The sequence below is a fragment of the Neorhizobium sp. BETTINA12A genome, assembly GCF_023006485.1.
Lineage (GTDB): Bacteria > Pseudomonadota > Alphaproteobacteria > Rhizobiales > Rhizobiaceae > Neorhizobium.
This window is the reverse complement of the sequence record NZ_JALBGW010000026.1, coordinates 1-52,981: the sequence shown is the minus strand read 5'-3', so window position 1 is coordinate 52,981 and position 52,981 is coordinate 1. Positions and strand designations below refer to the sequence as shown.

48 protein-coding genes and 1 pseudogene are annotated in these 52,981 nt (G+C 60.6%); 24 read left to right on the top strand and 25 right to left on the bottom strand.

Annotation, left to right across the window (positions count from 1 at the left end; genetic code table 11):
• From MOV61_RS10090 to MOV61_RS10075, 4 genes are all read right to left on the bottom strand, one after another.
• Nucleotides 1–589: epoxide hydrolase family protein (locus tag MOV61_RS10090; protein WP_247136478.1), on the bottom strand; the 589-nt coding region annotated here is incomplete at its 3' end.
• 60 nt (nt 590–649) lie between these two features.
• Nucleotides 650–1,066, bottom strand: a complete 417-nt coding sequence (locus tag MOV61_RS10085; RefSeq protein WP_247136477.1) for a nuclear transport factor 2 family protein — start codon at nt 1,064–1,066, stop codon at nt 650–652.
• Nucleotides 1,063–2,040 carry a nuclear transport factor 2 family protein gene (locus MOV61_RS10080; RefSeq protein ID WP_247136476.1) on the bottom strand — a complete coding sequence of 326 codons (978 nt, stop codon included), beginning with the start codon at nt 2,038–2,040 and terminating at the stop codon, nt 1,063–1,065. Before MOV61_RS10080 ends, MOV61_RS10085 begins: the two co-directional genes overlap by 4 nt.
• Before the next feature lie 106 nt (nt 2,041–2,146).
• On the bottom strand, nt 2,147–2,560 hold the full coding sequence (locus MOV61_RS10075; RefSeq protein WP_247136475.1) for a nuclear transport factor 2 family protein: 414 nt from the start codon (nt 2,558–2,560) through the stop codon (nt 2,147–2,149).
• A gap of 106 nt (nt 2,561–2,666) precedes the next feature.
• On the opposite strand from MOV61_RS10075, the gene MOV61_RS10070 reads away from it, so the two are divergent.
• Nucleotides 2,667–3,590 (top strand): LysR substrate-binding domain-containing protein, encoded by a 924-nt coding sequence (locus MOV61_RS10070; protein ID WP_247136474.1) that lies wholly within the window; start codon nt 2,667–2,669, stop codon nt 3,588–3,590.
• A 40-nt stretch (nt 3,591–3,630) separates the two neighbouring features.
• Here MOV61_RS10070 and MOV61_RS10065 read toward each other — a convergent pair whose 3' ends face one another.
• Together MOV61_RS10065 and MOV61_RS10060 are read right to left on the bottom strand one after the other, a co-directional pair.
• On the bottom strand, nt 3,631–4,635 hold the full coding sequence (locus tag MOV61_RS10065) for an amidohydrolase family protein (protein WP_247136473.1): 1,005 nt from the start codon (nt 4,633–4,635) through the stop codon (nt 3,631–3,633).
• 25 nt (nt 4,636–4,660) lie between these two features.
• The gene (locus MOV61_RS10060) at nt 4,661–5,374 is read right to left on the bottom strand and encodes an SDR family NAD(P)-dependent oxidoreductase (RefSeq protein WP_258718849.1); all 714 of its coding nucleotides are present in this window, start codon (nt 5,372–5,374) and stop codon (nt 4,661–4,663) included.
• 124 nt (nt 5,375–5,498) lie between these two features.
• Between MOV61_RS10060 and MOV61_RS10055 the strand changes: the two genes are divergently transcribed.
• Nucleotides 5,499–6,404, top strand: coding sequence for a LysR family transcriptional regulator (locus MOV61_RS10055; protein WP_247136471.1), 906 nt, complete (start codon nt 5,499–5,501; stop codon nt 6,402–6,404).
• Nucleotides 6,405–6,618: 214 nt separating this feature from the next.
• Here MOV61_RS10055 and MOV61_RS10050 read toward each other — a convergent pair whose 3' ends face one another.
• The gene (locus MOV61_RS10050; RefSeq protein ID WP_247136470.1) at nt 6,619–7,404 is read right to left on the bottom strand and encodes a helix-turn-helix domain-containing protein; all 786 of its coding nucleotides are present in this window, start codon (nt 7,402–7,404) and stop codon (nt 6,619–6,621) included.
• Between the two features lie 95 nt (nt 7,405–7,499).
• Between MOV61_RS10050 and MOV61_RS10045 the strand changes: the two genes are divergently transcribed.
• From MOV61_RS10045 to MOV61_RS10035, 3 genes are read left to right on the top strand one after another with little or no spacing between them, the layout of a single operon-like run.
• Complete coding sequence (locus MOV61_RS10045; RefSeq protein ID WP_247136469.1) at nt 7,500–8,372, top strand: NAD(P)-dependent oxidoreductase; 873 nt, start codon at nt 7,500–7,502, stop codon at nt 8,370–8,372.
• A 29-nt stretch (nt 8,373–8,401) separates the two neighbouring features.
• The gene (locus tag MOV61_RS10040) at nt 8,402–9,394 is read left to right on the top strand and encodes an NADPH:quinone reductase (protein ID WP_247136468.1); all 993 of its coding nucleotides are present in this window, start codon (nt 8,402–8,404) and stop codon (nt 9,392–9,394) included.
• A complete protein-coding gene (locus MOV61_RS10035; RefSeq protein ID WP_247136467.1) occupies nt 9,375–10,529 on the top strand; it encodes a zinc-binding alcohol dehydrogenase family protein in 1,155 nt (384 codons plus the stop codon). The genes MOV61_RS10040 and MOV61_RS10035 overlap by 20 nt, the downstream gene beginning before the upstream one ends.
• A 315-nt stretch (nt 10,530–10,844) precedes the next feature.
• Here the strand turns inward: MOV61_RS10035 and MOV61_RS10030 are convergent, their stop codons facing one another.
• Nucleotides 10,845–11,975 carry an NAD(P)/FAD-dependent oxidoreductase gene (locus tag MOV61_RS10030; RefSeq protein WP_247136466.1) on the bottom strand — a complete coding sequence of 377 codons (1,131 nt, stop codon included), beginning with the start codon at nt 11,973–11,975 and terminating at the stop codon, nt 10,845–10,847.
• Between the two features lie 139 nt (nt 11,976–12,114).
• On the opposite strand from MOV61_RS10030, the gene MOV61_RS10025 reads away from it, so the two are divergent.
• Together MOV61_RS10025 and MOV61_RS10020 are read left to right on the top strand one after the other, a co-directional pair.
• Complete coding sequence (locus tag MOV61_RS10025) at nt 12,115–12,837, top strand: TetR/AcrR family transcriptional regulator C-terminal domain-containing protein (protein WP_247136465.1); 723 nt, start codon at nt 12,115–12,117, stop codon at nt 12,835–12,837.
• 77 nt (nt 12,838–12,914) lie between these two features.
• A protein-coding gene (locus MOV61_RS10020; RefSeq protein WP_247136464.1) for an IS5 family transposase occupies nt 12,915–13,663 on the top strand; the annotation gives its coding sequence in 2 pieces (ribosomal slippage) (nt 12,915–13,257 and nt 13,257–13,663; 750 coding nt in all).
• Between the two features lie 183 nt (nt 13,664–13,846).
• On the opposite strand, the gene MOV61_RS10015 is transcribed toward MOV61_RS10020, so the two are convergent.
• Nucleotides 13,847–14,965, bottom strand: coding sequence for a LacI family DNA-binding transcriptional regulator (locus MOV61_RS10015; protein ID WP_247136463.1), 1,119 nt, complete (start codon nt 14,963–14,965; stop codon nt 13,847–13,849).
• 166 nt (nt 14,966–15,131) lie between these two features.
• On the opposite strand from MOV61_RS10015, the gene MOV61_RS10010 reads away from it, so the two are divergent.
• The 5 genes from MOV61_RS10010 to MOV61_RS09990 all read left to right on the top strand — a co-directional run bounded on the left by MOV61_RS10010 (nt 15,132) and on the right by MOV61_RS09990 (nt 19,473).
• Entirely contained in the window at nt 15,132–16,280 is a 1,149-nt protein-coding gene (locus MOV61_RS10010; RefSeq protein WP_247136462.1) for an FAD-binding oxidoreductase, read from the top strand.
• A 26-nt stretch (nt 16,281–16,306) separates the two neighbouring features.
• Nucleotides 16,307–17,077 (top strand): amino acid ABC transporter ATP-binding protein, encoded by a 771-nt coding sequence (locus MOV61_RS10005; protein ID WP_040125152.1) that lies wholly within the window; start codon nt 16,307–16,309, stop codon nt 17,075–17,077.
• 96 nt (nt 17,078–17,173) lie between these two features.
• Nucleotides 17,174–18,016 (top strand): transporter substrate-binding domain-containing protein, encoded by an 843-nt coding sequence (locus tag MOV61_RS10000; protein WP_247035075.1) that lies wholly within the window; start codon nt 17,174–17,176, stop codon nt 18,014–18,016.
• Between the two features lie 71 nt (nt 18,017–18,087).
• A complete protein-coding gene (locus tag MOV61_RS09995) occupies nt 18,088–18,747 on the top strand; it encodes an amino acid ABC transporter permease (RefSeq protein WP_247136461.1) in 660 nt (219 codons plus the stop codon).
• Nucleotides 18,748–18,750: 3 nt separating this feature from the next.
• Entirely contained in the window at nt 18,751–19,473 is a 723-nt protein-coding gene (locus MOV61_RS09990) for an amino acid ABC transporter permease (protein WP_247136460.1), read from the top strand.
• Nucleotides 19,474–19,574: 101 nt separating this feature from the next.
• On the opposite strand, the gene MOV61_RS09985 is transcribed toward MOV61_RS09990, so the two are convergent.
• The 4 genes from MOV61_RS09985 to MOV61_RS09970 form a co-directional block, all read right to left on the bottom strand.
• The gene (locus MOV61_RS09985; RefSeq protein ID WP_258718848.1) at nt 19,575–20,378 is read right to left on the bottom strand and encodes a MipA/OmpV family protein; all 804 of its coding nucleotides are present in this window, start codon (nt 20,376–20,378) and stop codon (nt 19,575–19,577) included.
• Nucleotides 20,379–20,824: 446 nt separating this feature from the next.
• Nucleotides 20,825–21,712, bottom strand: a complete 888-nt coding sequence (locus MOV61_RS09980) for a DUF3313 domain-containing protein (protein WP_408962364.1) — start codon at nt 21,710–21,712, stop codon at nt 20,825–20,827.
• Nucleotides 21,713–21,813: 101 nt separating this feature from the next.
• Nucleotides 21,814–23,145: a sensor histidine kinase gene (locus MOV61_RS09975; RefSeq protein ID WP_408962365.1), complete on the bottom strand. Its 1,332-nt coding sequence runs from the start codon at nt 23,143–23,145 to the stop codon at nt 21,814–21,816.
• Nucleotides 23,145–23,816 carry a response regulator transcription factor gene (locus MOV61_RS09970; protein WP_247035129.1) on the bottom strand — a complete coding sequence of 224 codons (672 nt, stop codon included), beginning with the start codon at nt 23,814–23,816 and terminating at the stop codon, nt 23,145–23,147. Before MOV61_RS09970 ends, MOV61_RS09975 begins: the two co-directional genes overlap by 1 nt.
• A 201-nt stretch (nt 23,817–24,017) precedes the next feature.
• On the opposite strand from MOV61_RS09970, the gene MOV61_RS09965 reads away from it, so the two are divergent.
• Together MOV61_RS09965 and MOV61_RS09960 are read left to right on the top strand one after the other, a co-directional pair.
• Nucleotides 24,018–25,157, top strand: coding sequence for an efflux RND transporter periplasmic adaptor subunit (locus MOV61_RS09965; protein ID WP_247136458.1), 1,140 nt, complete (start codon nt 24,018–24,020; stop codon nt 25,155–25,157).
• Between the two features lies 1 nt (nt 25,158).
• Complete coding sequence (locus MOV61_RS09960; RefSeq protein WP_247136457.1) at nt 25,159–28,299, top strand: efflux RND transporter permease subunit; 3,141 nt, start codon at nt 25,159–25,161, stop codon at nt 28,297–28,299.
• A gap of 178 nt (nt 28,300–28,477) precedes the next feature.
• Here the strand turns inward: MOV61_RS09960 and MOV61_RS09955 are convergent, their stop codons facing one another.
• From MOV61_RS09955 to MOV61_RS09935, 5 genes are all read right to left on the bottom strand, one after another.
• Nucleotides 28,478–29,233 (bottom strand): SDR family oxidoreductase, encoded by a 756-nt coding sequence (locus MOV61_RS09955; RefSeq protein ID WP_247136456.1) that lies wholly within the window; start codon nt 29,231–29,233, stop codon nt 28,478–28,480.
• 905 nt (nt 29,234–30,138) lie between these two features.
• Nucleotides 30,139–31,020 carry an SMP-30/gluconolactonase/LRE family protein gene (locus MOV61_RS09950; protein WP_247136455.1) on the bottom strand — a complete coding sequence of 294 codons (882 nt, stop codon included), beginning with the start codon at nt 31,018–31,020 and terminating at the stop codon, nt 30,139–30,141.
• Nucleotides 31,017–31,847, bottom strand: a complete 831-nt coding sequence (locus MOV61_RS09945) for an NAD(P)-dependent oxidoreductase (protein ID WP_247136454.1) — start codon at nt 31,845–31,847, stop codon at nt 31,017–31,019. Before MOV61_RS09945 ends, MOV61_RS09950 begins: the two co-directional genes overlap by 4 nt.
• Before the next feature lie 23 nt (nt 31,848–31,870).
• Nucleotides 31,871–32,605: a FadR/GntR family transcriptional regulator gene (locus MOV61_RS09940; RefSeq protein ID WP_040125121.1), complete on the bottom strand. Its 735-nt coding sequence runs from the start codon at nt 32,603–32,605 to the stop codon at nt 31,871–31,873.
• Nucleotides 32,605–32,766 carry a hypothetical protein gene (locus tag MOV61_RS09935; protein ID WP_157885318.1) on the bottom strand — a complete coding sequence of 54 codons (162 nt, stop codon included), beginning with the start codon at nt 32,764–32,766 and terminating at the stop codon, nt 32,605–32,607. The genes MOV61_RS09940 and MOV61_RS09935 overlap by 1 nt, the downstream gene beginning before the upstream one ends.
• 194 nt (nt 32,767–32,960) lie before the next feature.
• Here MOV61_RS09935 and MOV61_RS09930 point away from each other — a divergent pair, with 194 nt between their 5' ends.
• The 6 genes from MOV61_RS09930 to MOV61_RS09905 all read left to right on the top strand — a co-directional run bounded on the left by MOV61_RS09930 (nt 32,961) and on the right by MOV61_RS09905 (nt 40,466).
• Nucleotides 32,961–34,910 carry an ABC transporter substrate-binding protein gene (locus MOV61_RS09930; RefSeq protein WP_247136453.1) on the top strand — a complete coding sequence of 650 codons (1,950 nt, stop codon included), beginning with the start codon at nt 32,961–32,963 and terminating at the stop codon, nt 34,908–34,910.
• 130 nt (nt 34,911–35,040) lie between these two features.
• Nucleotides 35,041–36,027 (top strand): ABC transporter permease, encoded by a 987-nt coding sequence (locus MOV61_RS09925; RefSeq protein ID WP_040125117.1) that lies wholly within the window; start codon nt 35,041–35,043, stop codon nt 36,025–36,027.
• Nucleotides 36,028–36,037: 10 nt separating this feature from the next.
• Nucleotides 36,038–37,159 carry an ABC transporter permease gene (locus MOV61_RS09920; protein ID WP_247136452.1) on the top strand — a complete coding sequence of 374 codons (1,122 nt, stop codon included), beginning with the start codon at nt 36,038–36,040 and terminating at the stop codon, nt 37,157–37,159.
• 7 nt (nt 37,160–37,166) lie between these two features.
• Nucleotides 37,167–38,909 carry an ABC transporter ATP-binding protein gene (locus tag MOV61_RS09915; protein ID WP_247035100.1) on the top strand — a complete coding sequence of 581 codons (1,743 nt, stop codon included), beginning with the start codon at nt 37,167–37,169 and terminating at the stop codon, nt 38,907–38,909.
• Nucleotides 38,906–40,117 (top strand): mandelate racemase/muconate lactonizing enzyme family protein, encoded by a 1,212-nt coding sequence (locus MOV61_RS09910; protein WP_247136451.1) that lies wholly within the window; start codon nt 38,906–38,908, stop codon nt 40,115–40,117. Before MOV61_RS09915 ends, MOV61_RS09910 begins: the two co-directional genes overlap by 4 nt.
• Before the next feature lie 127 nt (nt 40,118–40,244).
• Entirely contained in the window at nt 40,245–40,466 is a 222-nt protein-coding gene (locus MOV61_RS09905; RefSeq protein WP_247136450.1) for a hypothetical protein, read from the top strand.
• A 100-nt stretch (nt 40,467–40,566) separates the two neighbouring features.
• Here the strand turns inward: MOV61_RS09905 and MOV61_RS09900 are convergent, their stop codons facing one another.
• Entirely contained in the window at nt 40,567–41,913 is a 1,347-nt protein-coding gene (locus MOV61_RS09900; protein ID WP_408962363.1) for a dicarboxylate/amino acid:cation symporter, read from the bottom strand.
• 209 nt (nt 41,914–42,122) lie between these two features.
• Here MOV61_RS09900 and MOV61_RS09895 point away from each other — a divergent pair, with 209 nt between their 5' ends.
• From MOV61_RS09895 to MOV61_RS09880, 4 genes are all read left to right on the top strand, one after another.
• A complete protein-coding gene (locus MOV61_RS09895) occupies nt 42,123–43,976 on the top strand; it encodes an ATP-binding protein (protein ID WP_247136449.1) in 1,854 nt (617 codons plus the stop codon).
• A complete protein-coding gene (locus MOV61_RS09890; RefSeq protein ID WP_247136448.1) occupies nt 43,973–45,334 on the top strand; it encodes a sigma-54 dependent transcriptional regulator in 1,362 nt (453 codons plus the stop codon). The genes MOV61_RS09895 and MOV61_RS09890 overlap by 4 nt, the downstream gene beginning before the upstream one ends.
• 207 nt (nt 45,335–45,541) lie before the next feature.
• Nucleotides 45,542–46,309 carry an SDR family NAD(P)-dependent oxidoreductase gene (locus tag MOV61_RS09885; protein WP_247136447.1) on the top strand — a complete coding sequence of 256 codons (768 nt, stop codon included), beginning with the start codon at nt 45,542–45,544 and terminating at the stop codon, nt 46,307–46,309.
• Between the two features lie 14 nt (nt 46,310–46,323).
• Entirely contained in the window at nt 46,324–47,562 is a 1,239-nt protein-coding gene (locus MOV61_RS09880) for a D-arabinono-1,4-lactone oxidase (protein ID WP_247136446.1), read from the top strand.
• A 24-nt stretch (nt 47,563–47,586) separates the two neighbouring features.
• On the opposite strand, the gene MOV61_RS09875 is transcribed toward MOV61_RS09880, so the two are convergent.
• The 6 genes and pseudogenes from MOV61_RS09875 to MOV61_RS09850 form a co-directional block, all read right to left on the bottom strand.
• Complete coding sequence (locus tag MOV61_RS09875; protein WP_247136445.1) at nt 47,587–48,597, bottom strand: amidohydrolase family protein; 1,011 nt, start codon at nt 48,595–48,597, stop codon at nt 47,587–47,589.
• Nucleotides 48,598–48,619: 22 nt separating this feature from the next.
• Nucleotides 48,620–49,399 carry an ABC transporter permease gene (locus MOV61_RS09870; protein ID WP_040125094.1) on the bottom strand — a complete coding sequence of 260 codons (780 nt, stop codon included), beginning with the start codon at nt 49,397–49,399 and terminating at the stop codon, nt 48,620–48,622.
• A complete protein-coding gene (locus MOV61_RS09865; protein ID WP_247136444.1) occupies nt 49,396–50,211 on the bottom strand; it encodes an ABC transporter permease in 816 nt (271 codons plus the stop codon). The genes MOV61_RS09870 and MOV61_RS09865 overlap by 4 nt, the downstream gene beginning before the upstream one ends.
• Nucleotides 50,208–51,002: an ABC transporter ATP-binding protein gene (locus tag MOV61_RS09860; RefSeq protein WP_247136443.1), complete on the bottom strand. Its 795-nt coding sequence runs from the start codon at nt 51,000–51,002 to the stop codon at nt 50,208–50,210. The genes MOV61_RS09865 and MOV61_RS09860 overlap by 4 nt, the downstream gene beginning before the upstream one ends.
• A 63-nt stretch (nt 51,003–51,065) precedes the next feature.
• Nucleotides 51,066–52,049 (bottom strand): ABC transporter substrate-binding protein, encoded by a 984-nt coding sequence (locus tag MOV61_RS09855; protein ID WP_247035120.1) that lies wholly within the window; start codon nt 52,047–52,049, stop codon nt 51,066–51,068.
• A 64-nt stretch (nt 52,050–52,113) separates the two neighbouring features.
• Nucleotides 52,114–52,981 (bottom strand): annotated as a pseudogene (locus MOV61_RS09850) (hypothetical protein); the annotation flags it as partial.

Here is a 52,981-nt window from a genome sequence, read left to right as displayed (position 1 = left end):
GCGGCTTGTCGGACCAGGCGAAGCCGGGCAGCGAGGGGATCACGACGTCGAACGCGTCCTCAGCGCGAGCGCCGTGTGCGGTTGGGTCGGTGAGCGGCCCGATCACGTCCAAGAACTCGGCGACCGACCCCGGCCAGCCATGCGTCAGGATCATCGGCAGCGCGCCCGGATGCTTCGACCGCACATGTATGAAATGAAACCCGAGCCCATCGATCTCGGTGCGGAACTGCGGGATCGTGTTGATCCGACGCTCAAAGCGCCTCCAGTCGTAATGGTCACGCCAATGGGCGATCAGCGCCTTGGCCTTGGCCAGTGGGACGCCCTGCGACCAGTCGGCCACTGTCTCCCGCTCGGGAAGGCGTGCCGTGACCAAGCGCCGCTTCAGGTCATCTAGCGCGGCCTGCGGGACGGCCACCCGGAAGGGTATGATCGCGGAGCTGGCAGGAGCGAGAACGGGCGTCGCATCTTCAGCAAACGCTTCGGTCGACAAGCCCCCAAGCGTTGCGACTGTCATGCCTTTGACCAGGCCGCGCAGAACCAGCCTGCGCGACGGCGATTTCAGATTATTGAAAGACGATTGCCGGATCATCGGATGGCTCCTTCGAAATAAAGCAGCGTTCGCGGAACGGTCGGGATTCGGACCATTGGACTAGCTCGCGATCTGGCCGCCACTCCAACGGAGCTCTTCCGAGTTCTCGTCGAGGAAGACGTAGAGGGCCGTGATCCTGCCATCGCGGACGGTAATCACGTCGCATCCCGTGTATGCCGGCGCTTCGCCGCGCGGCCCCGAACCCCAGGCGAGCCGACCTGCGTCGTGGAGCACCTGCGGCGCGCCACGCGGCGTGTAGGCGAAGTGTGGTTGTTTCTTGCGGAGATCGCCAGCGAACTTGTCGATCGCCTCTCGTCCGACGATCACGCCCGGCGGGACATAGAGGACGCCGTCCTCCGCCCAGAGTTCGCCGATCGCCGCGCGGCGGCGCTCGTCGTTGTTCTCGCCGAAAACCTCCTGCAGGTTCCGGTCGAGCAGCTCACGAATCCGGTCTGCGGACTCAGATGACTTTTTCATAATGAGATCTCCTCGGAAGATGGCCCAGGGGCTGCCTTACGATACGTCCCCGTGTTGGATTTCTCAGCCGGCTTGAGACTCCTCGGCAGATCGCCTAGAGCAACCGCTGGAGCTCCGTCCGCTCCAAACGCTTGGGAGATCAGCAGAGTGTCTTCGTACAGCTGAAGGTAGCTGATCTTGCCGTCATGCACCTTCAGATGCAGAGCAATCGGAGTCTCGAACGACCTGCCGTTCCCGGCGATGACATGTGAGAACGTTCCGGTGATAACGACATTATTGCCGTCCGAGACGATGTCGTCGACGTTCGCCGCGCTTTTCCCTTCGACATAGTATGGCCACATCACCGCGAAGAATTCCGGTGCTTGGCTGCCTTTGGTGCGTTTTCCGGTCCAAGGCAGTTCGCTCGATCCGGGCACGAACCAGTCGATCTCTTCGGCGAACAGATCCTTCATGCCCTCCAGATCCTTGCTGCCAATGCATTGCAGCAGTCTTGTTGCGACGGTCTTGGCGTTGTCAGGAACTGTGCTTTTTTCCGGCTCCACTAGCAGACGCTCAAGCCGCACGCTCGCGAAGCGCCAGCTACCCGAAACCTTCTTGTAGGTCTCGTGATAGATTCCCCATCCCTGAAGGATCTTGAGCGGGTTGCCATCGGGAAACACAAGTCGATCGGAGATCGTCCAGGTTCCTTGCGCGGTGTCCGCGTTCAGGATTTCGATCTCCGGTGCATGAACCTGATGTACTGACACCAGAGGGCCCATCAACTGCCGCAGGCCCTCGATAAAAGCGTGCGCCGAGCTAAACCTCTGCGTGTCGTCGGCGCCCCCTGGGGCGCCAGCGATCTCAATCGTTGCATCGGCCACGAAGTCCGCTTCGAGCTCGTTCCATTGCTTCTGGTCGATCAGCCGACAGTAGCGCGCCTTGAGTTGCTTGATATCCTCAATGCCATTGAGCTGCTCAATGGTCCTGCTAGGCATTGCTATTCCTTTCCCAGCCAGATTTGAAAATCTCAGGAGGACGCTGCCATCAAGGTGGCCGCACCTAGGTTTACCCTGCGGCGGACTCGTCCTCCTGTTGTTGCTTTCAGCGAAGTCCGAGTTGCTCCATCACAACGGTCCCCGAGGGGTAGCAGTTGAACGACTGGATCTTGCCGTCCCGGATCCGGAAGACATCGCAGCAGGGTGCATCCATTCGCTTGCCCGTCGGTTGAACCGTACCGGACGGGAGGTCGAGTGGTCCCTTGTGAGTGCCCTGTAGCGCCAGCTCCACAACGATCGTGTCGCCGACCTCGAACATGCGAAACAGTTCACGATGCATGTCGGGAAAGGCCTTCGCATAGACTGCTACCGTCTTGGCCACATCACGGCCTTGGTAGGTGACAGCGACGGATTGGTCAGTCAGCGTACCATCGGGTGTGAAGCAGTCGATGAACGCCTCAAGATCCTGGCGCTCGGCGGTCTCATAGGCCGCGCGCACAATCTTCTCGTTCTCAGTCATGTGCTGATCTCCTCTATTGCTCTTCAGGCGAGATAGGACTGCACCGAACTGATGTTCAGGCCTCCAATTGCAATGGATTTTTGCTCCCAGTAGAATAATGACCATCATGCGATCCGTCACCGACCTCAATGATCTCTACTATTTTGCCCGGGTCGTGGACTCGGGTTCCTATACGGCTGCGGCAAAAGCATTGGATCTTCAGACTTCGAAACTCAGCCGGCGGGTTACCCGGCTTGAGGAAGAACTGGGCGTGCGCCTGATCAATCGCACGACCCGTCATTTGTCGCTGACCGAAGCCGGTCAGATCTTCCACCGACACTGTGTGGCACTGCTCCAAGAAGCGCAGGCGGCAAGGGATGCGATCGACCACATCCTTGCCAGGCCTCAGGGGCTGGTGCGGATGTCTTGCCCGATCGGGTTGCTGCAGGGGGGGCTCGGCGCCTTGCTCGGTCGTTTCCTGGGCGATTATCCTGAGGTACGCATTGCGCTTAATGCGACCAACCGGCGCGTGGATGTAATCGAAGAAGGTCTCGACCTTGCCATCCGCGTGAGATTGCCGCCGATCGAGGATACCGAACTGGCCATGCGCCAGTTTGGAATTTCAGAGATGATCCTGGTCGCCACGCCCGACCTGGTTCGCACCTATGGGGAACCTGCGGCTATTGGAGACATGGCGGACATGCCATTGCTGTCAATGGCGGCGCCGGATGGCAGGACCATGTGGCGGCTGACCCACCTGTCCGGGCAGAAGTCGGAACTCGCCATCATGCCCCGGCTTGCGACAGATGATCTTCTGACCCTAAAGGGCGCGGCTTTGGACGGCCTCGGCGCCGCGCTCATACCGGCCCACCTGGTCGCCATGGAAGTCGAGGCCGGAGTCCTCACTTGGCTGCTGCCAGAATGGAAGACGCCCGGCGGCGTCGTGCATGCGGTATTCCCATCCAGACGTGGGATGATACCGGCCGTCCGCGCCCTGCTCGATTACCTGGTAGCTGGCTTCGCGTTACCAAAAGTCGGGACAAGTCCATGAACCGATCTGGCGCGCGTCCGAGCTTCGCTATCAGATGCAGTCAGTTTTGGCCACGGTTCGACGTCGCTGGGTCGCCTTCGGTCAGGCGAACCCAGTTGCCATAAACGAATGCGGCCTGATCAGTTTCGTCCAGCCCGCAGTCCGCCAGAAATCGCCGCGCATCGCCGCCCGGACGATATTGGTAGGGAAAGTCCGTGGAAAACAGCAGCCGGTCCGCTCCGACGATCGCGGCGGCCCTCGCCAGATAGTCGGGCAGGAACATGCCGCTCGCCGTGACGTATAAGTTGCGGCGCAGGTAAGTCGCAATAGGGTGGTTCAGCCCCGAGAAGCGGTCCAATGCCGCCAGCCGTTCGGCATAGAACAGCACGACCTCGCCCCAATGGCCGAGGATCACTTGCAAGCCGGGCAACCGATCGAACGTGCCGCTCAGCACCAGACGCAGGAACTGGATGCCCGCATCATAATGCCAGCCGAGACCGAACATGGCGAATACGGCATCGACCTCTACTGAGAAGCCGGAATAATAGGCGGATCGAACCTCTGGGGCGGGCGTGCGGGGATGAAGCAGCAAAGGAACTTTCAGCGCGGCTGCGCTCTCGAATACAGGACGAAGTTCCGGATGGTCGAGATTTCGATGTCCGACCCGACCGCACAGGATGGCTCCCTTGAAGCCAAGGGTTCGGACGCAGCGCTCCAGTTCCAGCGCGGCCTCGTCCGGCATCGCCACCGGCAGCGTCGCCAATGCCTGCAGACGATCGGGTCGCCGCGCGACCGCCTCAGCTACTGCATCGTTGGCGCTTCGTGCGAGACCGACGCTTTCCAGCCCCAGATCGTGCAGCGCCGGTGTGGTCAGCGACAGAACCTGAACGTCGAGCCCGGTCTCGTCCATCAGGGCGATGCGTCTGTCGGCAAGATCAAGCAAACGCCGTTCGAGCTCTCCTGAGTGAATGGAAACGCAAGGATCCGCCGAAGCCAGATCAATCGCATTCCAGGCCTCGCGCACTTCCGCCGTCAGATAATGCTCCTCGATGCCGATTAGCTTCATAGGTCTCTTCCCGTCCCTTGAACGATCACCACGGCACGGTCTCGCCAAACCGGTCGATGAAGCGCAGCCCCGATTTCCCCCGCTGCGCGAGCAGCGTTTCGACCAGGGTCGGAATGGTCTCCTCAATGCTGAACGGTGCGTTTGGTCCGCCCAGCGCGGTGCGGATCCAACCTGGTGCCATCAACACCATTGCACGTGGATCGTCGGCATGGCGGGCGGCATAGCTCCGCATGAGTTGATTGAGGGCGGCTTTGCTTGCGCGATAGACCTCGAAGCCGCCATTGGTGTTGTTGGCGATGCTGCCCTGTCCGGACGACATGACCCCGATGAGACCGTCGGCAGTTACCAAATCCTGGAGGCCGTCGACGGCGCGCATCACCCCCAGCGCGTTGGTCAGCATCACTTGCATGAATTCGTCGGTCGAAACCTGGGCGATCGGCGCGGATGCGTCTCTATTGGCTATACCAGAGTTGACAAACAGGATGTCCAAGACGCGGTTTGACAGTTGCTCGTGCAACGCTGAAATCTGCTCAGGCTCGGTGATGTCGAGCGGCGCGATCGTTACCTGATCGGGATGGGCATCGGCGAGCGTGTGTAAATCGGTCCGGCCGCTTTCGCGGACCGTGCCCACGACCTGCCATCCCTGCTTGACGAACTCGATCGCCATCGCGTGTCCAAGGCCGCGCGATGCGCCGACAAGCAGTATTGTCCTGGGATGCTCACCCGAAAATCTATTCATGTGGCCGGCCTTTCATCGTTGCCGCCCAATTATGGGTTTGACCACGGGATGCACCAGACGCATAAGACGCAAAGCATGATTGCGCCGAACGCTATGCATTGCGAAGCCGCGGTATAATGCTGCTATGAACGCTGTCGACCTGAACCTCCTTACGGCACTGGACGTATTGCTGACGGAGCGCAGCGTGACATCCGCTGCCAGACGTCTCGGCCTCAGCCCTTCCGCTATGAGTCGGACGCTGGCGCGGCTGCGTTCGGCCACGGGCGACCCGCTGTTGGTACAAGCCGGGCGCTCACTCGTCCCCACCCCCTATGCCGAGCAACTGGTAGAACGCGTTCACGTCCTCGCCCGCGATGCGCGTACGGTGCTGACGCCAACCGTAGAGTCACTGGACCTGGCTTCGCTCGACCGAACCTTCACGATCCGCGCCAACGAAGGTTTCGTCACGCTATTCGCTGCGGCGATCGTCACGGCGATTACGCGCGAGGCCCCGCTTGTCCGCCTTCGCTTCGCGCCTAAACCCGACAAGGATGCGACCCCGTTACGGGAGGGAACGATCGACGTCGAAGTTGGCACTCAGGGTGTTTCTGCGCCCGAGGTGCGCACCCTGCTGCTCTTTCGCGACCGCTTCATCGGCGTGGCCCGCCTTGGACACCCCTTGCTCGACGGAGCGATGACGCCGCAGCGTTACGCCGCTTGTGGGCATGTCGTCGCATCGCGCCGGGGGGCGTTAACGGGTCCAGTGGACAACGCGCTTCAGGAACTGGGCCTGGAACGCAAAGTCATCGCGGTTGTCCCAGGTTTCCTCGATGCGTTAACAATCGCGCGCCAGTCCGACCTCATCGCGTTGGTGCCGCGCTCCTGTCTTCGCAATGGGGAAGTGGCGGCGCAAGGCCTGGAAGGCTTCGGCCTTCCCGTGTCCACGCCCGAACTGACAATCAGCGTGATGTGGCACCCCCGCCTCAATGCAGACCCGGCCCACCGATGGTTTCGGCAGAAACTCGCCGCGATCTGTCAGGCGATGCCCTGACGCGAGCCAGACGCAGGCTGCGATTTCAACACGGGCATGGGCATCATCGTCCAGAAAGGCGGAAACCATTTGAGCTTACGGGGGAAGGCGTCTCCGATGCGATGTTCGTACTAAAACCGACATTGCTTTCGGACCGTACCGCAAGGTAGCAGGCTTCGATAGGCTCTGTTTTTCCGCTGGCCTGGCAGCCTCGGGGTTGGTCCATCAGCTATCCTCACCCAGTACTGTAGACGATGATCCGAATGTCGGGCCTGTCCTCGTAAACGAGCACGCTGAGGTGAAAGGTCCGCCAGCCAAAGTTTGCGGAATGCAATTCCTTTCGGCTGTCGCCAATTCGGACGATTTCCGGGTCGCTCCACCACTTCTTCGCAGGCGGAAACGCATCCACTATCTCATCCAGCAAACCACGAAGGATCGGATCCGAGCCGCCGGTAAGGTAGTCATGACGGGCTTTGAGGAACATAAGCCGAGCTGTCGATTGCCAGTCACGCACGCTTTTCCGGTAAGCGTCGGAAAAAAACACGATGCGAAGAATGTTCGGGTGTTGCTCACCGAACATCGGAAACTGCTCAGACGCCGCCTTGTTGAAGGCTAAGACATCCCACCTTTTGTCGAGAAAGTAGGCGGGGTCGGAAAGAGCGTTGATCATGGTCAAAAGCCCGATGGGCAACTCTGAAACCTGCGCTTGAGACCGCCGGGCCACCCGACCCGCCAAAGCGTAAAGATGCTCCTGCTCGGCACGGTCGAGCCGAAGACCGCGGACCAGGCGATTGAGAAAATCATCGGAAACCTTGATATCGCGCCCTTGCTCGAACCACGTGTACCAAGTGATGCCAACGCCAGCTAAGGTCGCGACCTCCTCACGGCGAAGACCCTTTGTCCGTCTGCGGGGACCGGGGCTTATGCCAAGTTCTTCGGGTGAGGCTTGCTCGCGACAATACCGAACGAACTCCGACAGCTCGTTTCGCGCCGCTGGTCGTGCCAATCGCTCCCCCGTCATCCAAGCATCCTCAGCTATTACATTAGTAACAGGATAAAAGTCATATGGTAACAGCATAGTTCTCCCGGTACTGTTTTGGCAACAGGGAGAATTTCATGTCGGTTTCCGTTGTCGGCCTTGGGAAAATCGGGGCAACCATTGTTCCCCATCTTCTGGCTCTGGGCGAAGAGGTGGGGGTCTGGAACCGGTCGCCTGCCGCCGTCGAGAAGATGGTCGCGCTGGGTGCAAGGCCACTGAATGACGTCCGTGATGCGTTCGCTTCTAAGCTAGTCCTGTCCATCCTGTTCGACGATGCCGCCGTTCGCGAAGTCATCACGCACGAGGCAATTGCTTCGGCGACCGGTCGAGAGACTCTGCACGTCTGCCTGTCAACGCTAAGCCCAAATCTCGCCGATGAGCTTACCTTGGTGCATCAGACTGCAGGCATCGGCTATCTCTCTGCTCCGCTATTCGGCCGACCCGAGGCCGTCGAGCAAAAGGCCGCCAATATATGCGTCGCCGGTGACCCCGGGCTGCTTGAAAAGGCGCGTCCTTATCTCGAGAGTTTTGGTCGCGTCTGGGCACTAGGCAATGAGCCTCGTCAAGCGAACGTAGCAAAGCTCTGCGGCAACTTCCTGATCGGCGCCGCGGTCGCGGCCATGGCGGAAACAACGGGTATCCTGAAGGCTGAGAAAGCAGATGCCGACGCCTTCATGACCCTGATGACAGACACCCTGTTCGCGTCGCCGATCTACAAAAGCTATGCGCCATCGGTCACCGGTGCGCGACCGCTTCCTGCGAGCGGACTTGCGATGCCGATCAAGGATATGGGGCTACTGGCGGCGATCTCCGCAGAAAATCAATTGAGCAACCGAGTTTTGAAGGCCCTCCGCGAAAGCCTGTCTCGAGCGCAAGACATGGGCTTTGGAGCAGAGGACTGGTCTACCGCATTGGGGCGTTCGGCTCGAATGGCCAGCGCGGTTGCATAGATGACAATCCCTAGAAGTGAGTGCACACCATGCTAGCAGCCTACTATGATCGGCAAGGGACCGCCGGCGACGTTCTTGTGGTTGGGGAACTTGCCGATCCCGAACCCGGTTTCGGCGAGGTCCGCGTGAGGGTCGCGATTTCCGGTGTCAATCCGACCGATATCAAAGCCAGGACTGGCTTTGCCGGTGCGCCGATGGCGTTCCCCCGCATCGTTCCCCATCACGATGGCGCAGGCACGATCGACAAGATCGGCCCCGGTGTCCCCGAAGCACGGCTCGGAGAACGGGTTTGGCTTTACCGCGCGCAATACGGCCGGCCCTATGGAACCGCTGCAGAGTTCGTGGTGCTTCCAAGCAGTTTGGCAGTCCCTTTGCCGGACAACACCTCGTTCGAGACCGGCGCCTGTTTGGGCGTGGCAGCGATTACCGCGCATCGATGCCTGTTTGCCGATGGGGATGTCCGCGGGCGGCGAGTTCTTGTCCAGGGCGGCGGCGGCGCTGTCGGCACTGCCTCGATCCTTCTCGCCAAATGGGCAGGGGCATGGGTGGCGGCGACCGTCAGTCGCCCGGAACAGGAGAAGGTGGCACTCGACGCTGGCGCTGATCTCATCATCAACAGGCATTCTGAACACGTCGCCGCGGCAATCAGGAACGCTACCGGAGATGCCGGCGTCGATCGGATTGTCGACGTTGATCTCGCCAACAATGTCGACGTCGACATCGCATGTCTGGCGCCAGGCGGGGTTGTCACGGCCTATGCGACAGAAGATCCCACAGCCAAGCTGACGATGCCGTTCCGGACAGCGATGTTCGGGAGCTATGTGTTTCGCTTCGTGTTTTTCACCACCATTCCCGACGCGGCCTTTCAGTTGGCCGTTAAGGAGGTGACGGCATGCGTTGCGGCAGGTCGCTATCGGCCTCACATCGGCCTCGAAGTTCCAATGCAGCACATTGCCCAAGCGCATGCAGCCCAGGAATCCGGAAAGATCGTCGGCAAAATTCTTGTCCGGGTCGGTGATTGAAAGTGCGCCGGGCAAGAATGCGCTCATCGGCATTCAATCGGTCAGGACAATTCCGGTCGGCGTGGTGACGGTAGGCAGCCCCCACAATCAAATAACTTCTAAACATCGGGTAGAAAACATGGACCATTCTATCGCTGCCTGGCAGCCCGATCTCGGTCAACCACTTCAGTTGGCCCCCATTGAAGCGCCGCAACCCGGTCCGAACGAAATCCTTGTCCGAAACAGGGCAATCGCAATCAATCCGGTGGACTGGTTGCTGCAGGACACCGCGCTGTTCCCATGGCTGGACTATCCGGCGATCCTCGGCAGCGATGTCGCAGGAGATGTCGTTGCGGTCGGCACCAATGTCGTGGGATTCAAGGTTGGCGACCGCGTCCTTGGGCAGGCGGTTGGGGCGACCACAAATCGGCCCGCGCACGGCGCTTTTCAGAGCTTCACCCTAGTTCTCTCAAACATGGCTTCGAAAATACCGTTGAACATTTCCTATGTGAATGCCGCCGTCCTGCCTCTCGGCCTCGGTACCGCGGCTTGCGGCTTGTTCGAAAAGAACCACCTTGGCTTGGAACACCCGTCGTTGACGCCGAAAGCGACCGGAAAGACCATCTTGGTCTGGGGCGGCTCATCGAGTGTCGGGTGCAATGCAATCCAGCTCGCTGTTGCTGCAGGCTACGAATGCATCACTACGGCATCGCCGCATAACATGGACATGGTGAAGAGCCTGGGCGCTACGCTCATGTTCGACCATGCCGATAAGTACGTGGTAGATCAGGTGGTGGAAGCTCTGCGCGGAAGAGAGTTCGTTGGCGCCCTCCATGCGACAGGAAATATCCAGGATTGCTTTTCTGCAGTCAGCGTTTGCGACGGGAGACGGTTCGTGTCGACAACGCTGCCTCCTCCAACGGACTTAGCTGCCGGCGTTGAAACCAGACTGATCTTTGGGACCAGCCTCAAAGATAACGAGGTCAGCAAAATCGTGTATGTCGACTTTCTCGCCGATGCGCTTGCCGGAGGTAAATTCCAGCCCGCGCCAACGGCGCAGATCGCTGGCCACGGCTTGGAAAGCCTCCAGACCGCCCTGCACGCTCAGAAAAGTGGGGTGTCAGGCGCAAAAATAGTGGTAAGCCTGGAGGCGTAGGCGAACGGCTTCGGCATACGGTGGAAATGCCGCGTGAGCTACGTATTTCGGCATGGGCGCCATCCCGTTGAATCAGTGCATACTTGAATCGCGGGGCCAACGTCAGCCGCAGTTGAAATGATGCAGTAGCTCGTCAGATTTTCCAAACCCGCCGTTCGATCGTGCCACAGATCGAAGCCACGAAAATTGAGAACGATCCGGAACCACCCAGCTTTGAGAGATTGTGCCTCTGGCCGGCAGCACGATGTCGAGATGGAAGCACGTGGCGAGTTCCCCGCCGGTCCGTGACCTGTCGAGTTCTGCAGTGTCACCACCTCAAAGCATCAGCTTCCCCCGAGTGATGATCTCGCTAGCCTTCATGACAATTCCCTCAATGAATACCCCCCATTGAGTAGGCGGTGCCGTCCTGGCATTCCTCTTCTCTGCCGCCTCACCGAAGATGCGGGCCTCCTGACCTCGGGTTCTCTGGAATCCCTCCTTGTTATTTTCAGTAAAGCCGTGCGCGATGACGTCGCACAGCGCTCTGGCATCCTTCAGCGCCATGCTGATTCCTTGTCCGCCAGGTCCATAGGGATGTGCCGCATCCCCGCATAAGATAATCCGGTCGCTGAACCATCGGACCGGGGGCGTTCCATTATAGACAGGGCCGTAAGCTAATATGGCGTCGGCGTCCTTGGTGAACTGGCCGAATTTGCTGCGAAGCTCAGGGCTCCATCGTTCAGCTCGTCTCGCCAGTTCGGCCTCGACACCCGCTCGCGTTACCAGGCCAGCCTCCGCTTCGGACATGGGAATATGCGTCCACAGAAATACGCTCGGCTTCGTGGCTGTCTCGTGCGCCTTCCCGCAGGAGGCGATTCCGACCTGTTGGCCGGGATAGTGGTAGAGCGTCATTTCGACGTTGGCATCGTCACGGGTGATGAGCCCGACCCCCAGATATCCGGCATAGGTCTTGGTAGGGCTCTGGCCAGGGTTCAGGAACTGTCGGACCGTTGAACCCACGCCATCCGCCCCGACGAGCAGGGTGCCGGTAACGGTTTCCCGCGAGTGCGACGTCACTTCGACCCCACCGTCCCGTTCGGTCAGACTGGCGACCTTGAACCCGGTTGTCACCGGAATGCCGAGGGACTGTGCGCGCTTCATCAGTTTTTCATGGAGCGCCAGCCGCGTGACGATGATTGCGGAGGGAGCAATCTCCCGAGCGGAGAAGCTGGCGGACAGGCAGCCAAAGCGCATGTCCACTCTCTTTGTGGCCTCGCCCACAGGGGTCAGTTTTATCAGGTTCAGGATGGCGACACCCTCGGCGGATACGCGCACGCCGCTCGTCGGCCCATCGAACCGTTCCCTCGCTTCGAGAACCTGACAATCGATATTCTGTTCGGCAAGCATGATGGCGAGGCTGAGACCAGCCACCCCCGCGCCGATGATGATCACTTTTGGACTGTGCATTTGAATTCCGGACAGGAGGGACGATTTTCGAGGCTATCCAATAGCAGAGCCCGGCCGAAGAATCGATACATTGTATCGTTCGATGCAATGTATCGAAACATACGTCGCATTGGTCGAATTTGGATGCTATCCTGCCGGTATGTCGAAGAATGCATCCAGCATGCCCTGGGAGCGTCCGGAGCCCCGGCCGCGTCCCGCCCCTGTGCCGCTCAGCCGCGACGCCATAGTCCGTACCGCCATCGTGTTGGCCGATGCCGAAGGGCTTTCGGCAGTGACGCTGCGCAACGTGGCAACCGCGCTGGGTGCGGGTCCCATGCGGCTTTATGGCTACATCGCCACCAAGGAGGATCTGCTTGCGCTAATGATCGACGCGGTCTACGCGGAAATGCTCGCCGAAAAAGAGACACCCGCGGGTGAATGGCGCCTGCAAATCGCTACACTTGCATGTGCCTTGCGGGGTGCCGCATTCCGCCACCCCTGGTTCATCGCCTTGTTGGGCGGAAGGCCGCATCAAGGTCCAAATGCCCTGGCGTTCACCGAGGCTATGTTGGCAGCAGTCGCAGATGCGCCTGGCCTCGACGGGATTGATGCGATTTTCCAGGCGGCGAAGGTTATCGGCGCCTATGTCCTCGGTGCGGTCCGCGACGAGACTGCCGAAGCGGTCGCAGTTTTGGAAAGCGAGATGACCAAAGCGGAATGGCAAGCCGAAAACTGGCCGTATATGCAAAGAATGATCGCGACTGGACGCTTCCCGATGCTCGCCAGGGTCATCAGTGAAATGGATCATCCCACGCCTGAGGCAGTTTTTTACGAAGGCCTCGGGTGCGTCCTCGACGGGATTGCGCGAAGATCTCCGAACTAGGTCGGATCGACATTCAGGATTCCCAAATCACCTGACCGCTGATTCATGGGACACCGTGTTGAACCACGGGGGTCGTTATGGCGGCTAAGCGTTATGAACTGAGTGATGGGCAGTGGACGAAGATTGTGTCCTTGTTGCCGGGCAAGGTGGGCGATCCGGGGCGTACAGGCTCGGATAATCGTTTGTTTATCAATGGTTGCCTCTGGGTTTTGCGCTCCGGCGCACATTGGCGCGATCTGCCGGAGCGGTATGGCAAGTGGAAGACGGTGCATAAGCGCTTCAGCCGCTGGTGCCATGCTGGCATCTGGGAGCAGGTGTTCGAGACGCTGACGGCCGATCGTGACAACCAATACCTGATGATCGACAGCACGATCGTCCGTGCCCATCAGCAGGCAGCTTCCGGAAAAGGGGGGCCAAGGATCAGGCGTTGGGGCGCTCCCGAGGCGGACTGACCACCAAGATCCACATGCTGGCCGATGCGCTGGGCCGACCGTTGCGTTTCATCGTGACTGCCGGTCAGGTCGGCGACATCACGCAAGCGCCGGCGCTTCTGGAGGGGCAGATCGGCAATGCCGTGCTGGCCGATAAAGCCTATGACAGCAACGCCTTGCGGGAAACGGTTGCCGGCATGGGAGCCGAGGCGGTGATCCCGTCAAACCGCTCGCGCAAGATTATTATTCCGCACGATGAACTCCTCTACAAACAGCGCAACCGCATCGAGCGGCGCTTCAACCGAATGAAGCACTTCCGCCGCTTCGCCACCCGCTACGACCGCAGAACCATTCACTTGTCGCGGATCAGCCGGTCGGCAGCTTTGTACCAATAGTGGCATTTCCAGTCCGGCATCACGGTGGAAGACACCGAGCTGGAATAGGTCTCCCCGCAATATCGACCTGCTTGCCCTCGATCGTTCAGGTCGAGGGCAATTCGCGTCAGATCTGCCGGTTTTGGGGCGGCATCAGCCGTCAGTTTGCAGCGCTGGAATCAACGGCAATGACGGCGAGGTGCATCAACCGATTTTCGCGGCATCGTCCTGGAGAACCACGCCGCTATCCTCAAGCTCCGGCGGTGCCCCTATCGATTGTCGTTTGATGAGCGTGGTTGCGAGTACCCGGCAGCGTGGCGTATCGCCCATACCGGTAATACGCCGGACAAGGATCTGCGCGCTTTCAAATCCCAGCTCGTAGACCGGCTGAGCGATGACCGTAATCGGCGGGCTGGTCACGCTTGTCCAGTCGGCATCGTGGAAAGCGACGAGCGACAGATCGCCGGGGATGGACATTCCCAATCTGCGGAGGGTTTTGAACACTTCAAGCGCCACCACGGTATCAGACGCCAGTATGGCAGTCGGCCTGTCGGCGCCCTGAAGCAATTCGGCAATGATCTTGTCACCCAGACCGCGACGGTGGGCACCGAGCCGGATATAACGTTCCGGATGCTGGATGCCGGCTGAGCGGCTTGCCGCGACGACGCCCTCTATTCTCTCCATCACCGTGCTGAGGTTGATCTGGTGCGGTCCCCGGTAGATCGGGTCCTCCGATTCCGTGGCAGAGATGTAGGCGATACGGCGATGGCCAGCCTCGATCAAGGCTCTTGTAGCGGCCTCGGCCGCCTGCCGGTCGTCCGTGACGACGGCATCGACCACAAGGTCCGGGATGGTCCGGTCCAGAAGGACGAGAGGTCGGCCCGATCGTTGGACCTCGTGCAGATGCTGGGTCTCGAATACCGAAGCTGGCGTAACGATCAATCCGTCCACCCGCTTGCCCATCAGCACGCGTACGGCAGCCTTTTCCTTGGCGGCATCCTCGCCGGAATTGGACAGGATGACATCGAATCCGGCAGCGTGGGCCGCATCGCTGATCCCGCGCACGGCCTGACCGAAATAAGGATTTTCGATATCGCCGACGACGACGCCTATCGTCTTCGACTTTCCAGTCGTCATACTGCGCGCAAGCTCGTTGGCCTGATAACCGAGCCTCTTTGCGGCTTCGCGAACCTTCTCCTTCACGACAGGGCTTGCCGTGCCGTAGCTGCCCAGGACACGCGCGGCCGTCGCCTTGGACACGCCCGCGCTCTGGGCAACGTCCGAGATGGTAACCAGCCGCTTTGACGCCGTTCTCTTCATCATGGGTCCGTGACATAGGCTGAGAAAAAAACGGCGTCAAGAAAATCACACCATTGACATGTGAGACCGGTCTCAAATACGCTTGATACCGGTCTCATTTGGAATACCGGCGCTTTTACGCCTTGGATAGACGAGGCCCTGCGGCAATCAAAGACGAAGGAATATGCATTTGACAGCCCCATCCTCAGCCAAGCGGGTCGCCGTGATCGGTGGCGGTATTTTTGGTGTTTCCTCGGCGGTTCATCTAGCCCGACTGGGCGTGCACGTCACTCTTGTCACGGAAGGGGCGCTCGCCAGCGGCGCGTCCGGTCGGTCCCTTGCATGGCTCAATTCGGCACGTTTCCGCTCCGCCGAATATCACCGTCTTCGGGTTATCGGCATCGATCGCTACCGGACGCTGGCAAGCCGCAATGAAGGAGCCGCCTGGCTTCGCTTCGACGGTGGCCTGACATGGGATGCGGACGACGCGTCGAACCGGATTGCGGAAGCCTACGCTCACGAGCAGGCGATCGGTTATGACTGCCAGCTTCTTGACGCAGCAGACGTGGCGAAGGTCACGCCCGGCATCAACGCGGCCGCGATTTCGCGTCAGGGCGCGATTTTCAATCCGGGTGAGGGCTGGGTCGATCTGCCTTCCCTGATCGACATCCTGCTGCAGGAATTCAAGGCCCTCGGCGGCCAGGTGGTAACCCATGCCGGCAAAGCTGTCGTCGATACCAAAGCCGGTCGTGCAGCCGGAGTCTCGACCGCAAACGGCATGCATATCGAGGCGGATGCGGTTCTCGTCGCCACCGGCGCAGCCGTGCCTGACATGGCAAAACAGGCAGGCCATATCATTGCCGATGACACGCCGATCGCGCTTCTGGTCAAATCGAAGCCTTTCAGGCCCGCAGTTCGCGCGGTTCTAAATACACCGAACGTGGCGCTGCGCCCCACGCCCGACGGCGCCATCGTCTGCGATTCCGCATGGTCGGAGGAGGAGCTCAATCGTGGGTCCGATGGGACTTACGAGGTGAAGGATGAGACGCTTCGCCGCCTTCTTTCGGAAGCCTCGAACGTGCTCGAAGGCAATCCCGCACTGGAATTGGAAAGCTATCATTGCGGACCAAAGCCGGTGCCTGGGGACGGGGAATCGGTGATCGGCCCGATCGAGGGCATCCCGGGCTATTTCGTCGCATTCAGCCATAGCGGCGCGACGCTGGGGCTGATTACCGGCGAGCTCATCGCCCGTGAAATCGTGACCGGTGAGATGAGCCCTCTGCTTGCAAGTTTCCGGCCGGCCCGTTTCGCGCAGAAAAGTCAGGCTTTGGCCTCGTAAGCCGCGCGTTAGGGAGGAGATCGCAGATGACGGCGAAGGAGAAGGGTTTGGAGATGACCGATCCGGAAATTGCCGTCGAATTGTCCGGCGTCGACAAATGGTTTTCCATCCTCCAGGTGTTGCATGACGTCAACCTCACCGTCAGGCGTGGCGAAAAAGTGGTGGTTTGCGGTCCCTCGGGTTCTGGCAAGTCCACCATGATCCGCTGCATCAACTATCTGGAAAGTCACCAGAAGGGCCGTATCATTGTCAACGGTACGGAGCTGACCGACAATAGGAAGATCATCGACCGCGTCCGGCAGGATGTCGGCATGGTGTTTCAGAACTTCAATCTCTATCCGCATCTTACCGTGCTCGAGAACTGCACGCTGGCTCCCCGCTGGGTAAAGGGCGTTGGGAGAAAGGATGCTGAGGCTGTGGCGCGCGCCTATCTGGAACGGGTGCGAATTCCCGACAAAGCCGATTTTTATCCAAGCCAGCTGTCGGGCGGACAACAGCAGCGCGCGGCGATCGCCCGATCGCTCTGCATGAACCCGAAGATCATGCTGTTCGATGAACCGACCTCGGCACTCGATCCGGAACTCGTGCGCGAGGTGCTGGACACGATGGCGCAGCTGGCGAGCGACGGTATGACCATGGTGTGCGTCACGCATGAAATGGGTTTCGCGCGGCAGGTGGCGGACAGGGTCGTGTTCATGGATGCGGGACGGATCGTCGAAACCGCGCCTCCAGAGGAGTTCTTCAGCAATCCACGGGAAAGCCGGACAAAGGCGTTTCTCAACCAGATACTGCACTAGCAGGTTATTTCTGCAGCCGGCGCGGTTTGCGGCAAAAAGCATACGGACGGGAAAACGTGCGGTGGACAAAACAATGATACAAAGGGAACAACAGCCATGTACATATCCATCAGCATGCTTCGCCGTTCGGCCATAGCGCTCGGCACTCTTGCCTTCGTGGTTCCGGCGCTGTCCGCCTCGGCTCAGGCCCTGCCGAAGGCGATCAAGGACGCCGGCGTGGTCCGGATCGGCGTCAAATGCGATTCTCCTCCGTTCGGAGCATCCGGCACGGACGGCAAGCCGGCCGGTATAGAGATCGAAATGGCAAAGCAAATCGGCATTGCCGCCTTCGGGGTCGCCGAAAAGGCGGAACTGAGCTGCGTAGCGACGGACGCCCGCATTCCTTCCCTGACTGGTGGGAAGATCGACCTGATCATTGCCACGCTCGGCAAGACTCCGTCTCGCGAACAGGTGATCGATTACTCCGATATCTACTATTGGGGCAGCAGCCGGGTGATCGTACCGAAGGACAGCAAGGTTCAGAAGCTGGCCGACCTCGACGGCAAGTCGATGCTCATCATCAAGGGCGGGTCGCAGCTGAAGTGGCTGAAGGAGCGCATTCCGAGCCTGGAATTCGTCCAACTCAACACCAATGCCGACAATCTGCAGGCCCTGCAGCAGGGCCGTGCCGACGGATATGTGGGCGATGCGATCACCATCGCGACGCTTGCGGCCAACTATCCTGAATTCCGCACGCTGGAAGAGCCCGTCGATCTCGGCTTCAATGGCGTCGGCGTCCGCAAGGGTGAAGACGAGCTCAAGGCTTTCGTCAATGGCGTCCTCAAGAAACTGAAGAACGAGAAATTTTACTCGAAGACGGTGCCGACCTTCGTCAAGGATCCGATTGTCGCGGCGGAAATGGTAAAATCCTTCGAAACGGATCCGCCGGCCGCAAAGTGAACGAACATGGGTCCTGACGGTTCGACCGTCAGGACCCATGTTCACCGGTATTTTCGAGCAGGATGACGGCCATGGATTTTGCTTATATTCTCGAGGCCCTGCCGGATCTGATGACCGGTCTGAAAATGACGCTGATCGTCAGCTTTCTCGCAATATTCCTGTCTTGCCTTATCGGCCTGTTAGGCGCGGTTTTGCGGACAAGCGGGATTAAGCAGCTGCAATATGCTGTCACTGCCTATGTCGAATTCATCCGAGGCACGCCTTACCTCGTGCAGATCTTCTTTATCTTCTATGGCCTTCCGAGCCTGGGGATGCGGTTCAGCATCTTCTGGTCCGGGGTCATTGCGCTGACGGCCTGGGCAAGTGCCTTTCAGATCGAAAATTTCCGGGCCGGTCTCGCGGCTGTCGGCAGAGGAATGCATGATGCGTCGGCGTCGCTCGGTCTCAAGCGATGGCAACATTCGGTATTCGTCATCCTGCCTCTGGCGACCCGCGCCGCTCTGCCGTCGGCTATGAATACGATCGTGGCAACGGTGAAGAATTCCGCATACCTGCAGGCGATCGGCCTGGTGGAACTGACTTTTGTCGCTGTCGACCGGATCGCCTACGATTTCCGGGCGATCGAGATGTTCGCTTCGATTTGCGTGATTTATCTGCTCTGCGTCTTCACCATCTCTGGCCTCGGCTACGTGGTCGAACGGCGTCTCAGCCGACCATTCGGCGGGAGGTAGACGATGCTGCTTCTGGAATTCCAGTCCTTCCTTTTGGGCGGTCTCTTGAATACCCTGTTTCTCTCGTCGGTCATGATCGCAGGCGGCACGCTTTTCGCGGTGATCTTCGCAGCCGGTCTTTCCGCCCAATCGGCGTGGTTGAGACGACCTGTCTACGGTCTCGTCGAATGCCTTCGCGACATTCCGCTGATGGTCACGGTGCTGATGGTCTATTTCGTGCTGCCGCATGCGGGGCTATCGTTCAATCCGTTCTGGTCGAGCGCCCTCAGCGTGTCGGTCTGGGGCGGGGCGAACGGCGCGCATATTATTCGCGCCGGCCTGCTGTCCGTGCCGAGCGGCCAGCGGGAAGCTGCGCTGTCATCCGGCCTGGGCGGCTGGAAAGGACTGTTTTTGGTCATCCTCCCGCAGGCGATGCCCGTCATTCTGCCCCCTTACGTCAGCCTCGTCACCAGCCTCACCCAGGCGAGTTCGCTTGGTGCGGTCCTCGGTGTCAACGAACTGCTGCGCTCGGCGCAGATCCTGATCGAGCAGACGACGATCGCGCGCGGAGGAAGCCCGGCCTATCTGGTCTATGGTTCCATTCTGATCGTGTATTTCGCTCTCTGCTGGTCGATATCTGCCTTGGGCGCGAAGCTCGAGCGGCATTTCGCGAAACCATACCTGCGTGCGAATGGCAAGACTCAGCCAGCGGCGCCTACGGTTGCCCTGCAAGCCACCATGACCTGAGCTGCAGTCCGAATGATATCGAGCGGGCCGGTTCCCCTCGCTCACGCAATTGCTGCAGAACAGCGGCAGCCGTCACAGCTGCCGCAGGATTCTACTCGCTTTTAGAACTTGTATCCGACTGCCAGCATTGCAAAGGGTTGAATGTCGTCCTTGACGATCGGGCTGTCCTTGGCATCCCCGAGCAGGAAGCCCGCGCCGCCGGCGCCTGTGACGCTCCAGTTCTCGGTCATCATGTAGGTGACCGAGCCCTTGAGATCGACGCGCTTGATCCCCGCCTTCGCTTCGTATTCCGCCAGGCCGGACCGAGCTGACTGGATCGACGTCACCCCGAAATACGACTCCATGTGCTTGTCGTCGGCCCATGTGCCGGACACATCGGCGGAGAAGATGAACCGTTCGTAGCGATGGGAAACTTTCGCGCCGAAAGTGCCGGTCAGTCCCTCGCTGCCGCCTATGGTCTTGTCCAACTTGGCGTAGACGCCGAATGGACCGACGTCATAGCTGACGATCCCTCCGATGACGCCGCCCATGTCGATGTCGCCCAGACCACGCAGATGGTCCGAGTCGTCCTCCTTGCGCCCCATCTCGACGCCACCGGTAACACCTACCCTGAAACCGTTTGTTTCGAAAAGATCGACAGTGAGGCCACTGGTATCGAGGTGCATCCGCTCCCCGAATTGGGCGGAGATAAGCGGAAACGGCTGCACCTCAAATTCGTCGGATCCCTCGTACTCGGGCATATAGATTGCTCCGACGCCGATCGTCACCTTCCAGTCATGCAGTTTGCCGCGAATTCCGCCGTAGCGTCCGGTATCGAACTGCTGGGGAGGGGCAATCGCCGCGTCCGTTGCTTCAAGGTCGGCCGCGAATGCCGTGACCGGGAAGAGCGCCGAGGCTGCGGCCAATGCCGCGATCGAGATTTTTATCGTCCACCTTCGCTGAATGATGTCGGAAGCCCCAACTCCGCTAAAGACCGTATTGCGGTGCCGGTCTTCCGGATGATGTTGATCGTGCTGGCTCACCAAATTAACTCCTGATTATAAAAGCTAAAGAAACCGGGGGTATGGTTTCGGGGAGAAGTTGCGGTTGAAGAATTGCCGCAGCATTACAAGTCGAGATGAAAATCAGCCGGCGATGTCGGTGCGCCAGGGCCAAGCGATAGCCACTAATCCTGCTGCGAATGCCGGCGAACAGCGGACGAACGGAGCAAGGCTTTGGGGGTGGTGGCCATTGCTCCGTCCGTCCATGCCGCCTTACGGAGCCGCCGGTCGCTGGAGGGCTCGACCGCCGTTCCTCCGTAAAAAGTGCAACAGCTTCGCTGACGCGTATGCCGGCTCACTTGGATGATATGTCAGTGTGTAATGATCGGTTTTGGCTTCTTGTCGGTCCATTCCGGCGGCGCGCCATACTTGGCCGCCACGACTCCCACCAATCCAGGCGCGCGCCCGAAGGTGTCACACGCCGGGTATTTCGGTTTTCCGCCGAGCCAGGACCGCATCCTTTGCCCTGAAGGAAGGGAGACGTTCAATCCTTTCGGCTCCTTGCCGGAAATGAGCATTCGCGAAAAGTCGGACGCGAACTTCGAGGCGAGGCCGTATGCGTCCCCGACTTCAGAAACGCGGGGCTTGTCCTGGATCGAATTTGCGCCGCGGGCCCACACCATCGCCGCGCTCTGAATGCCGCCGCCATCGACAGCCTCCGCTTCGACGGCCAATCCTCCGAGGCCGAAGGGCAGGCGTGGCACGCTGACGGGCAGGACAAAGCCGGTGCCGACGGTTACGGCGGTTGCAACCCCGGCCATCGTCTTGTTCGTCGGGACAATATCGGTGACGACGGACCGTATTGTCAGATCCGCCGGTTGGCCGGCCGAGACCATCTGGTACTTGTCGCTGAGGGCGACGCAGAGCGCCCGGTCCAGAACGTTAGACACCAGCGAGCGGTCGGCTTCCGATTTGATGCGGGATGCGGCGCTGAAAGAGAAAGTCGTCGGCATGATGCTGACGGTCTGCACCGCGGCCATATGTCCACCGTCAATGTAGAGACGTTTCTTGGCCAGCGTTCCTTTCGGTGCGCCGAGATTGCCGTAGGAGGTCAAGGTGCCTCCTTCCTTCAGAGGCACCGAAGTGCATCCACTTGCCGCAAGGGTCAGAGACAAAGCGAGACCCAGAGATCTGAAAGCAGGAATTGGTGAAGGGCCGAGACGTCGGGGAAACAATTGAATGGATGGATTGCTGCGCACGCTTTCTGGCCTCCGTCAGGGATGTTCTGGGATGACAGTGAGGGCAAAGGATTGCGGCGGCATTACAGAGGAGCGGTCACGGGCGAGCACGGTGCCGTCTGTCAGAGTTCGATTGCAACCTGCGTTCCGGTCGAGCCGCTTTGGAGACTGACTTGTCCGCGATGGTTTGCGACGATCTGTTTCACCAGGCTTAAACCAAGCCCTGCGCCTCTGCTTTTGGGGGTAACGCGGTAGAAGGGCTCGAAAACCAGCTCCTGATGTTCGGCCGGTATGCCTGACCCTTCGTCGGCCACGGTGATCCGCCCGCCGGCCGAGACCGAAACAGTGATCATTCCCCTATCGCCACCGTGGTCGATCGCATTGCGGACCAGATTGCTGACCGCCCTTGGCAGAGCGGAAGGGCTGCCGCGCCGCTCAACGCTTTCCACCTCGCTTTGAAAAGAGATCTGGTAGCCGGCAGCGATCGCCTGAGGTGCCAGGTCGGCAACCACCGTGCGTGCGATCTCGACGAGATCGACCGCTTCATGGAGATCGGTCGCCTGGTCGTTGCGCTCAAAGTCCAGGAGCTGTTCGGCGGTCTCGGCCAAACGCGCAACGTCGTTCAACAATCGCCTGCGTTCCTGACCCTCGGGCGTCCCATCGATCCGGGTCTGCATGATGGCGATCGGTGTTCTGAGCTCATGCGCCGCGTCGATCAGGAAGCGCTGGCGTTTCTTCAATTCACTCTCGAGCCGCTCCAGCGTACCGTTGAATGCAATCACCAGCGGAGCAACTTCTTTGGGAATACCTTCCACCGGCAGGCGTGCTCCGTGCTGGCGCGGTTGGATCTGCGATGCTTTGTCAGCGACATCGCTCACCCGTGCGAGCGCGTGGCCGACGATGCGCGGAACGGTAAGGAATATCGCTGGCAGAGCGACGGCAAGCAGAGAGACATAGATCGGGTAGGCCCTGGTCAAAAGAGCGAATGCTGGCCAACCTTTGCCAGCCACTCCACCAAAAAGAATCCGTACCTCGCCGAAAGCTGTTTCGGCACTATCGATCGTCGCGACCTCTTTTGTCGTAGCCGACCCCCGTATGTCTGCATCGTCGAACAGATGGACCAGATGCGCGAGATCCCGATAGGGTGGGGGGATGGTGCCATAGGACACGGATGCACCATCTATCGTAGCCACCACATACCAAAGGGCACTGTTCTGCTCCTTGAGTGCCTTTAGCTCCAGCGTTTCTCGCAACTCCAAACGTCCTTGGCTGCCGCGTGACGTGGCCGCAGCTATCGCTGAACCAACCGTCTCTTCCATGGCGATGTTGGGCGACATGATCGTCGCTGCCCATACGCAAAGCCCGATGATCACCGCGGCAACCACCGCGATGATAACCAGGCTGAGTTGCCAACTCAGCTTCCACCAAAGGGAAGGGGTAGACCTGCCGCGCATCATTCCTCCCTCAGGAGATACCCGACGCCGCGGATATTGTGGATCGCGACACCGGCACCGGCATCCAGCAGTCGTTTGCGCAATCTTGAAATATGCGCATCGAGCGCGTTCGACTGGATTTCTTCTTCGTAATTGTAGACTGCGGCCTCCAGGGTCGATCGAAGGACGGTTTTGTCTTTCCGCTTGGCCAGCGCCACTAGGACGAGAAGTTCGCGCCGGGGCAGGTCGAGCGGGGTCGACGCCACGGTTACGCTCAAATGCAGGGGATCGATCACCATCCGGCCCACCGTGATTTGAAGTTCCGCCAGACTTGGCGGTCGGCGCAAAACCGCCCGCAATCGCGCCATCAGCTCGTCCACAAGAAACGGCTTGCCCAGATAATCGTCCGCGCCGACATCCAGCCCTTCGACACGCTCCAACGGCTCATTGCGCGCCGTCAGCACGATGACCGGCGCGTCGGTGCCTGTCCGCCTCAACATCGGAATGAAGGTCAGCCCTTCGCCATCAGGCAGCCGTCGATCGAGAAGGATTGCATCGTAGGTATTCTGGCGCGTCAATTCGAAAGCGTCCGCAAGATGCGTGGTGTGATCGGTGACAATGCCGTGTTTGCTCAGCGCCGCTGAAAGAGCGTCAGCCAGCTCTCTCTCGTCCTCTATCAATAGAAGTCTCATCGTCCCTTGGCTCTCCTGTCCCGTTGTTCTCTGCCGCGAAGATTGCGGCAGCATGACGGGGACAAAGGAACCATCAGGTAATGTTGCTGCAATTCTCAAAGCCTAGCAACCGGAACCATCCAGTCGCGAAAACGCGAGGCGCCGCCCGCAGGTGGCCGTGCTTTAAATCCAGGGAATGTCGCTATGGCTTTGAAATGGACAATGAGATTGACCAAGGCGGGGATGCTTCTGGGAGGCGTCTACCTCGCCGTCGTGTTTATCGATCCCGCACGCGGAACGGTCGATGCGAATGAACGGGTGAAAGAGGTTGTCGCGGCGGTCGCGGCGAACCAACGCGATAAACCGCTGGAACTGGCTCCTTCGGAAATTGCTGACATCCGGCCCACGTCGATCGTGGAACGGCTGCGCGTCAGCGGGGACCTCGAGCCGATCAATCGCGCCGTCCTGCACGCCAAAGATGGAGGCAGGATCATCGAGGTTCGCGCCGTTGCGGGACAGGCGGTCAGGGCAGGGGACGTGCTGGCTCGTTTCGAGACGGACGATCTCCAGTCATTCCTCAAGCAGCGTGAAGGGGATCGCGATGTCGCGGCGGCGGAGATGCTGCTTGCCATGCAGTCGCTCAACAGGATCGAACAGCTCGCGGACAAGAACATCGCGAGCCAGGAGCAGCTCGACAAGGCACGAAGCGAAGTTGCCGCCTCGACTGCCAGACAGAAAAGCCTTTCAGCCCAGGCCGATATCGCACGCACCGCTTTGCGGGAGGCCGAAGTTCTGGCGCCGTTCGACGGGGTCGTCTCAAGCCGGGCGATCAATCAGGGCTCCCGCGTCGGCGTCGGCGCCGAACTTTTCACGATCGTCGATACGAGCATTCTGGAAGCAAAAGTCCTGGTCTCGACGCGCGACGTGCACCGCGTTGCGATCGCCCAACGAGCAGAATTGCACATCGACGGGCTTGACGGGCAAACCGTTGTCGGAAGCGTGGATCGTATCGGTCCCGTCGCCGACCACGGCACGCGCTTCATTCCGGTCTATATCCGGCTCTCCAACGGTGGCGCCCGCCTGCGAGGCGGATCGTTCGCGACGGGCACGATCCTGGTCCGGCAAAATGAAGACGCGATCGTGATACCGGCTATCTCGCTGCGCAAGGACGAGACGGGAGACTATGTCCTCAAGCTGAAAAAAGGCCGTCTCGTCCGCCAGCCCGTGACTGTCGGATCGGGATCAGGCGGGAGTGACGGCCTGGAGATTTCCGAGGGCCTGGCTTACGGCGACACGATCGTGACCGTACCGCTGCCTGAGTTGCGACCGGACGTCACCGTCACGATCCCGAAGGCGGGCTGACATGTTTCTCACCCGCATTTCGATCGGTCATCCCGTCTTCGCCACCATGATGATGGTGGTGCTGCTTGTGCTTGGCGCGTTTTCCTACCAGCGCCTCGGCGTCGACCAGTTTCCGAATGTCGACGTCCCGGTTGTCGTGGTCACGACGACCTATCCAGGTGCGACGCCCGAAACCATCGAGACGGAGGTGACCAGGCCCGTCGAGGAGGCGCTCAATACGATCAGCGGCCTCGATGAAATCACGTCGACCTCCTACGAAGGACGGTCGGTCATAATCGCCCAGTTCAAGCTGGAGGTGGAGAGCACGACGGCAGCGCAGGACGTCCGCGACAAGATAGCAGCACTCGAAGCAGACCTTCCGCAGGAAGCCGACAAGCCTGTCGTGGCGCGGTTCAATCCATCGGACGAACCGATACTTTCGGTGGCGATCAGTTCGCCCTCTCTCGGAATGCCGGAACTCACAACGATCGCCGACCGGCGCGTGTTGCGCCAACTGACGACGATAGCCGGGGTCGGGCAGGCGACGCTGATCGGCGGGCAGAAACGGCAGGTCGACATCAGCATCGATGAGACGCGGCTGCGCGCATTGGGTATCGGCGTTGACGAAGTCATCAAGGCCCTCCGGGCTGCCAATCAGAACAAGCCTGCCGGAAGCGTGATCAGTGGTCTGACGGACCGCACTATTCAGGTGCAAGGGCGGATTGCGGAACCCAAGGATCTTCTGGATGTGATCGTCGCTCGCCGCGGCGGCGGAGCTGTCTATCTCCGCGATGTTGCCACCGTAAAGGATGGCGCAGCGGATCCGGAAAGCCGTGCGATCTATAACGGCGAACCAGCGCTCGCCGTCGCCATCGTCAAGGTCCGGGATGCGAATACCGTGCAGGTGGTGAGCGATGTTCGCAAGCGGCTCGATCAACTGAATGCCGAACTCAGTGCCCAAAACATGCGGCTTCAAATCATCACGGATGCCTCGACCCCCATTCAGGAGTCGCTTGGCCAGGTGCAATCGACATTGATCGAGGGAGCGGCATTGGCGGTCGTCATCGTTTTCCTGTTCCTCAACTCATGGCGAAGCACGGTGATCACGGGGCTGACGCTTCCAATCGCCATGATCGGCACGCTTGCTGTCATCGACTTTCTCGGCTTCACGCTCAACATGCTCAGCCTGGTGGCATTGACGCTCTCGATCGGCATTCTTGTCGATGATGCGATCGTGGTGCGCGAGAACATCATGCGCCATCTTCACATGAGCAAATCGCATTTCAAGGCGGCTCTCGATGGCACGAGCGAAATCGGCCTCGCGGTGACGGCGACGACCGCCACGATCGTCGCGGTATTCCTGCCTGTCGCGTTCATGGAAGGCATGGTTGGGCGCTTCTTCTACGAGTTCGGGGTTACAGTTTCCGCTGCCGTGCTGATCTCGCTGTTCGTCGCCTTCACCCTCGACCCTATGCTTTCCAGCGTCTGGCATGATCCCGACGCCGAGCCCGGCGCAAGGCGCGGACCGGTCGGACGGCTGATTGCGCGCTTCGATGCCGGATTCGAAAGGCTCGCCGAGCGCTATCGGCAGATTATCCGCTGGACCCTGCGACATCGTTTGATCACGCTCGCACTGACAGGCGGCATCCTCGTCGGCAGCATTTTGATGGTTCCCCTGGTGGGTGTCGAATTCGCTCCCAATGCGGACGAAGGTCGATTCCAGATCAACGTGACGACGCCGGCAGGTTCTTCGTTGGACTACACGCGCACCAAAGTTGGGCAGATCGAGAAGGCGCTGCATGAGTTTCCGGAAGTTGCTTCGATCTACTCGACGATCAACACCGGCAGCACCATGGGCAAACATAAAGCCGCCATTCTCGTCAGCCTCGTGCCGTTGGAGCAACGCAAACGGACGCCTGCCACAATCGCGGGTCCCATCCGGGAACGCCTTTCCGTCATACCGGGAACAAAGATCGCCATCATCCAGGAGGGCCTGGGCGGAGGCGCCAGTCCGATTCAACTAAGCGTTCTGGGTGACGATCAGCGGGTGCTGGAAAGGATCGCGGCGGATTTGACCAAAGGCATGCGCGGGATACCTGGCATGGTGGACATCAACTCAAGCGCTGGCGAGGAAAATTCCATCCTTTCCGTTCGGCTCAAGCGTGAGCAGGCGAGTGATTTGGGCATCGGTATCTCCGAGTTGGCCGGAATGCTCTCGCCGCTGATCGGCGGCGAAGACGTTTCCACCTGGACCGATACGCGCGGACAGACCTACGACGTTGTCGTGCGGCTTCCCCGCGACCAGCGCTCCAATGCCGCCGCTCTCGGGGAGTTGATGATCAAAGTCGCAGGCGACGACGCAAGCGATAGCCCGCGCATGGTCCGGCTGGATCAGGTCGCGGACATTGCAGTCGTCCCCGCGGCCTCCGAAATCCGTCGTCTCGACATGTCCAGAGAGATCCTGATCTCGGCGGATATATCTGGCCGAGCCGCGGGGGATGTCACAGCCGAACTGGAAGCCATGGTAGCCAAGCAGGATCTTCCGACGGGCTACCGCATAAAATTCGGCGGCGATTCCGAGGACATAGAGAAAGCGACAGGCGGCATGTTCAAGGCGCTGACGATGGCGGTGATCTTCATCTATGTCGTGTTGGCGTCGCAGTTTGGAAGCTTCACCCAGCCGATCGCGATCATGGCTGCACTTCCGCTGTCGCTGGTCGGCGTGCTTATTGGCCTCATGGTCGCGGGAAGCACCATCAACATGTTCTCGATGATCGGCTTCATCATGCTGATGGGGCTTGTTACCAAGAACGGCATCCTGTTGGTCGATTTCGCCAACCGGGAGCGCCGGCAGGGTTCGACCCTCAGCGAGGCGCTTGTCAATGCAGGCGCGGTACGGTTCCGGCCGATCATCATGACATCGCTCGCGATGATCGCCGGCATGATCCCGCTCGCGATGGCGGCCGGCGGCGGTGGCGCGCAACGGGCTCCGATGGCGCATGCCGTCATCGGCGGCCTTGTCAGTTCCACCCTGCTGACCTTGATCGTGGTGCCTGTCATCCTCTCCTGCATCGACAGTCTGACGCACTGGATTGAGGGGAGGGTGCGGACGCATTCGACCAGCGAAAACGAACTCCAATCGCCGAAATCGGCAAAGCAATGACCCGTAAAACCGTTCTCCGCCTGTTCGGCAGGTTTCTCTTCTCCGCCATCATGATGGCGGCCCTTTTTGGAGGGCCGCTTGTACTCCTGGTTCTTCTCTCCAGGCGGTTCACCATGTAGCGGACTTGCTCGGTTAGAGGTAGGTCGGCTGGCAGGCCAAGGGATTGTGCCGACCCCTTTTAGGCGGGATTGAGGGCGGCAAATATGTTGTCATAAGTTCCGTCGCGTTCAGCCCAGCGGCGGGCCTGATCGCGTTCGAGGAGCAACTCGCCGCGAGGGTGGTTGCCTTGCTCGAGCATCGCAATCACCTCCGAAATATAAGAGCCCAGAGGCATCGCGCGAGGATCGGCAGCCTGTGCCGTACCGGTCAATTCGGTCTGGACATAGGGCGGCGACAATTCGAGAACCTCGACAGGCAAGGTGCGAAGCTGGTGGCGCAGCGAGACCAGCCATGAATGCAGGAACGCTTTGCTCGCGCAATATGTGGCAAAGTCGGCGCGAGGCACGAAGGCGAGCGCCGAACTGGTCGCCATGATAGTTGCGTGACGTTGCTTCCTCAATGTCGGCAGGAAGGCGGCAATCACGCGCAGCACTCCGAGGATATTCGTCTGCACGATCGTTTCGGCCTCGGCCACCTTCCAATCACCAGACGCGATATCCTCAGTTCGAGAAATCCCGGCGTTGGCTATCAATACATTAAGGTCGGGGAACCGCACGCGGACGTCGCTCGCCAGGCGCGTCAGGGAGTGGGGATCGTCCAAGTCGAGGTGCATCCCGACAATGCCGGGGCGACCGGCCGCGATGCTTTCAAGCAGATCCTGCCGCCGTCCCGTTACGATGACGCGGTTGCCTCGATCATGAAGAGCTTCGGCAAGCGCACGGCCAATCCCGCTCGTGCCGCCAGTGATCAGTATAGTGTTGTCGGTCATTCTCATTGTTGGAACCTTTCCGAAGTTCTGCGTTCAGGGAAAGGCCACGGCGTAGTCATCGAAACCCATACGGGCACCCCTCATCGAAGACCAGGTTTCCTTGGTCTTGGCGAAAGATCGGCCTTGGGTGATGATATAAATCCATACCGCACGCCTTCAAAGTCGAGTTCTCCCTGCTGGGACCTTCTCGACAAAGGACGCGTTGGATGACGGTAACGCCTACGACAGCGCGGGTTCATCGCTGTAGCCAAACAACTAACCGAGCCAGCGCCCGCGGTCAACGCCGTTGCCCGAGCGGTGTTTGCTTTTGGGAATATCAAAAAGCCCCATAGCCGGTAAGGGCTACGGGGCTTGAGGCAACGAAATGTCGCGAGATCGGGATCAGCACGAGTTTGCCCGGTTCGTCGGGCTGTTCGGGTCGGACGTAGATGCGTTGGTGCCGTTTGCCCCCGCAGTGGTTGGGCTCTGGCCGCAATTAGCGTTCGTGCTGCCTGAATTACCCGCGCCTTGCGCGTTGGTGCTGCCCGTCGTTGTCGTGTCGGGCACTATCGCGCCTCCGGCTCCAGTGCCCGGGGTTCCAGTGCCGGTGGCGTCGGTCGATGTGCCGGTGCCTGAAGTGCCGGTCGAACCCGAACCGCCGGAACCGGTGCCGCCGCCAGTACCTTGTGCAAATGCAGAAGTAGCAAGACCAAGTGCAAGAGCGCTCACAGTGAGAAGTTTTACGATCATGAAATGTTTCCTCTCTGTTATCACAACCGCCTCCTAACCGCGGATAGCATCGAAAGTTCCCTCTGCGCTGAAACCATTTGAAACAGTCGAAAACCTTGAGACGCAACTTGGTCGGAGGCGGCTTGGCCCATGGCGGTTCCTTGTCCATGCGCACAAATCTGCTTCAACGATCGGCCCGGGGTTCAAATCCTGAAACGGTGGACGGGTGTGCCGCGGACGCCGGCTTCGAAGGCAAAGAGCGTCCCGTGTTCGAACGTGCCGTTGTTGTCGGTGGAGAGGGTGGTGACGTAGATCGTCGCGAGATCCGGCCCGCCGAAACAGGGCATGGTCGGTGATTTCGCCGGCATTTTGTAGATCTCCACGACCTCGCCGTCCGGCGACAGCCGGTTGACACCGCCCGACAGGATGCCGGCGATCCAGTAGAAGCCGTTCGCATCCATGGCGGCGCCATCCGGCCGGCCTTCTTCCGGAGCGAAGTCGTGCAGCCGGCGAGGAGGACCGGTGACGCCCTTCTGCGGATCGAAATCGAAGACCTGGGCAAAAAGGCCGCTGCTGTCCGAGTGATACATGGTTCGGCCGTCCGGGCTCCAGGCAAGGCCATTGGAGGTCAGCAGCCCGCCATCGATGATCGTGGTGAAAGAGCCGTCGGGCATGACGCGATAAAGGCGGGCATTGCCGGTCTGCGGGATGGCCTCGTCACGGGTGCCGACCCAGAAGCAGCCGTCCGGGCCGACCTTGCCGTCGTTGAGCCGGCTGTCGGAGCGCCCGCCGTCGGGATCGCAGAGCAGCTTCATCGTTCCGGTTTTCGGGTTCAGGAGGTGAACGCCGTTTTCGAGCGCGACGGCGATATCGCCGCTTTCGCAGAGTGCCAGGCAGCCGATCTTGTGCGGCATGTCGTACCGGTCGACCTGTCCGTTGGCGCGCAGGCAGATTGCTGCCGGCGCCAGGATGTCGACCAGCCAGAGATCTCCGGTGCGGTCGTCCCAGGTGGGCGATTCGCCGACCTTCAGCGGAAAGTCGATGACCCGTCGCACCTTCGGGGTGATGATGTCCGGTTTGCTCACAACGCAGCCCTCCTGGGAACGATCAGGCCATTTCTGTCGCGCTGCCTGACTTGCCCGTCATGTTCGGTTTCGCAGAAGCTGCCGCCCTGAAAGAATGCGGCTACTGCACTTTCGGCTATCTGCTCGATACGCAGATGATCGCGACTATGGTCCTGCGGGCGATAACCGAGGCGCTCGGCAGTTTCGTCGCGCCACCAGCCGGAATCGTTGCGCGAAACGCCGTAGACGACAGCGGCGGCGATTTCCGGGTGGGTAAGGCCGATCCAGACGAGCTGGTAGAGGTCGCGAGGACTGATCCAGATGGCAGCCGTGCGTTCGCTGTTTGGATAGGCGGCAGCGTTGCCGATGCGGATCGACAGCGTTGAGATGCCAGCCTTGTCGTAATAAAAACCCGCCACCATCTCGCCCCAGCATTTTGACAGGCCGTAACGCGTGTCGGGGCGGGGAACATCGAACGGGGTAATCGTTTCGGACCGCGGATAAAAGCCAGTCGTGTGATTGCTGGAGGCAAAAACAACGCGGTTCACGCCGGTTGCGCGCGCTGCATCGTAGAGATTGTAGGTACCGAGGATATTTGTCTGGAGCATGTCGTCGATGCCTGCCTCGTTAGGCAGACCGCCAAGATGGATGACGCCGTCCATCCCGTCGAGGGCGGCGCGCATCGCATCTGCATCCGCGAGATTGCCTTCGAAAAAACTTTCGGTCGATGCAAGCTCTTTCGCCGGTCTGACATCGATCAGCCTGATATGCTGCACGACAGGGCGCAGAAAATCCCTGAGCTGCGTGGCAATGCGGCCCGCCCCGCCGGTTATTGCGATCCGTTTCAAAATGCGTCTCCCTGCGGCCGCCATCAGGCGTCGATAGATTGAGCCTCGACGCCTTGGAACATGCGGGCGCGCGCATTCAGGATATGCGTTTTCATGGCGTTGTGCGCATCCGTTTCCCGACGGGCGAGGATGGCTTCCACGATTGCCGCATGTTCGTCCTGCACATGGCGGACATGCAGCGGCGTCCGCTTGAGGCTGAGGCTACGCGTCACCGACATGCCGATCGAAAAATGCGGCTTGAACCACTCCCGGACGATCGTGTGGAACTGGTTGCCGGTCGCCATGGCGATGGCATCATGCAGCCTTTGATCCTCCTCGGCACCCAGTTCTCCGACCTCCAGACAGTGCTCGAGTGCCGCGAGCGCCGCCATGATGCGGACCTTGTCATTAACCTGCCAGTTGCGCGCCGCGAGTGCCGCAGCTTCCGCCTCAAGGCCTGCCCGGAACTCAAAAAACCGCTGCACGTCGGCCAGTGAACCGACTGGAACCTGGTTGAGGACTGAAGAGTCCGGCCGCTGTCGCACATATGAACCGGAGCCTTTGCGCGAGACGATCAGCTGATCGGCGCGCAGACGCTCCAGGGCCTCGCGCACGACCGGCCGTGACGCACCGAACATCACGGAGAGATTGGGCTCCGACGGGAGCCTTTCATTGACTGGAAAGCGGCCATCAGCAATCATTTCCACGATCCTCTCGTAGATGATGTCGCTGAAGCGAGGCTCTGCCTTGGCTGCCGCTATCACGCCGGCTTGGTTCATCAACGTCCCTTTTCACGTCCCCATTCGGGGAACTCGGGCTGCGCTTCCTTTTCCGGAGAATAGAGACCAGAAATCCTGCGGCCCGCCGTGAGCCTTTGATCGACGAAGGCTTCCTCCGCCACGTCTTGAGGATTGGCCACGTCTTGAGGATTGTAAGTCATGCGTCTCCTCCCGTTCGGCATGCTTTTGGGAGGTAGGACTATTGAGCCTGTCAAAATCTGTCAATACTTGTAATCATCTGAAAACCGGTTATGGTCCCGTTTGCCGATGGGATGGAGGTCCATGGCGGTCTGTTGGCTGGGAACCCGGCCAGATCGCCAACCAGGTCGGCACGGTCTGAATTGGGAGGAGATCTATGCGCGACGATGAAATCATGTCTTCCGGCGTAACCCGCCGGACATTCCTGGCGGGTGTCAGCGGGGCAGTGGCCCTGTCCATGGCGGGCGGCAGCGCGAGCGCTGCCGGGGCCAAGGAAGCACCGCAACTGGCAGCCCTGGTGAAGGACGGAAAGCTTCCGCCGCTGGCCGAACGGCTGCCGCAAACCCCCATGGTGGTGAAGCCCTGGGAAAAGATCGGCACGTATGGCGGCACGTTGCGGCGCGGCCTGCGCGGCTCGTCCGACCACAACGGCATCCTGCGCATGGTTGGCAACCAGGGCCTTGTCCGCTGGAATATGGACTTTACCGCAGTCCTGCCGAACCTTGCCGAGAAGTGGGAAGTCAATGCCGACGCCTCGCAATTCACCTTTCATCTGCTGAAGGGTGCGAAATGGTCGGACGGTCATCCGTTCACGGCCGACGACGTGGTGTTCGCGATCGAGGATGTCGTCAAGAACAAGGAGCTTTACAGCTCCACGCCGGCCCAGCTTGCCGTCGCCGGCAAGCCAGTGATCGTCGAGAAAATTGACGACTACACCGTCAAGTTCACCTTCGCCGCTGCCAACGCGCTCTATCTGGAAAACCTGGCGACCCCGCTCGGCCAGCATCCGACGCTGTTTGCCAAGCACTACTGCAGCAAGTTCCTTCCGAAATATAACCCTAATCTCGATGCGGACGCGAAGGCGGCCGGAGCGGCAGGATGGACGGAACTTTTCCGTTCCAAGTGCGGCGATATCGAAATCCCTTCTCGCTGGTCGAATGTCGAAAAGCCGACAATGGACCCCTGGGTCGTCAAGGAGCCCTATTCGGGCGGTGCAACCCGCGTCGTCATGACCCGCAATCCCTACTTCTGGCAGGTCGATACGGAAGGCAACCAGCTTCCCTATATCGACGAGTTGAATTTCGGCATCTCTCAGGACGTCGAATCCCTGATGCTGAACGTCATCTCCGGCAAGATCGACATCCAGGAGCGCCACATCAGCGTGCTGGCCAACAAGCCGACCCTGTCGCAGAACATGAAGAAAGGCGACTATCGCCTGATGACGCTGGTGCCGTCCGCAGCACAGCAATGCTCGCTCTATCTGAACATGACCCACAAAGACCCGGTGTTGCGCAAGATCTTCGCCGACAAGTCCTTCCGTCAGGCTCTGTCGACGGGCATCAACCGCCAGGAAATCATCGACATCGTCTATTTCGGCCAGAGCGAAGGTTACCAGACCGGTCCGCGGCCCGGTCATCCGTGGTACCATGAGAAGCTTGCGCGGCAGTTCACCGAATACGCCCCGGACAAAGCCAATGCCCTCCTGGACAAGGCGGGCCTAGACAAGAAGAACAGCAACGGGATCCGCCTGCGGCCGGATGGCCAGCCGATCTTCTTTGCGGTGGACGTCATCCCGACGCTTTATCCGGACCTCGTGGATACGCTGGAACTGGTGAAGGCGCATTGGGCCAAGATCGGCATCGACATGAAGGTCAATACGATCGAGCGTGCGCTGTATTACACCCGCGGCGATGACAATGCGCACGACGCGCAGGTCTGGCCGGGCCCGGGCGGTCTCGATCCGATGCTCGATCCGCGCGACTACTTCGCGTTCCACCCACAGGGTTCGCGCTACGCGATCCCGTGGACGCTCTGGTACACGTCGAACGGCCAGAAGGGTGAGGAGCCGCCGGAAAGCCAGAAGAAGCGCATGAAGCTCTTCGACGCCGCCCGCTCGACGGCCGATCTCGCCAAGCGCGGGGAGGTCATGAAACAGATCTTCGATCTGGCTGCCGAGGACTTCGAAGTGATGGGGATCTGCCTTGCTGTCGGTGGCTTCGGCATCATCCGCAACAATCTGCGCAACGTGCCTGAGAAGGAGCCGGACAGCTGGTCCTGGCCGAATCCGGGTCCCGCTCTGCCACAGCAGTTCACCTTCACGAGCTGATCTGGGTTTATCTCGCCGGTGCCGCCGTCTGATCGGCGGCGGCACTCCTCCAGCCCCGTTGCATGGACGTTGAAGCGACAGCCTTTGGCCTCGCGTCGGCATGCCGTGCAATCCGTATTGCGAGCGTTCGATGCTGAAATTCATCGTCAAGCGACTTTTCTGGATGATCCCATCGCTGTTTGCGGTGAGTTTCCTGGCCTTCGTCCTGATCCAGCTCCCGCCCGGCGACTTCGTCACCACCTACATTGCCACTCTCGCGTCTTCCAACGAGGTAGTCGACCAGAATACTGCCGCGCAGCTGCGCGAGCGGTTCGGCCTCGACCAGCCGATGTTGATACAATATTTGAAATGGATCTGGGGCATCCTCACCCGCGGTGATTTCGGCATCTCGTTCGAATGGCAACAGCCGGTCTCCGGTCTGATCTGGGAGCGCATGGCGCTCACTCTTGTGCTGGCCCTGGTCAGCCTGATCGCCACCTGGGCGCTGGCGCTGCCGATCGGCGTCTATTCCGCGGTCAAGAAATACTCGATCGGCGACTATGCCTTCACGGCCTTCACCTTCTTCGGCCTGTCTATCCCGTCCTTCCTGCTGGCGCTGGTGCTGATGTATGTCGCGGCGGTCGAATTCGGCGCGGACGTCGGCGGGCTTTTCTCTCCGGAATACGAGATGGCTTCCTGGAGCCTTGCCAAGATGTACGACCTGCTGACGCATCTGTGGCTGCCGGTTGCGATCCTGGCGATCTCGTCTACCGCAAGCCTGATCCGCGTCATGCGCGCCAACATGCTGGACGAGTTGCCGAAGCCTTATGTGACGACGGCGCGTGCCAAGGGTCTTTCCGAGTTCCGGCTGCTGATCAAATATCCGCTGCGCATCGCACTCAACCCATTCATCTCGACGATCGCCTGGCTGCTGCCGAACCTGATTTCCGGCTCCGTCGTTGTTGCGATCGTCCTCAACCTGCCGACCGCCGCCCCGCTGCTTCTGCAGTCACTGATGGCACAGGACATGTATCTCGCCGGCGCCTTCGTGCTTTTGATCTGCGCGCTCACCCTGATCGGCTCGCTGATCAGCGACATCCTGCTTGCGCTGGTCGATCCGCGCATTCGGCTAGAATAGGAGAACACCCATGGTCGATGTCTCCATCACCAATGTCAGGCCGGACCGCGCCGCCGTTGCCTCGCAATGGCAGCTCATCTGGTGGGCTTTCAAGCGGCATAAGCTCGCCATGGCGGCGCTCGTCGTCACGCTTGCCATGTATATCGTTGCGCTCGTACCGGGCTTCTTCGCGATCAACGACCCGTTCATGCAGAATGCCCGCTCGACCTTCCACCCGCCACAGAGCCTTCACCTGTTCGATACCACCAACGGCTTCCAGATCGGACCGCATTATTATGGGATGAAGCTGACGCGGGACCCGAACACGCTTGCTGCCGTCTTCGTGGAGGATACGGGCGTGAAGGTGCCGATCGCCTTCTTCGGCCGAGGTTACACCTATTCGGTACTCGGTCTTTTCGAGACCGACATTCACCTGATCGCCACCACCGACAAGAGCAAGCCGCTTTATCTGTTCGGCGCCGATCGCCTCGGCCGTGACGTCTATAGCCGCACGGTGCAGGGTGCCCAGATATCGCTGTCGATCGGTCTGGTCGGGGTCTTCCTGTCGCTGCTGCTCGGCATCGTTCTCGGCGGCATCTCCGGTTATTATGGCGGCCGGATCGATTTCGTCATGCAGCGCGTCATCGATTTCGTGCTGTCGCTGCCGACGATTCCGATCTGGCTGGCGCTGGCGGCCGCATTGCCGCAGGGCTGGCCGGCGACACTCCAGTACATGATGATCACCATCATCCTATCGTTCACCGGTTGGGCGCAGCTTGCCCGCGTCGTGCGCGGTCGCTTTCTGTCGCTTCGCACCGAAGAATTCGTCGCCGCAGCACGCCTCGACGGCGTCTCGGAAGGCCGCATCATCTTCCGCCATATGCTGCCAAGCTTCTCGAGCCACATCATCGCCTCGATGACATTGGCGGTGCCTGCGATGATCCTCGCGGAGACCTCGCTATCGTTCCTCGGTCTCGGCCTGCAGCCACCGACGATCTCCTGGGGTGTGCTGCTGCGTGAAGCGCAGAACATCCGCTCCATCGCCACCGCTCCATGGCTCTTCATGCCGGGGCTTGCGGTCGTCGTCGCCGTCATGGCGCTCAACCTCTTCGGCGACGGCCTGCGTGATGCGGCCGATCCCTACAACAAGTGAGGCGCCGATGACCGATGTCCTTTCCATCGTCCCCCGCCCCTCGATTGCAGCGGGCAAGCCGTTGCTCGAAGTCAAGAACCTGGTGACCGAGTTTGCGCTCCGCACCGGCGTCTTCAGGGCCGTGGATGATCTTTCCTTCTCGATCGAGCCTGGCAAAACGCTCTGCGTCGTCGGCGAGAGCGGATCGGGGAAATCCGTGACCGCGCGCTCGATCCTGCAGATCGTGGACTCGCCCGGCGAGATTGCCTCCGGATCGATTTTACTGCACCGCCCGGACGGCACGTCGCTCGACCTCGCTAAGCTCAACCCGCGCAGCCGGGCGATCCGCTCGGTGCGCGGCCGCGACATCGCGATGATCTTCCAGGAACCGATGTCGTCGCTCTCGCCCGTGCACACGGTCGGCGACCAGATCACCGAAGTGCTGCGATTGCACCTCAACATGAGCAAGGCGCAGGCAAGGACTGAGGCAATCTCGCTGCTGCGGCAGGTGGAGATTCCCGATCCGGAAAAGGCGCTCGATCGCTACGCCTTCCAATATTCCGGCGGCATGCGCCAGCGCGCCATGATTGCCATGGCGCTCGCCTGCAAACCGCAGCTGCTGATTGCTGACGAGCCGACCACGGCGCTCGACGTGACGACTCAGGCCGAAATCCTCGACCTGATCAAACGGCTGCAGCAGTCGACCGGCATGGCCGTGCTGTTCATCACCCACGACATGGGCGTCGTCGCCCAGATCGCCGACGACGTGCTGGTCATGCATCATGGCGTCGCCAAGGAATACGGGCCGGTCGAGCAGATCTTCCATGCGCCGCAGGATCCTTACACGCGCATGCTGATCGGTTCGGTGCTGAAGCTGGAGCAGAAGGCCGAGATCAGGCTTGCCCGTCCGCCGCTCGACACGACAGCCGAGCCGATCCTCACCATCCGCAACCTCTCCATGCATTTCGGTGACATGAAGGCGCTGAACGACGTCTCGATCGCGCTGCTTCCCGGCGAGACGCTCGGCATCGTGGGAGAGAGCGGCTCCGGCAAGACGACGATGGGCCGCTCGATCATGCGTCTCTACGACCCGACGGGCGGCGAGATGCTCTATCGCCGCGCCGACGGCAAGGTCGTTGATCTTGCCAAACTCGAAGGTGCCGAGCTGAAGGCCGCGCGGCGCGAACTCCGTATGGTTTTCCAGGACCCGTTCGGGTCGCTCAATCCGCGCATGACCGTCGCACAGGTGATCGGCGAACCCCTGCTGGTCAACGGCATCGCCCGTGGCAAGGAACTCGACGAGCGGGTCTGCCATCTGATGGATCAGGTCGGCCTCGATCCGGCGGGACGCGAACGTTACCCGCATGCGTTTTCGGGCGGGCAGCGCCAGCGCATCGGCATCGCCCGGGCGATCACGCTCAATCCGCGCATCATCGTCGCCGACGAGGCGACCTCGGCGCTCGACGTTTCCGTGCGCTTCCAGGTGCTCGATCTTCTCATGCGGCTGCAGGACGAACTTGGTCTCGCCTATATCTTCATCAGCCATGACATTGGGGTCATTCGCTACATGTGCGACCGGGTCGGCGTCATGTATCGCGGCAAGCTTGTCGAAGTGGGCGAGGCTGACAAGGTCTGCAATGCGCCGGACCACCCTTATACCCAAGCGCTTATCTCGGCCATTCCGCGACCGGATCCGCGCGACCGCGATCGCTCCAGGCGATTCCGTTATACCGAACCCAGCCAGGTCAAGAATGGGAGCACGGCAGGATGAAGATCACCGGTATTCGCACCTTCCTTATGCAGGTAGGCTCACCCGACCTTGAGGCGCGGCAGACGGTGCCGGTGCCAAAGTCGGCCCAGCCTTTCGGCGGAACCCGCAACTGGCTCTTCCTGAAAATCGATACCGACGAGGGCATTACCGGCATCGGCGAATGCTCCGGCTGGCCGCGTGTCGTCGAAACCGCGATCAAGGATCTCGCCCCGCTTCTGATCGGGGAGGATCCGACTCATATCGAAAAGCTGTGGCAAAAGATGGCGATCGCCATGATGGGTCACGGCATGCTCGGCACGGTCGGTGGCGGCGCTGCGACCGGCATCGACATGGCGCTATGGGACATCAAGGGCAAGGTGCTGGGCGTGCCGGTATGGAACCTGCTCGGAGGCAAGCTGCGTGACCGAATTCCGATCTATTCGCATGCCAACACGGTCGAAAAGGCGCTTTCCCTCAAGAACCGCGGCATCAAGGCGCTCAAATGCGGCGGCGTTTCCGATCCGGTTCGCAAGGTCGCCATGCTGCGCGATGCCGTCGGCGACGAAATGGACATCGCGATCGATCTGCACGGCCCGCCGTGGATGACGCCGGCCGATGCCTGCCGCCTGGTGCGCAAGCTCGAACCCTACGAACTGCTTTGGGTTGAAGATCCGATCGCCCCGGATAATGTCGAAGGATACCGACGTATCCGCGACGCAGCCCATATCCCGCTCGCAGCCGGCGAACGCACTGCGACCATCTTCGGCGAACGGCAACTGATCGAGGAAGAACTGGTCGACGTGATCCAGCCGGATACGGGACGCGCCGGCGGCATTACCCAGATGAAGAAGATCGCCGCGATGGCGGAAGCGCATCACATCCAGATGGCGCCGCATTCTGGCTCGCTCGGCCCGGTCGCGGAATATGCGGCACTTCATCTGCTCGCCTCGATCCCGAACGCACTCATCCTCGAACGAATCGACGACGACTGGGAGGGCCGTAAGCACACGATCGTGCCGCACCCTGTCCAGCAAGGCGGTTCGCTTGCGGTCCCGAATGGGCCGGGTCTCGGCTGCGATATCGACGAGGAATTCGTCGCCCGCTTCCCGAGCGACGGCAATGTTTCGATCCCGGTGCAGGAAAGCGGCGGTGCCTACGCGCCGGGGACTCACGGCGAACGCCTCTATGTGCAGACGCGCCTGTCGCGTCGGCATTACTTCAACACCTGAGGGCGGCCTGGGCATGAAGAATTGATCGGGGCATCGTTCACGACGGCGATGAATATTGTGGGAATAGACGCTGTCCATCATTGCCGAGGCGATATAGGAAGGCGGCTCCAGCAACAGGCAGACCGCAATGGATGACTCGATCAAGATAGACAATCGCGGCGACTTCGGGCTGTGGGCTATCGAAGTGGCCAAGCAGATCGTCGCCGAAGAGGGTTTCGAACTGGCCAAAGCCTCACGAGACGGCACCGAGGACGAGGTCCGCGTCGCCGGCAACGCGCTGGGACAGGCGATCACCAATGCACTCATCGAAGTGTATGATGGCCTGCTCGAAGGCGTGCCTGAAGAGTAGTGCCCCCCTTATTCCGAGACAAGAGCACCTTGGTTCTGCGGAAACGGGAAAGGCCGCCGGCTGACCGGCGACCTTTTTCGGCTGTTATAGCAGCAGACGATTATTCAGCAGGCTGGGCTGAGGGTATCAGCACGGCGTTTTCGGCATCGACATTGCCCGCCATGGCGGCCGCGAACTGCGTCGGGTCCAGCTCATTTTCCCAGCGGGCAACGACGACGGTCGCGACCGCATTGCCGACCAAGTTGGTGAGCGCCCGGCATTCCGACATGAAGCGATCGATGCCGAGGATCAGCGCCATGCCGGCGACCGGCACGGATGGAACCACCGACAGGGTCGCCGCCAGGGTGATGAAGCCGGCTCCGGTAATGCCTGCAGCTCCCTTCGAGCTCAACATCGCGACAAGCAGCAGCAGGATCTGGTCGCCAAGCGTGATCGGCGTGTCGGTCGCCTGGGCGATGAAAAGTGCGGCAAGCGTCATGTAGATGTTGGTGCCGTCGAGATTGAAGGAATAGCCGGTCGGAATGACAAGACCGACCACCGAGCGTTTGCAACCGGCGCGTTCCATCTTTGCCATCAGGCCGGGCAATGCCGCTTCCGACGAGGAAGTGCCGAGCACAAGAAGCAGTTCTTCCTTGATGTAGCGGATGAGCGAGATGATCGAAAAGCCGTTGTAACGTGCGACGGCGCCGAGGACGACCAGCACGAAGAGGAGCGAGGTGAGATAGAAAGTGCCGATCAGCATGGCAAGATTGGCAATCGAACCGATGCCGTATTTGCCGATGGTAAAGGCCATGGCGCCGAAGGCGCCGATCGGGGCAGCCTTCATCAGGATGGTCACGAGACGGAAGATCGGCGCGGTCAATGCCTGCAGGAAATCGAGGACCGGACGGCCGCGTTCGCCGACCATGCCAAGAGCGATGCCGAAGAGAACCGAGAAGAACAGCACCTGCAGGATATCGCCCTGTGCAAAGGCACCGACGATCGTATCCGGAATGATGTTCATCAAGAAGCCGGTGATCGTGGTGTCATGCGCCTTCGCCGTATAGGTCGCGACCGCCTTGGCGTCGAGCGTGGCCGGATCGATGTGCATGCCGGCACCCGGCTGAACGATATTCGAGACGAGCAGGCCAACGGCGAGCGCGAGCGTCGAAAACACCAGAAAGTAGATCATCGCCTTGCCGGCGACACGCCCCACCTTTTGCAGATCGGCCATGCCGGCAATGCCGGTTGCGACGGTCAGGAAGATCACCGGCGCGATGATCATCTTCACCAGCTTGATGAAGGCGTCGCCGAGCGGCTTCAGGGACGCGCCGGTATCCGGATAGAAGTGACCGAGCAGGATGCCGGCGGCGATCGCCACGAGAACCTGAAAGTAAAGGTGGCGGTAGAAAGGAAGCTTGCCGTGCGTTGGCGCATCGGAAATCGTTGCGTTCATCATATCCTCCATGGCGCCCCAACCAAATTGGCCTCCCGGGGCGCGGCGTTGCTGTTGCTGCAGGCTTTCTCGGAGCAACATGCGTGCCAAAAGGGCGGATATTTCCAACCGTTTGATTTATCTCGTTTAAATTTGGATGTGGAAGGCGAGTTACAGGATAGGCCGTGCGGATTTTCGCATCGGCCTTTGCATTTCATGCGGATTTATGCACACATTCACCGATGCTTGAGCAGCGTCATCGAGAGAAATCGGTCAAGGTTCCCCCGTTCGCACGGTCAACCTGGCCCGTCTTTGGCCTGGCAGCCACCGCGCTCCTGATATCCGCTCTTTATGCGGCCGGTCACTACGGCCGCAGTTCCGCAGTCGCAGCGCTCATTGCACAGGGCCACGCCGATGCAAATCTGAAGGTTGCGCTGTTGCGTGCGGTGCTCGAAAGACCGCGCGCGCTTCCTCTGCTTCTGGCCGAGGACCAACAGGTGGTCGGCGCGCTCGCATCGAGAGACGCAGAAGCGGTCGATGCCCTGGACCGAAAACTGGAAGGGCTCGTGGCCGGCACCCACGCCTCCGTTCTCTACGTCACCGGTAGGGACGGCATCGCGGTAGCGTCCAGCAACTGGCGCGAACCCTTGAGCTTCGTCGGCAACGATTATTCGTTCCGCGAATATTTTCAACGGGCGATGGAGAACGGAACGGCAGAGCACTTCGCCTTGGGCAGCGTCAGCAAGCGCCCCGGACTCTATATCTCGCGGCGCGCCGAAAACCAGGCCGGCGCCCTCGGTGTCGTTGTGGTGAAGATGGAATTCGACCAGCTTGAAAGCGATTGGCGGGATGCAAACCGTCCCGTCTATGTCACCGACGCCAGTGGTGTCGTTTTGATAACCAGCATTCCGTCCTGGCGTTTTACCACCACTGCGCCATTGCCGGCAGAGCGGCTCGGCGCCATCCGCCAAAGCCTGCAATTCGGCGACGCTCCTTTGACGCCTCTTCCGATCGTGCGGCCGCAACCTCTCTCCGACGATGCATCGATCGTTTCGGCGGTTCTGCCGGGAACAAGCGAGGGCGAATATCTTCGCCTTCTGACGCCGGTCCCCTCGACATCCTGGCGCCTTGAATATCTCGTGCCGACCGAGCCGTCCGTGGCAGCCGCGGTACGCGAGGCGCGGCTGCTTGCACTTGCCGTGCTCGTTCCGATCCTGGCGCTGATCGCATTCCTTCTGAGGCGGCGGCAGATGATCACCATCCGGATCGCCGCGGAGAAAACCCTTCGCGAAGAGCTCGAACGTCGTGTCACGGAACGAACCGTCGATCTGAGCCGCGCCCGGGACCTCCTGCAGGAGGAGATTGCCGATCACCGCAGTACCGAGTCAAAACTACAGGTGGTGCAGCAGGAACTCGTGCAGGCAAACCGCCTGGCGATCCTTGGCCAGGTTGCGGCCGGGGTCGCCCATGAAATCAACCAGCCGGTCGCGACAATCCGCGCCTATGCGGACAATGCCCGTATCTTCCTGCAGCGGAACCGGAAAGCCTCGGCGGAGGAAAATCTCGGCGAGATCGCAGCGCTGACGGAGCGGATCGGCATGATCACCGAGGAACTCAAGGCCTTCGGACGCAAGGGACGAACGCCGCCCGAAGCCGTCGATCTGCGGGGTGCCATCGAAGGCGCGGTCGTTCTTCTGCGCAGCCGCTTCGCCGGGCGGCTCGACATACTCGCGATCGATCTGCCGTCGCCCGGCCTTGCCGTCACCGGCAATCGCGTCCGGCTCGAACAGGTACTGATCAATCTTTTCCAGAATGCCTTGGAAGCGCTGGAAGGCCGGACCGATGCAAGCGTCAATGTCTCCGTGGAGACGCTGCCGGACGAGATTGTGATCCGCGTCTCGGACAATGGTCCCGGCATTGATCCGGCAATCAGAAGCTCGCTCTTTTCGCCGTTCAACACGTCCAAGGAAAAGGGCCTTGGACTTGGCCTGGTCATTTCGAAGGATATCGTCGCCGACTACGGCGGTCGTATCGAAGTCGAAAGCGGCGAAACCGGCACGACTTTCATTGTCTATCTACGCAAGGCGGTATCATGAGCAATCCAACGCCCGTCATTCTAGTTGACGACGATGCCGATCTTCTCAAGGCTACCGCCCAGACGATCGAGCTTGCAGGCTTTGCGGTCTCTCGATTTTCCAAGGCTTCCGACGCGCTGGTCCGAATCGACGATGGTTTCGCGGGCGTCGTTGTCTCCGACATCCGCATGCCGGAGATCGATGGGCTGCAGCTCTTCGACCGCGTCCGCAAGCTCGATCCGGACCTCCCCGTCATCCTGATGACCGGCCATGGTGACATACCGATGGCCGTCAAGGCGATGCAGGATGGCGCTTACGACTTCATCACCAAACCTTTCCCCGCGGACCGTCTGGTGCAGGCCATCCGCCGCGCTGCCGAAAAACGGCGGCTGATTCTGGAGAACAGGACACTCCGCGATGTGGCCGAACAGGCACGCGACGACCTGCCGCTCATCGGCCAGACCGTCGCCATGGAGCGACTGCGCAGAACGCTTCGCCAGATTGCCGATACCGACGTCGACGTCCTGGTGACCGGAGAGACGGGCAGCGGCAAGGAAGTCGTTGCCAATCTGATCCATCGATGGAGCCGGCGCTCGAAGGGCAGTTTCGTCGCGCTCAATTGCGGCGCGCTTCCCGAAACGATTATCGAAAGCGAATTGTTCGGCCACGAGCCCGGCGCCTTTACCGGCGCGCAAAAGAAGCGGGTCGGCAGGATCGAATATTCGAGCGGCGGCACGCTTTTCCTCGACGAGATCGAAAGCATGCCGCCCGCCACGCAGATCCACATGCTGCGCGTCCTGGAAGCGCGTGAAGTGGCGCCTCTCGGCACCAATGAGACACGGCCGATCGACCTGAGGGTCGTGGCCGCCGCCAAGGTCGATCTCGGCGATCCCGCGCAACGTGGTGCATTCCGTGAAGACCTCTATTACCGGCTCAATGTCGTCACCATCTCCATCCCGCCGCTGCGTGAACGGCGCGACGACATCCTCCTCCTGTTCGGATTCTTCTGCGAACGGGCCGCCAAGCGGTTCAACCGTCAAACGCCCGCTCTGTCATCCTTTACCCGCCAATACCTCGAAACCCACCATTGGCCCGGCAACGTCCGCGAGCTGTCTCACTTCGCGGAGCGTTTCGTCCTCGGGCTTGCAGGTGACGACGAAAGGGCGACGGCGTCACCGGAGGCGGCCACCTTGACGTTACCCCAGCGTCTCAACCAGCATGAAGCGGAAATCCTCCGGGAGACGCTGGCCAGCAACGGAGGCGATGTCCGCCGTACGATCGAGGCGCTCGGTATTCCGCGGAAAACCTTCTACGACAAGCTCCAACGGCACGGGATAGAGCGCGCCTCCTTCGACCAGGGCGTCAAGCCGGCCCGATAGGGCCCAAGGCCGCAGACATGCTTTCTCGGTTCGCGCGATACGCAGGGGGCCGGGGGCCACGTCAGCGATAGACCGCGGCGTAAAAATAGGCCAACTTGCTGCCATCAAGCAGAAGCATGGCCATCCTTCATCAGCCGGAGAACAAGAGGCGCGAAAGAGCCCTACTCAGGCTACTGATCGGCGGTCATCAACGATGGTGGAGGATGAATGGCTGGTCGTCTGGACGGTAAGGTCGCGCTCATCAGTGGCGGCGCGGGCGGATGCGGGCTTGCCGCGAGCGAGCTTTTTGCCCGGGAAGGTGCTGCGGTCGGGATCGTTGATCTCCCGCATAGCCAGGGGGCGGCTGTCGCCGCTCGCCTGCGCGAAGAGGGTATGAAGGTTGCGTTTGCACCCGCCGACGTTTCCGACGAATTGCAGGTGAAACAGGCGGTAGAGGCGATTTCCGGCGAACTCGGACCGATCACGGTGCTGTTCAATCATGCCGGAACGATCATCGTCCGGCCGTTCCTCGAAACCTCGGTTGAGGACTGGGATCGGCTGATGGCCATCAATGTCCGCAGCATGTTCCTGATGACGCGTGCCGTCCTGCCGCACATGATCAAGGCTGGCGGCGGGTCCATCGTCTGCACGTCGTCGATCTCGGCGGTCGCCGCAACACCGATGGAAGTTCTCTACGATACGACCAAGGGCGCCTGCCACATGTTTGCCCGGGCGATCGCGGTCGAGTTCCGGGACCGCAACATCCGCTGCAACGCCGTCTGCCCCGGCTTCATTCAGACGCCGCATGGCCAGAAGGAGGTCGAGGAACTGACCCGCTACGGGGTCGACGTCTCGGATGCGGCGATCGCGGCCCAGCAGGGCCGGATGTGTCGGCCGGACGAGGTGGCCAAGGCGGCTCTCTACCTTGCAAGCGACGATGCCAGCTTCGTCAGCGGTACCCATCTGTTTGTCGATAATTGTTTTACAGCGATGTGAGGGGAGGGGGAGACATGGTTTTGGAAAAAGGCGGCCTGTGGCGCAACTGGGTCGGCAATCAATATTGCGTCTCGCAATTCAAGGCATCGCCGGAAACGGAAGCCGAAGTGGCAGAGCTTGTCCACGAAGCCGATCGGCGTGACCTGGCGGTGCGTGTTTCGGGCTCGGGGCATTCCTTCACGCCCGTCGTCGGCACCAATGGCCTGCTGCTGTCGCTCGCAAACCTGCGCGGCGTGCAGAATATCGATCGGGAGCGAAAGCAGATCACCGTCGCCGGCGGCACGCGCATCAACGAAATCGGCAGGACGCTGAAGGAGCACGGTCTTTCGCTGGTCAACCAGGGCGACATCGACAGCCAGGCTGTCGCCGGCGCGTTTACGACCGGAACCCACGGTACGGGGATCAAGCTCGGAAACCTGGCCTCGTCGATTGCCGGCATGCGTATCGTCACCGCCACCGGAGACATCCTCGATATCGACGGTCGCGACAGGGACAGGCTGCATGCGGCCCAGGTTTCGGTTGGTACGCTCGGCGTTATCTCTTCGCTGACGCTCAACGTCATGGACGCCTATAATCTGCACGAACGTCTCTGGCGGGACGATTTCGAGACCTGCATGGAACGCCACGATGAGCTGGCTTTCCAACACCGCCATTTCGGCTTCTTCTGGTGCCCGACGCCCGAAAGCCGCCATCTGTACTGTCTTGCCGACACGTCTGCGGTGTCGAGCACCAACAAGCTGGCCGATGTCTGCGAGATGAAGGTCATGGACATGACCGACGCAGCACCGATGGAAGGCGAATTCGAGAAAATTGCCTATAGTTCGGAGGTCTATCCCATCGAATACGTGCCGAACTTCGTCGAGCTGGAATACGCGGTTCCGCTCGAGCACGGCAAGGCCGCGGTGAGGGCTGTCCGGGATCTGATGCTCAACAAGCACACCAACTGCATCTATCCGATCGAATACCGGTTTACCGCGGGCGATCCGGCCTGGATGAGCCCCTTTCATCACCAGGACAGTATCACCCTGTCGGTGTCGGGTGGTCCGGGTATCGACTACTGGCCCTTCCTGAGGGACGTCGACCAAATTCTTGGCAGGTACAATTCTCGGCCGCATTGGGGAAAGATGCATTTCCTCGACACGGACGACGTCACAAGGCTTTACCCTCGCGCCAAAGAGTTTCGAGCGCTCAGACGGGATTTGGATCCGAAAGGCCGGTTCCTGAACGACCACTTGAAGATGTTGTTTGGATAAGGATCAAGCTTCTATCAATCGCGTCTAGGCAGCGGCGGCCTTGGACGGTTTGAGGCCGAGAATGCGCACCGCGTTATCGTGGAAGATCTTCTGCTTGGTGGCGGCGCTCATCTCGATCTCGTCGAGAAGCTTCAGGCAGACGGCCGGGTCCCAGCAGGGATAGTCCGTACCGTACATGACGTTATCGGCGCCGAAATATTCGATCGCGAACCTCTGGCCGGCGGAATGCGGTGAAACCGTATCGGTGAACATCTGGTGCAGGTAATGGCTGACCGGCTTGGTCAGGCCGGCGGTCTTTGAATTTTTGTCCATGCGGCCGGATTGGTATGGCAGCGCGCCGCCCGTATGCGACATGACGATCTTGAGGCCCGGGTGACGCTCCATCATGCCGGAAAGGATGAGCCGCGACGCTGCCGCGCTCACTTCGACCACGCGGCCGAGGCTCAGGTGCAGGGCATCATTATAGCCCTGCATCACGTCGGCGAAAACCGCATCGGTCGGATGCAGGAACATCGGCAGGCCAAGTTCCGCGACCCGCTGGTAGAAGGGTTCCAGCCGGACATCGTCGATCATGCCCTCCTTGCCGACGCTGCCGGGCAGGTTGACCCCCATCAGACCAAGCCGGTTGACCGCATCGTCGAGCACTTCGATTGCAACTCGCGTATCGACCAGCGGAATCGCCGCAGAGGCCCAGACGCGGCCGGGATAACGCCGCTGCGCCCAGGCCATTTCCTCGTTCCAGGCCAGCGCCGCGTCGCGGCCTTCCTCGACCGGCAGTTCCGAAAAGTAGATCGACAGCGGGCCGATCGAGCAGACCACCGAAATGTCATGGCCGAGACTGTCCATATAGGCGAGCTGCTCGTCGAGATCGAACCATTCCTTCCAGCTCGCCACCGTGCCGCGGCGCCCATTGGCGCCGTGATAGGTATAGCCGCCGCGCGCATTGACGACGGCCCTTGGAAAACCTTCGCGCTTCAGAAGCGGTTCGAAAATCGACCGCGGCCACCAGTGGAAATGGGAATCGATGATTTTCATGAGACTATCCTCAAGATGTTCTTCAACGGTTGCTATCGACGCGCCAGGAATCGGTCCTGCTTTCCAGGAACGACAGGATCTGGGTCAGCAGCACACCGAGCACGACGACGATGACGATCGACACCATCATCTTGGTCGTCTGCATCAACTGCCCATAGTAGGTGATGGCGTAGCCAAGGCCGGCATTGGCGCCGAAGAGTTCGGCGACCACGACACCGGTCAGCGCCCGGCCGACGCCGAGGCGAAGGCCGGCCATCATCACCGGCACGGATCCCGGCAATGCAACACGCAGGAAGATGTCGAGCGGCTTCGCCCCGAAGGAACGCGCCGCGCGGGCAAGGTCGCGATCGGTATTCTTGATGCCGGACAGGGTGTTGGCATAGATCGGCGTCAGCGCGAAAAGGAAGGCGATCGCGATGATTGTCGGCCGGCCGTATCCGAGCCAGGCGACGAAAAGAGGATAGAAGGCGACGGTCGGCGCCGAATATTTGAACCAGATGAACGGTTCGAGCGCCGATTCCACATCCGCAAACCAGCCGGCCAGCATGCCGAGGACAATACCGACCACGGCGGCAAGACCGAGCGACCAGGCGAAGCAATAAAGCGTCGCCGCCACATTGGTGGCGACCGAACCATCTTCGAACTGAGCCATGAATTCCACGGCGACCTGGCTCGGCGTCGAGATGAAGAACGGATTGATGAAGCCGGTGTCGACGGCGATCTGCCAGAAAACCACGATGCCGATCATCGACAGAGTGCCGAGCACGAGCGCCTGGCGGCGATAGAAAAGTTCGGCGATCATTTCGACCTCCAGTCGCGGACCTTGTTCTCCACCGAGCGGACGATGACGGTCAGCGTGTAGCCGAAGGCGCTGACGATCAGTGCATAGACGAGCAGGCGGTCGATGCGCATGGCGGAGCCATAGAGATTGAGCTGATAACCGATGCCCGCCTGCGACACGAACAACTCACCGACGATGACGCCGAGCACGGCACGGCCGACGGCGAGCCTCAGGCCCGTGAGCAACGCCGGCAGCGAACCCGGCACCAGGACGCGGGTGAAGATATCGAACCTGGTCGCGCCGAACGAACGCGCCATCCGGATGAACCGCGGATCGGCTTCGCTCATGCCGGCCATGGTGTTGAGGACGATCGGGAAAACCGCGCCGAGGAAAACGACGGCGATCTTCGGGGCCATATCGATGCCGAGCCAGATCACCATGATCGGCAGCAGCACCAGCGTCGGGGCGATATAAAGCGCCATCAGCGGCGGATCGATCAGGTAGCGGGCGATCTTGGAGGTGCCGAGCAGCACGCCGAGCGGGATCGACACCACGATCGCCAGTGCGAAACCGGCGATGAACTCCGTCAGGCTGATACGGGCGTGATAGAGGAAATTGTCATTCCGGAAGATATCGATCGCCGCGAAGAAAACCTCCGTCGGGCGGCTGGTGAAACGGCCATTCACCCAGCCCATGGTCGGGGCGATCTGCCACAGCACAAGAAATGCAAGGACGGCAAGCGTCCCGATGATCGCCGAGCGGGACGGACGCAGGAAGGAAAGGGACAGCTGTCGGGTTTCCGCTGGTCCGGCGGTTATTTCTGCCGATCTCATGCGACCTCCTGCACCAGCTGCATACTGGACATGTCTTCCGCCAGATGGGCGCGCAGCCGCTTGCGCAATTCGTGGAAGTCGTCGCTGTCGAGGATTGCCTCGTTGCGCGGGCGCGGCAGATCGACCTTGATCACTTCCTTGATATGACCCGGATTGCGGCCCATGACGACGATCTTGTCGGCAAGGAATATCGCTTCGTCGATATCGTGGGTGACGAACAACGCCGTTTTCTTGGCGCGCTCCCAGATGCGCAAAAGCTCGGTACCCATGATCTCGCGGGTCTGGGCGTCGAGCGCCCCGAACGGCTCATCCATGAGCAGCACTTCGGGATCGACGGCAAGCGCCCGGGCAATATTGACGCGCTGGCGCATGCCGCCGGAAAGCTGGTGCGGATGATAGTCGGAGAAGCGGCCGAGACCGACGAGGCGGATCATCTGCATGGCCCGCTCGTTGAGGTCGCCGCCGCTCCAGCGCTGCATTTCGAGCCCGAACTTGACGTTGCCGCGCACCGAACGCCAGGGAAGAAGAGAGGCTTCCTGAAACACCACCGCGCGGTCGGGACCCGGACCATCAACCCGCTTGCCATCGATCTCAATCGAACCACGCGTCAGGCCGACGAGCCCCGCGACCGCCATCAGCAGAGTGCTCTTGCCGCAACCGCTGGAGCCGACGATGGTGACGAATTCGCCCTTTTCGACCGACAAGGCGACACTGTCGACGGCAGAGAACACCTCGTTGCTCTTCGGTTTGCGATAGTCGATTCCGAGATCGCGGATTTCAATCTGCGCCACTGCTTTCTCCTCCTGGAGCGGGCCTCCGCCCGCTCTCGTTATATTATCATGCAAATGGAAGGCTCACTTCGGCTTCCACTCGTTGTAGGTATCGTGGAACGTGCCGACCCAATACTTTTCGACCGGCATGGGCTGCTTATAGGTGCCGTTCATGATGCCGACATCCCAGAAGGCCTTCATGCCCGCGTCGCTCGCCAGACGGCCGTCTTCGAAGATCTCATCGATGAAGTCGTCATAACCGCGGTTGAGATAGGTCTCCTCGAGGCCGAGCTTGGAGGCGAGGAGCTTGACCGATTCTTCCTTGTGGGCCTTGGACCACCGGACGGCCTTGGCAAAGCCGCGCAGCACGGCCTTGATGGCATTCGGATCGTTCTTGATGAAATCCTCACGCGCATAGAAGCAGTGGAATGGGAAATCCGGCGCAATCGACTTCTGTTGCAGGATCAGGTTGAAGCCGCGATCGGCCGCCATGAACTTTTCCGGCGTCGCGAAGATATTGACTTCGAGCTGGCCGGCTTCCATCGCAGCGAGACGCGGCACGGAGCCGCCGCCCTGGACGATCTGCACTTCGCTCTTCGGATCGATGCCCTTTGTCTTCAGCGCATAACGCGTCAGGAAGTCGGTCGAGGAACCGAAGGTCGAGATACCGAAACGCTTGCCCTTGGCGTCTTCGAGCGTCTTGATCGACGGCACCGAATACCAGTCGAAGACTGCCATGTTGAAGCCGCCGTAGAAGATCTTCACGCCCTGGCCGGTTTCGACCCCGACAAGCGCTTCCGAGAAGGCGCCAACGCCGATATCCACGGCGCCGGCGACCATGCCGCGCACCAGGTCCGTGCCGCCCTTGAAGGCGACGATCTTGACGTTGATACCCTCTTCCTTGAAGAAACCCTGTGCATCGGCAACATAGATCGGCAACAGGGTCGAGGTATTGAGCGGCAGGCCGATCGTGATGTCCTTCTTCTCGATCGCCTGGGCGCTCGCCGCCTGAAAGGACAGCGCGGCAAATGCCGCCGCTGTCGCCATAGTTTTCAGAAATTTCAACATTCTCTCCTCCTTGTAACGCCGGCACTCCCTGCGGCATCTGCTTTTCGTTAGTTTCAGTGTCCCTTCAGGCCGCCTCGCTCCTTGGGAAAGAGGCGTCCGTAAACTCCAGCAGCAGGCTGCGGGCCTCCTGAACGGCAGCCGGGCCGGCTTTGGCAAGCGCGGCTTGCAGCCGCCGCAATTGCCGCACCGTGGTCGCGGGAAGGCTGTCGATCTTGCGGTCGAGCATCACCTGAGCGTCCTCACCGGTAGTCTGCGGCCAGACGGCCTCGCGTGTCTGTCCCTTTGTCGATACGACAACCCGCGCTGGCCAACCTTCGCCGGCGAGCGTGTCATCGGCCGTGATCGTCACGCGCTGGGCAAAGGCCATGACATCCGCATTAAAGGGACGGGCGCGGTCGACATCCGTCAGCCGTGCTGGCTCGAAGGCGGCGATGCCGAGCTGCAGGCCGAGATGGGCGATGGTCGATAAACGATCTTCGGCAACAAGCAGCCGGCTGACGACGGGGGCCGCGACCGGTGGCAGAAAAACTTCGATGCTGTCGATGGTATTGGGGGCGACACCCTTCTCCAGCAGATGACGGAAAGCCTGGATCGCATTGACACCCTGGCGGGCGGAGACGAAGGGCTTCATGCCGACCCCTGTGATCGCCAGCGGATCGACATGGTTAGGCTCCAGGGCAACCGCCGCCGCCGCTTGTCCTTTCATCCAGCTTGGAGACAGCAGTTCGAGATCGCCCTTGATGCCAGCCTTCGCGGCAAGCGCTGCCCGGATACCCTTCAATGTGGCTTCGCCGATCACCAGCCAACGGGCCGACGGCATGCCGGACGGGCGGCCGTTGCGTCCCGAACTGCCGGCCATGGACAGCACCAGCGCCTGAGCAACCTGTTCGTCCGAAAGACCAAGTGCGATCGCCGCACTGACGGCCGCGACG

What these genes read in the sequence shown, in the direction of transcription:
- MOV61_RS10085 (WP_247136477.1), bottom strand. Translation starts at nt 1,066, where the DNA reads ATGAAAAAGTCATCTGAGTCCGCAGACCGGATTCGTGAGCTGCTCGAC.
- MOV61_RS10080 (WP_247136476.1), bottom strand. Translation starts at nt 2,040, where the DNA reads ATGCCTAGCAGGACCATTGAGCAGCTCAATGGCATTGAGGATATCAAG.
- MOV61_RS10075 (WP_247136475.1), bottom strand. Translation starts at nt 2,560, where the DNA reads ATGACTGAGAACGAGAAGATTGTGCGCGCGGCCTATGAGACCGCCGAG.
- MOV61_RS10070 (WP_247136474.1), top strand. Translation starts at nt 2,667, where the DNA reads ATGCGATCCGTCACCGACCTCAATGATCTCTACTATTTTGCCCGGGTC.
- MOV61_RS10065 (WP_247136473.1), bottom strand. Translation starts at nt 4,635, where the DNA reads ATGAAGCTAATCGGCATCGAGGAGCATTATCTGACGGCGGAAGTGCGC.
- MOV61_RS10060 (WP_258718849.1), bottom strand. Translation starts at nt 5,374, where the DNA reads ATGAATAGATTTTCGGGTGAGCATCCCAGGACAATACTGCTTGTCGGC.
- MOV61_RS10055 (WP_247136471.1), top strand. Translation starts at nt 5,499, where the DNA reads ATGAACGCTGTCGACCTGAACCTCCTTACGGCACTGGACGTATTGCTG.
- MOV61_RS10050 (WP_247136470.1), bottom strand. Translation starts at nt 7,404, where the DNA reads ATGACGGGGGAGCGATTGGCACGACCAGCGGCGCGAAACGAGCTGTCG.
- MOV61_RS10045 (WP_247136469.1), top strand. Translation starts at nt 7,500, where the DNA reads ATGTCGGTTTCCGTTGTCGGCCTTGGGAAAATCGGGGCAACCATTGTT.
- MOV61_RS10040 (WP_247136468.1), top strand. Translation starts at nt 8,402, where the DNA reads ATGCTAGCAGCCTACTATGATCGGCAAGGGACCGCCGGCGACGTTCTT.
- MOV61_RS10030 (WP_247136466.1), bottom strand. Translation starts at nt 11,975, where the DNA reads ATGCACAGTCCAAAAGTGATCATCATCGGCGCGGGGGTGGCTGGTCTC.
- MOV61_RS10025 (WP_247136465.1), top strand. Translation starts at nt 12,115, where the DNA reads ATGTCGAAGAATGCATCCAGCATGCCCTGGGAGCGTCCGGAGCCCCGG.
- MOV61_RS10015 (WP_247136463.1), bottom strand. Translation starts at nt 14,965, where the DNA reads ATGATGAAGAGAACGGCGTCAAAGCGGCTGGTTACCATCTCGGACGTT.
- MOV61_RS10005 (WP_040125152.1), top strand. Translation starts at nt 16,307, where the DNA reads ATGACGGCGAAGGAGAAGGGTTTGGAGATGACCGATCCGGAAATTGCC.
- MOV61_RS10000 (WP_247035075.1), top strand. Translation starts at nt 17,174, where the DNA reads ATGTACATATCCATCAGCATGCTTCGCCGTTCGGCCATAGCGCTCGGC.
- MOV61_RS09995 (WP_247136461.1), top strand. Translation starts at nt 18,088, where the DNA reads ATGGATTTTGCTTATATTCTCGAGGCCCTGCCGGATCTGATGACCGGT.
- MOV61_RS09990 (WP_247136460.1), top strand. Translation starts at nt 18,751, where the DNA reads ATGCTGCTTCTGGAATTCCAGTCCTTCCTTTTGGGCGGTCTCTTGAAT.
- MOV61_RS09975 (WP_408962365.1), bottom strand. Translation starts at nt 23,145, where the DNA reads ATGCGCGGCAGGTCTACCCCTTCCCTTTGGTGGAAGCTGAGTTGGCAA.
- MOV61_RS09970 (WP_247035129.1), bottom strand. Translation starts at nt 23,816, where the DNA reads ATGAGACTTCTATTGATAGAGGACGAGAGAGAGCTGGCTGACGCTCTT.
- MOV61_RS09965 (WP_247136458.1), top strand. Translation starts at nt 24,018, where the DNA reads ATGAGATTGACCAAGGCGGGGATGCTTCTGGGAGGCGTCTACCTCGCC.
- MOV61_RS09960 (WP_247136457.1), top strand. Translation starts at nt 25,159, where the DNA reads ATGTTTCTCACCCGCATTTCGATCGGTCATCCCGTCTTCGCCACCATG.
- MOV61_RS09955 (WP_247136456.1), bottom strand. Translation starts at nt 29,233, where the DNA reads ATGAGAATGACCGACAACACTATACTGATCACTGGCGGCACGAGCGGG.
- MOV61_RS09940 (WP_040125121.1), bottom strand. Translation starts at nt 32,605, where the DNA reads ATGAACCAAGCCGGCGTGATAGCGGCAGCCAAGGCAGAGCCTCGCTTC.
- MOV61_RS09935 (WP_157885318.1), bottom strand. Translation starts at nt 32,766, where the DNA reads ATGACTTACAATCCTCAAGACGTGGCCAATCCTCAAGACGTGGCGGAG.
- MOV61_RS09930 (WP_247136453.1), top strand. Translation starts at nt 32,961, where the DNA reads ATGCGCGACGATGAAATCATGTCTTCCGGCGTAACCCGCCGGACATTC.
- MOV61_RS09925 (WP_040125117.1), top strand. Translation starts at nt 35,041, where the DNA reads ATGCTGAAATTCATCGTCAAGCGACTTTTCTGGATGATCCCATCGCTG.
- MOV61_RS09920 (WP_247136452.1), top strand. Translation starts at nt 36,038, where the DNA reads ATGGTCGATGTCTCCATCACCAATGTCAGGCCGGACCGCGCCGCCGTT.
- MOV61_RS09915 (WP_247035100.1), top strand. Translation starts at nt 37,167, where the DNA reads ATGACCGATGTCCTTTCCATCGTCCCCCGCCCCTCGATTGCAGCGGGC.
- MOV61_RS09910 (WP_247136451.1), top strand. Translation starts at nt 38,906, where the DNA reads ATGAAGATCACCGGTATTCGCACCTTCCTTATGCAGGTAGGCTCACCC.
- MOV61_RS09905 (WP_247136450.1), top strand. Translation starts at nt 40,245, where the DNA reads ATGGATGACTCGATCAAGATAGACAATCGCGGCGACTTCGGGCTGTGG.
- MOV61_RS09900 (WP_408962363.1), bottom strand. Translation starts at nt 41,913, where the DNA reads ATGGAGGATATGATGAACGCAACGATTTCCGATGCGCCAACGCACGGC.
- MOV61_RS09895 (WP_247136449.1), top strand. Translation starts at nt 42,123, where the DNA reads ATGCTTGAGCAGCGTCATCGAGAGAAATCGGTCAAGGTTCCCCCGTTC.
- MOV61_RS09890 (WP_247136448.1), top strand. Translation starts at nt 43,973, where the DNA reads ATGAGCAATCCAACGCCCGTCATTCTAGTTGACGACGATGCCGATCTT.
- MOV61_RS09885 (WP_247136447.1), top strand. Translation starts at nt 45,542, where the DNA reads ATGGCTGGTCGTCTGGACGGTAAGGTCGCGCTCATCAGTGGCGGCGCG.
- MOV61_RS09880 (WP_247136446.1), top strand. Translation starts at nt 46,324, where the DNA reads ATGGTTTTGGAAAAAGGCGGCCTGTGGCGCAACTGGGTCGGCAATCAA.
- MOV61_RS09875 (WP_247136445.1), bottom strand. Translation starts at nt 48,597, where the DNA reads ATGAAAATCATCGATTCCCATTTCCACTGGTGGCCGCGGTCGATTTTC.
- MOV61_RS09870 (WP_040125094.1), bottom strand. Translation starts at nt 49,399, where the DNA reads ATGATCGCCGAACTTTTCTATCGCCGCCAGGCGCTCGTGCTCGGCACT.
- MOV61_RS09865 (WP_247136444.1), bottom strand. Translation starts at nt 50,211, where the DNA reads ATGAGATCGGCAGAAATAACCGCCGGACCAGCGGAAACCCGACAGCTG.
- MOV61_RS09855 (WP_247035120.1), bottom strand. Translation starts at nt 52,049, where the DNA reads ATGTTGAAATTTCTGAAAACTATGGCGACAGCGGCGGCATTTGCCGCG.